The sequence below is a fragment of the Flavobacterium fryxellicola genome (assembly GCF_900143245.1).
Taxonomy (GTDB): Bacteria; Bacteroidota; Bacteroidia; order Flavobacteriales; family Flavobacteriaceae; genus Flavobacterium; species Flavobacterium fryxellicola.
The window spans coordinates 1-57671 of sequence record NZ_FRDK01000010.1; the positions used below are offsets into that span (position 1 = coordinate 1).

Consider the following 57671-nt stretch of genomic DNA (forward strand, 5'->3'; position numbering starts at 1 on the left):
TGCGGGTTCTTATACTTTGGTTTACCAAATCTGTGAAATCTTAAATCCAACTAATTGTGATACCGCTACGGTAACTGTTACAGTAAACAGTGCTGCTATTGTCGCTAATGATGATGCCTATTCAATAAACGATTGTTCCTCATTAGGATCCGTGGGTAATGTCTTGACAAATGATCTTCTTAATGGAAGTCAAATTACATCTGCTATGATAAACATCTCATTAGTTTCAGGACAAAACGAAAATATTCAATTAGATACTCTTGGAAACATTACTATCTCCTCTGGAATAACGGCTGGAACTTACTTATTAACATATCAAATATGCGAGAAATTAAATCCAGAAAATTGCGATACCGCAACAATAACTATAACTATTAAGGATAGTACTAAACCAATAATCGCGACATTACCAGTGCCTTCTATTGTATCTTGTAGTGCACCTCTAAATTTTGCACAAGCGGTAGCAACTGATACCTGTAGCTCCGTTACTTTAACATTCATTGACGTAACCGTTCAAGGAAGTTGTATCGGATCCTACACAGTAACAAGAACCTGGACAGCTATAGACTTAACAGGCAATACCGCTACTGCTTCGCAGATTATTAGTGTCCAAGATAACACTGGCCCTACGACAACAACTACATTTGAATCAAACATAAATGTAACTTGTGATGCTATTCCTGTAAAACCAGAACTAGTTTTTGTCGATAATTGTTCAACAGTTTCTCCTGCCGTATTTAAAGAAACAATCACTACTAGCTCTCAAACCTCGTATACAATTACTAGAGAATGGTCTGTTTCTGATTCTTGTGGCAACATTTCTAAATTTATACAAACGGTAAATGTCTCAATAGCGAGTAGCGAATTACCAATTGCAAGCTCTGCTTGTAGTGGAGACTCGTCTACAATTAATATCTTCAACTTATTGCCACAAGGAACGCCAACGAACGGATCTTGGATAGATGTTGATAACACTGGTGCATTACAAGGAAATATCTTATCTCCTTTTGGATTAAGTTTAGGAAACAAAGTCTTTGAGTATCGAATTAATAATGAAACATGTCCAAGAAGCCTAGTTCTGACTATCAATATAAATGATGATTGTATTGTTTTAGGTTGTGGTGACATTAAAGTTCATAATGCATTCTCTCCTAATGGAGATGGTATAAACGAAGTTTTTGTTATTGATAATATTGATGATGTGACTTGCTATCCTGAAAATACAGTTGAAATATATAACCGCTGGGGTGTATTAGTTTTTGAAACTAAAAACTATAATAATCAGACTAACAATTTTGAAGGTATTTCACGTGGAAGAACGACAGTTAATCAGTCTTCTGGTTTGCCTACTGGAACCTATTTCTACATATTGAACTACAGTACTATTGATGGAAATGGTAAAGTAGAAATCAAAAAATTAGACGGGTATTTATATCTTAGCAAATAATTTTAAATTAATTTTAAATCCTGAGGACCTTTAGCTGTCCTTAGGATTCAAAAAAATGAACCAGCCCTATTCTTTAATATAAATAGCATTGAACTTACTCAAAATGGACCTCTTTCGTCTTACAAAAGAAATAGTTCAATCACAATAAAAAAATCTACTATGAGAACAAAAATATTATTAATCTTTTTGATGTTTACAGCTTTTGCGGGTTTTGCACAACAAGATGCTCAATACACACAGTACATGTACAACACCATCAATATCAATCCAGCCTACGCTGGTTCTAGAGGTGCAATGAGTATTTTTGCGATGCACCGAACGCAGTGGGTAGGATTAGACGGTGCTCCAGTAACAAATGTAGCTTCGATTAATACCCCCTTAAATAATAATAACCTAGGACTAGGAATTTCATTTATTAATGATAGGATTGGCCCTACTAATGAAAATACTATTTCTGCTGATTTCTCGTATACAATTCCGATGTCGGAAACCTTAAAACTTTCTTTTGGTATAAAAGCTACAGCTAATTTATTCAATTTAGACATCACAAAACTGAATCCATCTCAAGCGGATCCATCGATACAAAATATAGATAACGAATTTTCTCCTAATATCGGTGCTGGTTTGTACTTGCATTCTGATAAAGGTTACGTTGGGATTTCTATTCCAAATTTTATTGAATCAGATCGTTACGATGACAATGAAGTTGCGATCTTTAAAGAAAAAATAAATTACTACCTAATTGGTGGTTACGTTTTTGATATTAACAGTACCATAAAATTTAAACCTGCTGTATTAACTAAGATGGTTATTGGTGCACCCTTACAAGTTGATGTATCGGGTAACTTCATGTTTAGTGAGAAATTTGTTGTTGGAGTTGCCTATAGATGGAGCGCTGCTCTAAGTGCCATGGTAGGATTCCAAGTATCTGATGGGATGTATATCGGTTATGGTTATGATCGGGAAACAACTAGATTGAACAACTATAATTCTGGTTCACATGAAATATTTTTGCGATATGAAATATTTAAAAATAACGGTAAAATTATAACTCCTCGATTCTTCTAGAAATTAAATTGCATGAAAAAAAATATATTCTTTTGCATCATACTAAGTAGTCTTATTTATTTTAAAGGAAATGCCCAAGAGTCGAAATTATATACAACTGAAAAAGCAAGTGACAAATATGCCTGTGTAGATGTAATCAAAACCTATGAAAGGATTGCTGAAAAAGGATATAAATCAGCTGATCTATTTAAAACAATTGGAGATTCCTATTACTTAAACGCAGATTTTGGCAACGCTGCTAAATGGTATTGTGAATTATTTGCCATGGGTATTAATTTAGAACCTGAATATTATCACCAATATTCTAAATCTCTACTATTTATTGGTCAAAATGATAGTGCCAATGAAATATTGGAAAAATTAAAACAAAAATCACGGCTAATACAAGAGAAATAAAATCGGAAATAACGACAAAATCATAACGCCAAAATTCTTTTAAAAACAATTATTATGAAAAATAATATACTCCTCTATATAACCTTATTTACCGCTTTTTCATTTAGTGCACACTGCCAACAAGGAAAGGTTGCAGCTGCTGATAAAAAGTATGACAACTATGCCTATATAGATGCCATAAAAACTTACGAAAAAGTTGCTGAAAAAGGATACAAATCGGTAGATATGTTTAAAAAATTAGGAAACTCCTATTATTTTAATGCTGAGTTGGAGCAAGCTGCCAAATGGTATGGCGAATTATTTGCCATGAATACAACAGAAGTAGAACCAGAATATTATTTCCGTTATGCGCAGTCTTTGAGATCCATTGGCCAAAATGAAAAAGCGAATGAACTTTTAGAATTATTCAATAAAAAAGCCGGAAACGACAGACGAGGAATACTTTTTATGGAAAATGAAAATTATCTTGATGCCATTAAAGCTAATTCCGGAAGATATAAAATCGAAGATGCTGGAATAAACTCTATCTATTCTGATTATGGTACTGCATTGTATTCCAATGAAATTGTGTTTGCATCAGCAAGGGATACTGGAAGTCTTGGACAAAGAAAACACAAATGGACAAATCAATATTTTACAAATTTATATGCCTCTACTTTAGGAGAAGATATGACTCCCTCTACTCCTCATAAATTTGATTCTAATATCAACTCTAAATTCCATGAGTCTACTCCTACTTTTACAAATGATGGAAAAACAATGTACTTCACGAGAAATAATTTTATAAATGGAAAAAAAGGAAAAGATACTAATCAAATTACTTTAATAAAAATATACAAAGCTACTTTAGAAAATGACAAATGGACTGAAATAACGGAACTTCCTTTTAACAGCGATAATTATAGTACAGCGCATCCAACATTAAGTCCTGACGGTAAAACGCTCTATTTTGCCTCTGACATGCCTGGAACCATAGGCCTATCTGATTTATTTAAAGTTCAAATAAACAATGATGGTAGCTATGGAATGCCCGAAAACTTAGGCATAACTATTAATACGGAAGGAAGAGAAACTTTTCCTTTTGTAAATGATGAAAACGAGCTCTATTTTGCATCAGATGGACATCCTGGCTTAGGAGGTTTAGATGTTTTTGTTTCTACAATTAATCCAAACGGTTCTTTTAGTAAAGTACAAAATGTAGGCTCTGATATTAATTCTCCCAAAGACGATTTTGCTTATCTAATAGATACAAAATCAAGAAGAGGTTTTTTTACCTCAAACAGGGATGGCGGAATGGGATATGATGACATTTATAAATTTTTAGAACTAAAAAAAATTGCATGTAAGCAATTGTTATATGGAGAAATTACCAACAGAGATACTGCAGAGTTGCTTCCGAACACTAAAATAACGTTGCTTGACAATCAATTTAATAGCATCAGCACAACTGTTTCAGATGATAAAGGTACTTATTCATTTCCTGTTGAATGTGGTAAAAAATATTACGTAAGAGCTCAAAAACCAGAATATACCGTAAAAGAAGTACCGATAACGATTGCAGACGAAAATGGAAAAACATATCTACAAATCGCACTAGAGAATGCTGTTTGTAAAGTTACTATTGGTGATGATCTTGGTAAATGTTTTAACATAAAAATGATTTATTTCGATTTAGACAAATCCAATATTCGAAAAGAAGCAGCTTTAGATTTGGAAAAAATACTGGATGTTCTAAACCAAAATCCAACGATGACATTGGATATTCGCTCTCATACTGATAGCCGCGCTTCGTTTAAATACAATGAAGCTTTATCAGATAGAAGAGCTAAGTCAACTATTAAGTGGTTAGTTAAAAATGGAGTAAATGAGAATAGATTGACTGGTAAAGGATTTGGTGAGACTCAACTAGTAAATAAATGTACTGATGGAGTAGCATGTACTGAAGAAGAACATCAGCTTAACCGAAGAAGTGAATTTATTATCACTGCCTTGTAAAAACATCCCTAAGTAAATACGATAGGCTGTCTTTTAGACAGCCTATTTTTATTTTCACTATTTTCCTTATCTACTTCCTTTGCAGAATAAGAATAACTCATTAGGATTTGGATCCTGTACCTTGTGGAATAAAGAGGTGTCAAATTAGAGCGTACCGCGTGTCCATTATTTCATTTTTAGACTAAAAAACAGTGATGCCTAGGTCTCTTACACTTTAAAGATTGTGTAAATAATCCATCAAGAACAGATTATAAGAATATAAAAAGGTAAGAATATGTACTCAAAAAAAAATATGTAAAGAATGAGATACTTTACGTTTTCAAAGGAAAAACAATAATCACTAAAAACACATCTAAAGAAAAAAATTAATAGCTAGTCTGCTGGATTAGTACTGATTTTTCTAAACAGTTTTTAAATATAAATGGCTGTCTCTTGGGGGAAAGACAGCCACTTAAATATAAAAAACTCAACTTAAATTTTTGCAAAGATATTTGTATAATACTTTCTACCATTTACTGGATTTTCTTTGATCGCAATTCCAAAATGGGTAAAGTTACCTTCTATATTTTCTTTATGTCCTGGGCTAGACAACCATGCATTTAAAACTGCCTGAGGCGTATTAAAGTTATAAGCTATATTTTCACTTACCGATTTGGCTCCTAAAGTCTTCATTATATTTTCTGAACGAGCAGCAAAATCATTATGATTAACCACATTATTTGCGATCATGTAATTATCATGCTCTTCAGATTTATAGGACATGTGATTGATTTTTTCCAAGCGATTTAAACCTACACTTACTCTATGAGCGTTTATCAAGTCCATAGTCTCTAACTCAATAGAATTATAAGAATAACTAATCACTTTTTTTACAGATGCATCAGCAGTTTGGTTTTCGGAACTGTCTGAGGAACAAGAATTCATAGTACAGATCACAGTAAGGAGCAATAATGTACGTAGTAATTTTAGCTTCATAATAAAAGTAGATTAAGTTTAAAGTAGATTGTGGGGCAAACAACTTTAATAATTAGATAATATGTTTTTTATTTCTTTCTCAAACATACATCTTTTACCGTTAAAATACCTAAAAAAATCGACGAACTACATCATAAAAATAACTACATAGATATATTTCTTACATTAAGGAGATAATCGTTCTATTTTCCAAGAGTAATCCTGTTGGCTAGTATACCGAATTCTGTCATGCAATCTATTAGGCCTTCCTTGCCAAAACTCTACCTCTAAGGGAGTTACAAGAAATCCTCCCCAATGTTTTGGTCTTGGAATAACCATACTCTCAAAATCTTTTTCTAATTGTTTTAAATTTTCTTCCAAATATTCTCTCGAAGGAACCACTTCACTTTGGTTTGAAACGATTGCTCCTAATTTACTTCCGTCAGGTCGAGATTCAAAATAATGATCTGATATGCCTTCTGCAGTTCGTTTAGCAATCCCTTTTATGATTACTTGACGTTCTAAGGTGTGCCAAAAAAAAGAGAGGCATACGTTTGGATTTTCGGTAATAGCCCTCCCCTTCTCTGAATTGTAATTGGTATAAAAAATAAAACCCTCTTCATTAAACTTTTTTAACAAAACAACTCTAGACTTTGGAAATCCATCTAAGCCTATTGTTGCTACGGTCATTGCATTTACTTCACTATCACCACCAAAGTCCTCTACTTCGTGAAACCATCTGTTAAACAAATTAATTGGGTCTTCGGGTATAGAAGCTTCTAATAGCTCACTCTTATCATACGATTTTCTGTAATTACTTAGGTCGTTCATATATTTTTAATTTAAAAATGTTCGTTTCTAGACTGATTTGGTTAGTGTCATTCAAAATTTTCTGTGCCAATCTAATCATGCAGTTCAATTATTTATTTAAAACTCAAAGCTTTTCCCATCATCGGCTAAAAGCACCTCTGAAAAAACGGTTTCGGCTTCGTCTTTAAACAATTCAATTTTTTCATAACGTGTTGAATAGTGGCCCAAGATTAATTGTCCTACATCAGCCTTCAGAGCAATGGTTGCAGCCTCTTTTGCAGTACAATGAAGTGTCTTTTTAGCCAGATTTTCCTCAGACTGCAGGAAGGTAGATTCATGATACAATACAGTACTATTTGCTATAATGGGAATAATAGCTTCATGATAAACGGTATCAGAACAAAAAGCATAACTCTTAGTTGGAATAGGATCAAAAGTCAATTTGTCATTTTCAATAACTCTCCCATCTTCTAGTGTGATATCTTTACCATTTTTGATTTTTTGATAATAGCAACTATCAATTTCATAATTCTGGACTGCATCTAAATTCAGTTTTCTCTCCCCTATTTTTTCTTGGAACAAAAAACCATTTGTGTACACTCGATGTTTTAATGGGATGGTTTGCACCCTAACCTTATTATCCTCATAAACAATCTCGCTTTCTAGCGATTCCAGTTCATGAAAAAACAAACCATAATTTGTCCAAGAATTAGACAATCGCAATTGCAATTTAATAATTTCTTTGATTCCTTTTGGTCCATAAATATGCAAATCGGTAGTTCTGTTCAACAAAGTAAATGTGGATACTAAACCGACTAATCCAAAAAAATGATCCCCATGCAAATGAGAAATGAAGATATGATTAATCTTAGAAAACCTGATTTTGTTCTTGCGCAATTGCACTTGCGTTCCTTCTCCGCAATCGATTAAAAAAAGTCTGTTTTTTATTTCTAAAATCTGGGAGGTGGGATTGGTAAAAGTTCGTGGTGTAGCTGCATAGCAACCAAGTATTGTTAGTTTCAATTTTTTAATTTCATGTTAGAAGTTACGATAGAATTAAAAATGGACCATTCATAATTCGCTATGTAAAAATTAATTACAAAATACTATCCTTTTTTTCCTTGTTATATTTTTTAATTTGTAGCCCTTGAGAAATTGCTAATAATAAGTTTGCACCTACTCCCCATTTGCTGTATGAATCGTCAGTAGTAAAAACTTTATAGAGATTGAGACCCATTAAAATTATAAAACATGCGAATAGAATAATGCTTAAAAGATGTGCGTCTTTTTTGTTTTTGTAAAAATCCATAAGATATTTGTTAAAACCCTAAATCTCTTTCAATCTCTTCCATTTCTATAATATCGTGCGCCTCTAATAAGGAAGGCACCACGGTTAGTTTAGCAGGCACGGCATTATAATCAAAATCAGAAGTAATTATGACAAAAGATTTTTTTGCTTTTTTATGTTGTTTCGATAAAGGCATAAATTGCTTAATATCATTGGTAGATAAATCTTTATGTAACAAAAGATCAATCATTATGTTGTGTTTTTCGAATGTTTTATACTGGTGCGTAACCTTCATAAGAAAAGACATAAAATCCCCTTGTGTATCTCTAATCGTTACGGTATGTCCTTTTTGATCTACTTTCATTTTTACTATATTTATGAAACTACCCAGCGGTATTTTCGATTACAAGTAGCTAATTTACAAAGTTTCACCTAAAACTACTGAATTTTTGATGCCAAAAGATAAATTACAGCCATTCTAATTGCGACACCATTTTCTACTTGGTTTAAAATCACTGATTGACTTGAATCAGCGACTTCGCTAGTAATCTCCACACCACGATTGATAGGTCCTGGGTGCATGATGACAATTTCTTTATCTAAAGAATCCAAAAGTGTTTTATCTACTCCATATTGTTGTGCATATTCTCTTGTTGATGGAAAAAAATTCACATCCATTCGCTCATTTTGCACGCGCAACATATTTGCCACATCGCACCATTCAAGTGCTTTTCTAAGATTTGGTTCTGCCGTAACTCCAAGCGATTCAATATATCTGGGAATTAGCGTTTTAGGCCCACAAACTTTCACCTCGGCCCCTTGCATTTGCAAAGCATATATATTAGACAATGCAACTCTAGAATGTAAAACGTCCCCTACAATAACCACTTTTTTCCCAGCGACCTCTCCTAGTTTTTCTCTAATCGAATAACTGTCTAATAAAGCTTGCGTAGGATGTTCATGCGCACCGTCTCCAGCATTAACGATGCTTGCTTTTACATTTTTGGATAAAAAATAAGCAGCTCCCGGATTTGCATGTCGCATTACCACCATATCAACTTTCATCGAAAGTATATTATTCACCGTATCAATTAGTGTTTCTCCTTTTTTGACAGAGGATTGTGCAGCTGAAAAACTAATAACATCAGCTGATAAACGTTTTTGAGCAAGTTCAAAAGAAAGTTTTGTCCTCGTACTATTTTCGAAAAAAATGTTGGCAATGGTAATGTCTCTTAAAGAAGGTACTTTTTTTATGGGGCGATTAATGACTTCTTTAAAATGATCGGCTGTTTCAAAAATTAGGTCAATATCATTCTTATTGATGTATTTTATGCCTAACAAATGATTTACGCTTAATTCTTTCATTGCTGTTTACGATTATTAGTTTTTAATAGTTAGCGTTTAAAAACGATCTAACTTGTAATTAGGTAGACGCCATCTTCACCTTCATTTTCTTTCCAGCTCACTTTGACTTTTTCGTTATTGATTGCATCAACCTGTCGTCCTCTATAATCTGGCTGAATAGGTAAATTGCGACTGAAACGTCTGTCGATTAATACCAATAGTTCAATTTCTGAAGGCCTACCAAAAGATTGAATAGCGGTCAAAGCAGATCTGATACTTCGTCCAGTGAACAAAACGTCATCTATAAAAATGACTTTTTTATTTTCAACAATAAAATTAATTTTAGTTTTATTGGCCTCCAATGGTTTGTCGGTTCTTCGAAAATCATCTCTAAAAAAGGTAATATCCAAATAACCTAATTGAATTTCAGGAGTTTGGTATTCATTTTCCAAAATTTCTTTCAAGCGTTCCGCTAAAAAAACACCTCGTGGTTGAATTCCAACTAAAATCGTATCTGAAAAATCTAAGTGTTTTTCAATTAATTGACAGGCCAAACGATGTAATATGATAGTAACTTCTTTTGCAGTAAGTAATACTTTTTGACTCATAGTAGATTATATTGTTTGGTTTGACAAATATACGAATTCCGATTTAGGATTTTATAATTAAAAAGAGAGAAAATAAACATCATTGCTTGTTTACCTGCTAAAAACCAAATTGCTTTTTTACAAAAACACCCTAAAGCATTTTGGCAATGGGTTTTAGAACCCCGGTATAAGGCAAAATTGGATAAAATCCCCTGAGAATCAGATAGAAAGATTAGCCACTATTACTGTAACATTAGAAATTCCTATAAACCAATTTGATACTTGACCGTTTTAGCAGTAATTGTGATGATTTACCTCGTACGACTCCATTTTACAAAACAATGCCGCTTTTTATTCTACTATATTGTGTGAAATAAAAAACTATTGCTGTTTAACTACAAATATTTTTGTTTTACTTTTATACTTAAATATCCATTTTAGTTACCCTTTTACGCTCTTTTTTATATAAATTATATAATAACCCCTCTAAATTATATAACAAACTGCTTACTTGAAAGCAATAAATTTACATTTTTAACCTAAACTAAATAATCATGCAAAAAAAATTAACTCGTTTATTGATGCTTTTTATAGTATTGATATCATTCTCAAGCTGTTCAATAATAGAAGGAATATTCAAAGCTGGAGTAGGTGTTGGAATATTTATAGTTGTTGCAGTACTGGCCGTACTAATTTTTATAATCAGCAAAATTTTCGGAAGAAAATAAGTAACGGTACTTTCGAATGGTAATTTGATCCCAATAAAAAAGAGCCCATTGCTGGGCTCTTTTTTATGGTTTCAATATTGTGGCTTTTTAATTTACTAAAAACAAAGCATTACTGAATAATAAATTTCCATTTTCCCAGAAACCTCTAAATAACGGGTTGTCAACCATATAAATTACGGATCCATCTCCTTTTTTATCTACGGCAAAGCTCACGGTATTGTTGAGTTTCTTTTTTATTTCATTTCCAATAAAACCATAACTCTTATAGTCTTTGGGCACATAAACGACATTGGTTGCTTTTTTCAATAGCGAATAATGCCTGTCGTCCGTCTTTAGACTGAAATACTTATCCCCTAAACCAAAAGACATAGGATGTGTTTTATTCAGTAAATTTTCTATAATAGCACCAGGAATTGATTTAGAAATATACCTGCGCTCCGAGTCTTGAAAATCTAAAAAACGTTCTTTTAAGGCTTCTTCTTCCGCCTCTTTCTCAGAACTCAATTTATCTTCCTCGGATGCAAATGGACTTAATGCATAGCCTTCTTTTCCCTCAAAAAGTGTTAATGCACTATTCATTGCAATCACTTTTCCTCCGTTTTTAATCCATTCTCCAATTTTCTTTTGTTGGTCTTCGGAGAATTCATAATATCCATCTGCTAAGATTAACGTGTTATAATTGAACAAGTTTAATCTGTTGAAATTGTCTACTTCAATCACACTTACTGGATAACCAATTGTTTCTTCCATATAATACCAAGCGGCACCAAACTCAGTGGAACCAACCCCTTTTCCAGATAATAAAACCACTTTTGGCGCTTTCAATAAATTAAAATTTTCTCCTCCTACATCTTTCGAATTCGAGGAAAAACCCGTAGCAATATAATTGTAATCCGTTTTTATTTTCACTAGTCCTGCAATTGTTTTTTCAAAATCAACTATTTTAGGATTATCTGCTTTAGTCACTAACAAACCACCCGGCTCCACAATTACTTCTCCAAAAACAGCTTTCTTCATTGCTGATCGCACTTTAATATTATTTTGATGCAACAGCGACAAAACCTGAGCTGAAATTCTATTATTCCAAGGAATATGAAACGCATACACGTTTTGCGGAATGACTTTTTCCTGCATTTCAATTGCCATTTTTGTTTTAACAGCTACACTATTTTTCAGTGCATACCCTTCTACTCCATAAGCCAGAGGCAACGCCCATGAAGTAATATCATACGATAAACTGTCATTTAATTTTTGGTTTGGTTCAAAAAGCACTTGCGCAAAAACGGCTTTCGGCTGATCTACTTTCACAATTAAATCATTTGGTTCAATTGTAAAACCTTTCTCTGTTTTTGTAGTATAATTAAATCCGGATGCTTTTTGAGTAGCATCAGCATAACTGAATTCTACATTGTTTTTTTTCAACAAATCCGCCATTTGAACCAACTTCGGATTGTTTTTCATCACATACATTTTATAATTTCCCTTGACCGTTTTTCGAGAATTATTCATAAAACCTCTAAAACCTTTCAGCAAAACATCCGCTTGTGCTGCCGCTGATTCTACAACCGTAAGAACTGCCGTTGCATGATGGGTTAAGCGATCTTTTATAGTCAATGTGATTCCGTTACTCATTGTAACTGCTCTCCCAGCTCCTATTCCGCCTTGTTCCATAGTCATCCCTACTGCTCCATTATAAGTAGGATAGGTATCTCCATAACTTGGATAAAACAGATCAAAACGCTCACCAGTATTGTACATCCAGTTTTGAGCATCAAATTTTTTAGATATATTTTTACCTAACGTATAATGAAAATCTTTTTGGTACTTTTCAATATATTCGTGCAAAGGTTCCGCTGACGGTGGGAAAAAATAGGGAGAATCATATCCCATTTCATGTACATCCGTGTGCACCTGAGGCATCCACTGGTTGTACAATGCGATACGCTGTTGGGTTTCCGGCTGGGTTTGCCACGCCCAATCCCTATTCAAATCAAAGATATAATGGTTGTACCTGCCACCTGGCCAAACTTCCATGTGTTCTCTATCTGACAAATCGGGATGTGTTTTTTTACTTGAAATTTCTCTTAACCAATTCCCATATCTGGAATATCCATCAGGATTGATGCATGGATCCAAGATTACAATAGTGTTTTCTAACCACTTTTTAGTTTCGGCGTTTGAGGGATTTACCAGCTCATAGGCTACAGTCATAGCACTTTCAGTTCCAGCAAATTCATTTCCATGAACATTAAAACTCAACCATACAATTAATTTATCACCAATCATTTGGCTTTTGTTAGCGGACAAACCAATAGCGGCTAAATTATTATTTCGAATTTGTTCCAAGTTAGCCAAATTCTCAGGACTAGAAATAAAATATACATTCAAATCTCTTTGCTCGGGAGTTACTCCATATTTTTGATGTTTTATTAAAGGAGATTTTTCCGTAAGATGCCTAAAATAATTTTCGGCTTGATGGTAATACGTTATTTGCTTTCCGTAATTGGGCAAAAATTCTGAAGGACTTTGCACTTGTGAGTGAACACTCAGCACCAAAGTTAGCATTAGATAAAAAGAAAAAACAGTCTTTTTCATATTATTTTGGGTTAGTTATGCCTCAAAAATAGCAATTTACGAAGTCTTGCACAAGCAAAATTTTCGATTAATTAAAAACGGATTGTACCAAAGCTCTCGTCTATTATTAATTCATTTTTATTGAGGAATACTAACATTACAGCACTATTCCTTATTAAATAATTAATAAAATCTCGTATATAATTCGGATCCTAATAACATTCTATTATATTTGTCGATCACAAAATGAACACAAAAGATGGAAGAATGTATCTCAGTTTTTGACATGCTAAAGATTGGTGTAGGCCCTTCGAGTTCACACACACTTGGCCCATGGAGAGCTGCCGAACGATTTTTAGGTGAATTGAGAAACGAGTTGTTGCTTCATGCTGTAATCCGAGTAAAAATAGACCTATACGGTTCTCTTTCCTTGACTGGAAAAGGGCACGCAACGGATTTAGCCGTAATGCTGGGATTGAGCGGACAAGATCCAGAGTACATTCCTATAGAAAATATCGATGCCATTATAAAATCCATCGAATCAAAAAACGAAATTAATTTAGGAAACGAAAAACAAATTCCTTTCTATTTTCTCCAAGATATCGTTTTCAATAAAAACTTCCTTCCTTTTCATGCCAATGGCATGACGTTCACGGCTTTTATGACCGATGATCGTGAATATGCATCCACCTTTTATTCTATTGGTGGTGGATTTGTAGTCAAAGAGGAACGCATCAATGCTAAAAAGAAAATACAAATAAAATGTGCTTTTCCTTACCCTACTAACAAAGCATCAGAATTACTAGAGTACTGTAAAAACGAAAATAAATCCATTTCGGAAATCGTTTTTGAAAACGAAAAATCAATGCGTACTGAAGCCGTAATCGATCACGAATTGATCCGTATTTGGCACACCATGCTGGAATGCATGTACATTGGCTGTCATTCTGAAGGGATTCTTCCTGGAGGATTAAACGTACGCCGAAGAGCATTTGACATGCACCAAAACTTAATTGGTTTAGCCAATTATAATTCTCCACAAAGTTGGCTTGAAGAAATTAGAAAAACAGAGGTTAAATTTCGTCAAATCCTGCAATGGGTGAGCTGTTTTGCACTTGCAGTAAATGAAGTCAATGCGGCGCTAGGACGGGTGGTAACTGCTCCAACTAACGGTAGTGCAGGCGTTATTCCTGCTGTTTTAATGTATTACTTAGTCATTGAAAACCACCAGGCCAGTGAAAAGCAAATTAAACAATTCCTGATGGTTGCTGGTGAAATAGGCAGTATTTTCAAGAAAGGTTCTACTATATCAGCAGCGATGGGCGGTTGTCAGGCAGAGATTGGGGTTTCCTCCTCGATGGCAGCTGCCGCTTTATGCGAACTAATGGGCGGAACACCAGAGCAGGTATTAATGGCAGCCGAAATTGCCATGGAACATCATCTTGGAATGACCTGTGACCCTATTGGCGGATTAGTCCAAATTCCCTGTATTGAACGCAACACCATGGGCGCCATAAAAGCCATTAACGCTGCCGAATTAGCCTTAGCCACCGATCCCGAAAACGCAAAAGTGCCTTTAGACAAAGTGGTGGAAACCATGTGGCAAACTGCCAAAGATATGAACAACAAATACAAAGAAACTTCCGAAGGCGGTCTGGCAATTGCCGTGAATATGGCAGATTGTTAATGCGCATCTTAATGTAACATTTTTTATCTTGTTTCAGCTCAGATAGGCTCTTTTAACAGGGATAAATAAACATTAAAATGCTATATTTCAATGGTTTAAAGCAATTAATAGTCTGAAAATGAAATCAACCAAAACAAAATGTTTTTATCTTTGTACTAATTTGTATTTTTTTTTTACTTTCTGCATTTTTAAGAAAAGCAAGAATGATTATATTATTAAAAACTTGGTCTCTTCCGTTTTATTTTCATTATTGAATTTGTTAATTTGGTGCTAATAGTTCCAAAACACTTTGAAGTATGTGATAAGCAGCTATTTTTGGAGTGCAATTATACTAACAATTGTAAAATTCTCAGTAAACAATGCTTAGATGCAAAGGCGATTTTCGGCAGCACATCAAAGTCAGAACTAAGTTTCAAAATAGAAAACAATAAATATTAAATCAATTATCTGATTACTATCCTTGCTGTTGTTTGCCTGTATCAAAGAGAAAAGCGAGGCTACAAAAAGCATTGATAAATTGGTGACCTGCGATACAGCTCAAGTATCGCAGTCCACTGAGCACCAAAACACTACTGTAAAAGAGTAGGTAAATCTGCGTTTTCGCCACGTTACGCTAGAAGAAGTAGTGGAAAATAAATTCCGAGTGCAAGGACAAGCACAAGTTTTTGAAACAATCTTTAATTGGGTGGTTGGCGATGGATAAAATGAATTAAAAAAAGGCTGTGTAATGGCCGATGCGGGAGCACCTGGATGGGGTAGATTTGATTTTACAATTGGTTTTAATAAAAAGGAGACGTATTCAACTCTGCATCTAATTTTGTTTGCAGTAAGTGCGAAAGATCATAGTCGCCAACATAAACTTATCATACCGCCAAAATAATGTTTTCAAAGGGAAATTGATTGCGGTAATCTAAAAATGTCCTTTAAATAAAAATTAAACTGTTGATGCTTCACCACTTTTGTAGTTTACTGAGAGCGAAATTCTTCACTATCGCGTATTTTAATACTCACAAAAAATTCCCCATTATTTTATGGTAAGCTCTAATTAAAGAGCGCATGCCTAACCCACTTACTATTTCTATTTTATGGTTTTAATGCTCAAAAAATTAACGAATAAAATTTAATAAAAAAAGACAAGTCAGAATTGATAAATAGTAGAAAAGCATTTAACAGCAACTAAGATTGGAATAAACTAAAAAAGTATCAGGTTTTAATAAAAAATACAAATATCAGAAAGCAAATTAATTTGTATCAATAGGGAAAAAGCTGTTTCGAAACTGGTCAAGCAGCACTTAGATCAAAACAGACATTGATAGTAAAATTAGTTTTTCATAACAAACAACAAATAAGTAAAATGTCCTTACTTTTACCTATCTTCTACTATTTGACTGTAGAAAGCTAGAAATAAAAAAAGTGTCACGCGGTTATTAGATACCTGTTTCTTCTCGAAAAATAAGTTCATACTCCAAGAAAATTGAATAAGTCAATTTGTTCTAAGTCTTAGCGGAATATTTATAAAGCAGTACAAACCTATTTAATATATTCAAATCCCTTTGTTGCGAAAAAAAACTAAAAACGAAGTGATTAGCAAGATTTGTGATACTGCGAAATTTATACAAGTTAAAAGTTTTTTTGGCAAGAAGTATTATCTTAGCAGAAAGCAATTAATTTTCAATTTTACAACCTCAAAAAGGCTACAAAGAAGGACTGAAATACTTTAAGAACCACAATGAATTATTATGACAATAACAATTATCATCACAATATGTACGTTACTTTTATTAGCTTATGTTTTTGAGCGAACATCGTCAAAGACAAAAGTGCCTGCGGTAATTTTATTATTGCTGTTGGGATTTTTTGTCCGACAGTTAACCACCTTCTTTGAAATTAGTATTCCCGATCTAACACCTATACTTCCCTTCTTTGGGACTGTAGGACTAATATTGATTGTTCTTGAAGGTTCTCTTGAATTAGAATTTAACAAATCTAAAACCCCTTTAATCAAAAAATCATTTTTAGTGTCTCTTTTTCCACTGCTTGCTTTAGCATTTTTACTTTCATTTTTATTCCATCATTATGGACAGTTCTCCTTTAAAGACAGTTTAACGAATGCTGTACCTCTTTGTATAATAAGCAGTGCCATTGCAATCCCAAGTGTAAAGTCGTTGACCTCTTTTAATAAAGAATTTATCATCTATGAAAGTAGTTTGTCCGATATCATTGGTGTTTTATTTTTTAATTTTATTGCTCTAAATGATAGTTTTGGTTTTTCCTCTTTTGGATATTTTGGATTACAACTTATTGCTATTACTGTTATTTCTTTTGTTGCAACAATTGGACTTGCTTTTATGCTCAATAAAATCGATCACCACATAAAATTTGCTCCCATCATTTTACTAGTTATTTTGATATATGCTGTCTCTAAAGTTTATCATCTTCCTGGACTAATCTTCATTTTTCTTTTTGGTTTATTTATGGGCAATCTTGATGAACTAAAACAATTTAAGTGGATTGAAAAATTAAAACCAGAAGAGCTAAATACAGAGGTAAATAAATTTAAGGAGTTGACAACTGAAGCTGCATTTTTAGTACGATCACTTTTTTTTCTACTTTTTGGGTATCTTATCCAAACTGAAGAAATCTTGAATACGGATACATTGATTTGGGCAGTCGGAATTGTAACTGCAATTTATATTTTCAGAGCAATCCAATTAAAAATTTCCAAACTTTCATTATCCCCTCTATTATTTATCGCTCCAAGAGGCCTCATTACCATTTTACTTTTCCTTACAATTGGACCGGAGCAAAGCATTTCATTGGTAAATAAATCACTTATTATTCAAGTGATAATTTTGACTGCACTGATTATGATGCTTGGTCTTATGACAAACAGAAAGCAACAACAAGAATAAATTAACTACTGTAACTAAAGATTAATGCTGGTTATACTGATTAAAGCGAGCTAAAAAAAGCGGACCAGAATGCTGACTTAAAATTCTAGTGCTAAAATAATTCTGAAAATCAAAATAATTGAGGTATGATAATTAAAAAGACGACAATTACAAAAGGGTTTCTAATTGCTGGATTAATGAACGCAACAGTATTAATTTTTTCGAAATTATTTACAAATTCCATAATTACTGAATTTGATCCACAAGTAATGTCCAATTTTGGATTACTTATGATACTCATTTGGGGATTAACTTACATGTCAGTGGCAAAAAAGTATCATGAGGTGAAATGGCTTGTGGGAATTTTTGTCATTGAAAAATTTATTTATGGTTTTATTTGGACCAATTGGATCATAAATAATAATGTTTACGACGTGTATAAAAAAGATGTATTAGCTGGACTATTTTATTCCATTTACGGGATAAATGATTGGGTGTTTTTTATCTTTTTTTTATCTGTCTTTATTCACCTTTTCAGAACAAAAAATAGTGCATAAAAAAAGAGTACAATAAATATATTAAGTATTTTCGTGGTGTAAATTCTAGATGCATGAGATGATTTCTATAGGTCTGAAGCAGATAAGAATTAAAATACAGAATACAATCTGTTGATTTTAAAAGGAATGTTCGCCTACTAGCTTTTGTAAAATTGAAAGCTATGATACGTCCAACACTATTTCATGGGTCTGTTTATCCTAATTCATCATGAAATACATTACGTTTGCTATCTAATTTAGAAGCACGAGCCTCTCACTTTGTTTAAACACCAATTTTCGTTGCGGTACATTTTAATACCATCTGTCAAAATACTAATTCTATAAACGTAAAAAAAATGAAGATCAACTGGATTATTATTAGTATCGTTATTTTCTGCGCAATTATTTTGATTGTATTCCTTTTTAGAAAAAACCAAAAAGATAAAAAGAAGTACACTCAATTCTTGAATAATGATTACAAAAAATCTGCAGAAGAAGAATCAGATTTGAATGACGACACATATTAATTGCTATCGTTTCCAATTATGAATGTTATCAAAATTCGCCATTTGACTTTTTAAACCTTCTTTTACTGCACTATTTCTGAAATAAATAATAAATTTTCACTAAAAATTAGAGATTTATCTTAAAAGCTGATAGTATCAATAGTGGTGCAAAAGAACAAAAATCAGTTATGGAAAAGTTCAAAAAATTGATTCAAAAAGCAAATGAGTTCCATAAAGCCAATTTATTACCACCACAGCTTATAACTTTAGGTGACGAATTTCATGGAATTGCTAGAGATCTAGATGCAGAAATAGGAATTTTAATTGCATTATGTAATTAATTAATATAAAATATAAATACCTATAAATCAGAATATTAACTACATAATAGTACGAAGTAAAATAGCAGAATCGTGATTGAAACCCAATGATTCCAGGAATAAAACCTTTAGATTTTTTATAAAAGTAAACAATCTAATGCAGTGCGCTATTTTAAATAATGCGTTCAAAATATTCAAAAATAGAACTGACAAATGGTCACTATAAAAGTATTATAAAATTGTTTCTCATTCCATACCGTTTGAAGACTACGAATTCGTGTCTCAAAAGAGGAATCAAACCCGTTCCTTATTATAGAAAAGAGAAAAAAAGCTAAATATGAAATCCTTTAATACGACCAAGAATACTATTAAAACTAGATAAAACGATTTACAAATTATAATGCTGAATTAAAAAACGTTTTCTTTGGATAAGAAACTAAATTTTGAAGCTATTCAGAAATATCTTTTGGAATTTTATTTAATAATTTTGACGCTTTTTCTCTTTTTTTACTCAGTTGCAAGTCTGAATAGCGCTTCGATCCCTCTTTTGGGCTTACCCTTTTTTCAAAAATTAATCTTGCTAATAAATAACTCACTGTTGATTCAGCACCTTGATTTAAATTGAGATGTGTTTCTTCTAAACCGTCATAACATCCTCCTGTACAAGGATTATAAACAATTTGACTTAAATGATTATTGCCTAAAAACCAACTAAAGGCAATTTTCATTTTTTCTAAATAGCCTACTTCTTGAAAGATTTCGTAAAATTGATTCAAAGCTAAAATAGAATAAGCCACATCTATGGGTTGTTCTCCAAATTGATTTGGGCTTTTACCTTTAAGTTTCCAACCTTGATTTGAAATTACTTTAATCTGATTGTTTTTGAATATTATTGACAATAAAAAATCAAATGTTTTTTTGGCTATATCTTTATATAAATAACTACCAGAACTCATGGAAGCATAAAGCATTGCTTCTGGTAAAAGGCTGTTGGCATAAGTTAAATAATCTTCATACCAATCCCATTTTTTTTCTGAAACACCTCTGTATTTTGATACCAAGTTATCCGCAAGCGCAACAATCAAGTTTTCAATCTCTGTGCTTTTCTTCTTTAAATTATAATGGTATAGGCCTTTAATTGCAAAAGAAATTGCTCTTGGTGATTGAAATTTATTTATATAATGGAGCGATTTATCTAAAGCGAGTCTCACTTTTTCTATTCTTCGTTCAGGAAACAAATGTGCATAAGTCATAAATTCACCCAATGCCCAAATTGCTCTACCATTTGAATCTTCAAGATTTTCGTGATGGTTTTTTTCGAAATAATTACACTCAATATCTACATAATTTAGAAAAGATCCATCCGATTCTTGGCAAAATAAAATAAAATTTAAATAGGTATTTATCAGCTCTATATCGTCTAATTCACCAGTAAGGTAGTAATGTTTTGTAACAGCAATTAACGCTCTGGCATTATCATCAAGTGTGTATCCCGTTTCCAAATCAGGAATATCGATTGTAGAAAACTGAATCATCCCATGCTTAGCGGTCAATCGTTTAATGTGCGCCAATGAAATTTCTGGCATTTTAAACTTCAAAGCATTTTGCTTTCCCTTACTAATTTCCTGCGCTAATTTAACGTGAGAAATGGCTATATTTTGCCAAGCCGTTGGATTAATTCGATGCAAAGCATTGGATCGCATTTGTTTTAATAATTTGGGATCCAATAATAATTTTATTGCAGCATTCGCAAGTTGCCCTGAGCTTTTAAAATCAAAATTAATTCCCGCACCTTCTAGAAGTTCTTTTGAATGCGGAATTGGAGTAGAAATTATGGGGCAACCGCACGCCATTGCGTACGCTAAGGTGCCACTTACGGCTTGATTTGGATTTTTAGAAGTAAATAAATAGATGGTGGTCTGTTGCAAGTAATCGATTAAATCTTCAAGTGACAAGTAGCTGTTGATAAACTGGACATTGTTTTGAATGTTCAACTCCATTACCTTGGCACTTAAATATTCTCTGTACTTTTCTCCTTCATTTTTCACAACTTCGGGATGTGTTTTCCCAATAATCAGATAAATAACCGAAGGAAATTTCTTTATAATTTGAGGCAAAGCTTCTAAAGCTGTTTCTATACTTTTATCCTCGCTAATTAATCCAAATGTGGAGAGAACTAATTTATTCTCCAAATGAATTTTAGATTTCACACCTTTTTCCTTTGGAGAAATTAAATGGGTGCCGTGCGGTATAACTTTTATTTTTTCATCCAAAATACCATAATCATTAATCAAAATTGCCGAGGAATTTTTAGTCATTACAACAATTGAATCGGAAAGTTGGGCAATTTTTTGAACAATTAGTTTTAAATCATGATCTGGTTTTGGCAAAATGGTGTGAAAAGTAGTTGCTACCGGTTTTTTTAAATGAGTTAACAATTCAATTATGTAGCTCCCATTTTTACCACTAAATAAGCCAAATTCGTGCTCTAAAAAAACCATAAAGATGCGATCATCATTATTAATTTTTACCGCAAGCTCTTCATAATTGTCTTTTTCCGAAGTGATCAAATGATATTTTACTTCTGTGGGATACGTGGCTGTTGTTTTCTTGTTTTCTAAAGCACAAATTTTGACAGATACAGCACTACCAAATTTTTGAATAATACTATTTTTTAAATCTTGACTATAGGTTGCTATCCCACATTCTCTAGGAGGATATGACGAAATTATCAATATTTCAGGGGATTCACCCTTTGGAATACTGACTAATTGTGTAATTTCATCCGTTTTATTGTTTTCTGATTCAACTGCAGGATCAATCAAATCTTTGAGTTTAAATAGCTGATTGTTGATTTTGGTATACGTAAGTGCTGTTTTCATTTTAGTAAGGATTTAACATTAATTCTTCTATAATTTTTTAAACATAGCGGGGTAAAAGGGATAATTTTGGCTTTACTACTTCTTTTGATTACAGTCAAATTTCCCTCGAATTGACCTTATATCAAAGTTGAAAAATTTAACTCTCAAACCAAAAAATGCAAAACAAAACACTGGATTTTCGACCTAAATATTGCCAGGACTGAGAAAACGTACCTTTTAAAAAGCAAAACCAAATTATAAGAAATAATTGCTTTTTTTTTTAGAATCCCAATTTAATCTTTAAAAGGAATATTTTGAATCAGTAGAGTGCAAAACAAAGTTGCGACTCTTGTCTTCTAATTTGTTACACTATTACAGTTGAATATTACATAACTTACAGATTTTTGATATTTAACACGTCTGTTATCCAAATAAGGCGCATTCGTATTTCAAAAAATTAACAAGAACCAGAAATCACCATAAAAAGTATCTATTTTTAAAAAAGGCAAATCTATTTAGTTGTCACAAAAGAATTAGTTTCACTACTTTTACAATCATAAAAAACATAAAAATGTCTGTCGCTAAAAAAGATTACAAAAGGATTACCACGAAATCACTGATTGAGATGAAGGCTAACGGAGAAAAAATCTCTATGCTAACGGCTTACGATTACACTATGGCAAAAATCGTTGATAGTGCTGGAATCGATGTGATTCTTGTGGGTGATTCCGCTTCAAATGTCATGGCAGGTCATGAAACAACGTTGCCTATAACTTTAGATCAGATGATTTACCATGCGTCCTCAGTAGTTAGAGCTATAGAAAGAGCTTTGGTCGTTGTGGATTTACCTTTTGGAAGCTATCAATCAGACCCGAAAGAAGCCTTGCGGTCTGCTATTAGAATTATGAAAGAAAGCGGCGGACACGCAGTAAAACTTGAAGGTGGTAAAGAAATTAAAGAGTCCATCAAGAAAATATTAAACGCAGGAATTCCTGTTATGGGCCATTTGGGTTTAACCCCACAATCCATTTATAAATTTGGAACGTACACCGTTCGCGCTAAAGAAGAAGAAGAAGCGCATAAGTTAATCGAAGACGCTAAATTACTTGAAAGATTAGGTTGCTTTGCCTTAGTTTTAGAAAAAATACCCGCACATTTAGCCGAGAAAGTAGCCCAAAGCATATCGATTCCAGTTATAGGCATTGGCGCAGGTGGTGGAGTTGACGGACAGGTTCTGGTAATTCATGACATGTTAGGAATGAATAATGAATTTAGCCCACGTTTCTTGAGAAGATATATGAATTTATACGAGGGAATGACATCTGCTATAGGTCAATATGTTGCCGATGTAAAATCGAGTGATTTCCCTAATGCAAATGAGCAATATTAAAATAGACTCTTTAGATCGTTAGTTTTTTAAATTGTCAGACTAAAAAAAAGGAGTGCATATATTTAAGGATTTGGGGATTTGGAAAAAAGTAGCTTTTTTTTTCTTCTGAAATTATAAAGTCACTTTGTCTTTTGCCCAGCGAAAAAAATTTGGAGTAACAAATCAATCAAGCGGGGCTTCTGTTTCTATTCCGTCAAATAGTGCTGAAGGACTGTCAAGACAATCGAATAAGGACTTTGCACAATTTTTAGAAATCGCTATCGGTTCCGCTTATGAAGTCGAAACACAAATTCTTATTTCATCAGATTTGGGTTTTATAACTTCACAAGATTTAAAGCAGTTCGCAAATATGCTAGATGAAATTGTAAAAATGACTTTAAGATTTAAAGCAACTTTATTAGATTCTTTCTTAAATTTTCAAACTGCAAGACTTGTATAAATAGCTAAACATCTAAAAAGTCTAATGATTTAAATTCCAATACTCTAAAAACCCAAATGAAAATAGTTTCAGACAAATCAAATCTCCAAATTCTGCACGAAGACAACCACCTTATTGTGGTCAACAAGCGTGTGGGCGATATTGTACAAGGCGATAAAACAGGCGATAAACCATTGTCTGAAGTAGTCAAAGAATACATTAAAGACAAATACAACAAACCCGGAGAAGTATTTCTAGGAGTGGTGCACCGTTTAGACCGACCAACAACTGGAATTGTCGTTTTTGCCCGCACTAGTAAAGCATTGACGAGAATGAATGAGTTGTTTAGTAACCGGGAAACTCAAAAAACCTACTGGTGTATTGTCAAAAATAAACCTTTAAAGTCTGAAGATAAACTCGTTCATTACTTAAAAAGAAACGAAAAAAACAATTCTTCAAAAGCACATTTAAAAGAAGTTCCTGACAGTAAGCTAGCGAGTTTAGATTATAAAATCATTAGGGAACTCAACAATTATTTTGCTCTGGAAATCAATCTTCACACCGGTAGACACCATCAAATCAGAGCTCAACTTTCGGCTATTGGTTCCCCAATAAAAGGCGATTTGAAGTATGGTTTTGACCGAAGTAATCCCGATGGTGGAATTCATTTGCACGCTCGAAAATTAGTTTTTACACATCCTGTAAGCAAAGAAAATATTGAAATAGTTGCAGCAGTACCAAACGACGTGATTTGGAACGCGATTTAATTTTTATTGGAACAGTAACAAAATGAATACCTCAAAGACTTATACACTATAAAACAGGAATAATTTTTCCTGTTTTTTCATTTTTATTTGGAACAGAAAGTTGGAATAAGATAATAATCTGTATTTTTAAAATTAAAATCATCCAATGAATCATAAAACCGACATAAATTACCGAAAAGAATCCCTAAAAAAACTACTTTATGTCATTACAAAGCATGAAGAAGCGATCATTAAGGCTTTGTATGACGATTTCAAAAAACCTGCTTTTGAAGCTGTTTTAACTGAAACCAATTATGTGATTAGTGATCTTAAAGAAACTATAAAAAATATAAATTCTTGGGCTAAGCCAAAGAAAGTTTGGGCTTCGTTGTTGAATTTTCCTTCTTCAGATTATGTTTACAGTGAACCTTATGGCCATGTTTTAATACTTTCACCATGGAATTATCCATTTCAATTAGCCTTGTGTCCCTTGGTGGCCGCAGTAGCCGCTGGAAATAAAGTGACGTTAAAACCGTCCGAACTTACGCCACACACTGCTGCTATTATTTCAAAAATTATAAGTGAAACTTTCCCCATAAAAGAGGTAGTGGTGGTTATGGGTGATGCTACTGTGGCAGCGGATTTGTTGAAAAAACGGTGGGATTATATCTTTTTTACTGGAAGTGTCGCTGTGGGCAAAATAGTAGCGAAAGCCGCCGCCGAGAACCTAACTCCTGTTACTCTAGAGTTGGGAGGAAAAAGCCCTTGTATTGTTGATGAAACTGCTAATTTAGAATTGAGCGCCCGCCGTATTGTATGGGGTAAAATTATAAATGCAGGACAAACATGCGTTGCTCCTGATTATATTTTGGTACACCATAAAATGAAGGACACTTTAGTGAAATTCCTAATTCTGGAAATTGAAAAAGCATTAGGAACAAATCCAGAGGAATCTCCAGATTATGCTAGAATTATCAATTTAAAAAACTGGGAACGTCAATTGAGTTTATTGGAAAATCAAAAAACGCTTTTTGGAGGAAAATCTACCAAAGAAAGCTTATACCTAGCTCCTACTTTACTCGACGAACCTACAATGGACAGTAAGGTGATGCAGGAGGAAATTTTTGGTCCCATACTTCCCATACTTTCTTATAAATCAAAAGCAGATATTGAAAAAATAATTTTGAGCTTCGAAAAACCACTATCATTGTATTTATTTACTCAAAACAAATCCTTTGTTGATGAAGTTTTACAAAAATATTCCTTCGGTGGCGGCTGCATTAATGATACCGTAATTCATTTGGTTAACAATAAGCTTCCTTTTGGCGGTGTTGGAAATTCTGGTATGGGTGCCTATCATGGAAAATTGAGTTTTGATGTTTTTTCCCATAAAAAAGCGATTGTAAAAAGAGGAACTTGGCTGGATTTACCGCTGCGCTACGCTCCATATAAAGATAAATTAAAAACCATTCAAAAAGTATTGAAATGGATTTAAGTACTGAAAAATCAGTGAGCGAAGCTATTAAATACCGACGCTCTGTCCGTGTTTTTAAGAACGAGGCAATTGATGTTCAGAAAGTAAAAGACTGCATTCAGTTAGCGGCTCTGGCACCTACTAGCAGTAATATGCAACTTTGGGAGTTCTACCATGTAGTGTCTCCGGATCGCATCGAGCAGATTGCGAAAGCGAGTTTTGATCAAAATGCAGCTAAAACGGCGCAACAACTAGTTATCGTTGTAACTAGAAAAGACCTTTGGCGCAAAAGAGTTAAATCAAATATTGAGTATCTAAAAACTCAATATGGCAATAAAGCGGAAGCCGATTATTCGAAGAGAGAAAAGTTTGCTTTAAATTATTATCAAAAAATTGTTCCTGCCCTATATTTTGATTTTTTTGGAATCATTGGAATGATCAAATTTCTTGCTTTTCAAATTATTGGAATATTCAAGCCCATTTACAGGCAGGCTCGCCAAAGTGATATGCGGATTGTAGCACATAAAAGTGCTGGACTCGCGGCACAAAATTTTATGATTAGTATGGCAGCCATAAATTATGATACCTGTCCCATGGAAGGTTTTGATTCGCTGATAATTAAAAAAATATTACATTTGCCCGCTTCTGCTGAAATAAATATGATTGTAGGATGTGGTATCAGAGCTACAAATGGTATTTATGGGGAGCGGTTCCGCATCCCTTTTGAAGAAACCTATTTTAAAATATAACCCATTAAATAATACCAAAACCAAATGATGAATACTACTCAAAATCGCATAGAAAGAATTAAAAATAATGGATACGAAGTGGATTTTGGCACTGTTTTCAACCATGCATTCGAAAATTATAAAAAAATTGCGCTTTATGGCGGTTTAGTTCTTTTTGTATTTTTTTTCCTTTTAAGTATAGTAGCATTTGGCGTAATCATTGCCATTTTTGGTAGTGCCGCCACTTTAGAATTTCTAAAGCCAGAAAATTTAAGACCAGAAGCACTTTCCTTAAATATTTTATTAATTATTTCAGCAGTTTCCATTTTAATTGGTTCGTCCTTAAGCCCATTTACTGCTGGATTAATAAAAATGGCCTATTGCGCTGAAAGAGATGAAGAATTTCATGTATCAACTATGTTTGAGTTTTTTAAAGCACCTTATTTCAAGGAACTTTTCATCGCTACATTACTCGTCTCTATAGTGAGCTCCACCCTCTCCGCGATAATTGATTATGCACAAATTCCAATTTTGGGTTTTGTTAATACCTTGACTGTCAATTTATTCACCATCTTAATGATTCCGCTTATTATTTTCGGCAAATTAAAAGCAGTTCAAGCTATAGAAACAAGTCTTATGATTGTATCGAAACAACCACTGATTCTGCTGGGTTTAATTGTAGTTTCAGTTTTGGCAGTAACGGTGGGATTAATAGGATGTTGTATTGGAATTTTCTTTACTATTCCTTTTATGTATTCTTTATACTACGTAATTTATAGTGAAATAATTGGATTTGACACCGAAATTGAACAAGAAGCAACAATTTAATTAAAAATTATTTTTGAATAAAAACAATCACAGAAAGGGCAATCTGTTTTGGTTTTTATTTAAAATAAATTACTAAATTAACCGCCAAAATTGCCCCTTACTAATTTAGTTTATAACCTAAGCCAATACAATCTATGGTATTCTACTATAGCCAATTATATACTTCTCACAAAATACTTATTCTGTTGTGGATACCAAATTCATTGGTCACTCATGTGCTATATGGTTTTGTCATCCTTATTTTAATCTTTTTTCTTATTTATAAAATTTTCAAAATAAGAACAAGATTAAAAAGTAATTTACTGGAAAAAAGTGCCAAAGCCATTACTAAGAAAAAGGAATATCAAATTTATCTTTTCTTTTTGGGAATTATACTACCTATAATAGAAATTACATTCGAATTTCTAAAAATAAGACCTAAAAGTTTGTTAGTAGTGAACTGCAGTATTGGTTTCTTCTTACTGGTCTTGTATTATATCAGCACCATATCTGCACTAATATTCAGAAATATTCAAAAAATTTTTACTTTTTGTTTTTTACTGTACTTTATATCAATTTGTAGGAATTTAATAGTTACTCCTACGGATCTTATTCCTATCGTAGCTTTCGCAGTAACATTATTCTTTTCCTATATCGTTCTCAAATCTTTAAAACTGTACTGGGGTTTTATAACGGCTGTTATCGCCTATTTTGTTGTTGTTTCTGTTTTTGAATTAGTACCCTTTACAACAATTTTAGTATTATTTATCAACTCTTCCATAATTGTAATTATAAATTACATTCGCTTTATACTATGGATAAATCGTAATAATATAAATAAGTTTAACAATCAAATTATCAACAAAGGAAATTCTCTCATTTTAGCAACGAATAAAAAAGGAGAAATAGTTTTTTGTAGTGAAAATGTAGAAACTATTTTAGGGTACACTGTAGCCGAAGTAATGGGATTGGGTTACTGGCAAGTAACCGAAGATACTGAATTCTACGGGGAAGACTATCATACGAAGTTTAAAGTTGATAGAATTTTCACTCGGAAAGTTAAATGTAAAAATGGAGATTATAAACAGATACAATGGAATGACAAGAAGTTTTCTGATGATTTAATTATTGGTATCGGTCAAGATGTAACTAGTGAAATCAATTTACAAAATCAATATAAAAATTTAATTCAAAACGCAACGGATCTTATTTTTGAGGTAAACAACCTTGGCAATTTTATCTTTGTGAATGAATTTACAATTAAAACTTTAGGATACGATCCAAAAGAACTATTATCCCATCATTATTTAGAATTCATACGTGAAGATTACGGTACTAAAATCAGGAGCTTTTATCAGAATTTGTTAGAAAATGAGCAAGACTTTCCTACGATTGAATTTCCATTATTGAAGAAGAACGGTGAAGAATTATGGGTATCCCAAAAAGTAATTATCAATCGAAATGATACTGGAATACTAGTAGGATATTCCGGTATTGCAAGAGATATTACTAAGTTAAAAAATATTGAATTAGAAAATAAAATCCGTCAGAAAAAAATAGAAGATTACAACAGAACTATTAAAAAGCTATCCACAACCAATTTTAGTAATTACAAAAACCTGGATGTTAGTATAATGCAAATCATTGAAGCCGCTGCAAAAGCTACTAAATGCAGTCGCGTTAGTTACTGGAATTATACAGAAGATCTTATTACTTGTGAAAATTTATACGAATTAGAAACCAATACCTACAGCAAAGGATCTGTTATTGAAAAGGAAAATTATCCTATTTACTTTGAATCTATAAAAAGCAAAAAACAAATAAGCGCACCAGATGTATTAAAAAAATGGGAATTATCCGAATTCAAAGAAAATTATTTTCTAAAATATGATATCAAATCACAACTTGACATCCCTGTTTTTATCAGTGGGGAATTAACGGGAACGATCAGCTTTGAAACTTCAAAAAATAAAAGGAAGTGGGATAATGACGATATTATTTTTGCCAGAACGATCTCGGACATTCTTTCATTGACTATAATATCACATAGCAGATATGAGGCCGAGAAAAAATTAGAGTACAAGAGTGACCTTTTATCAGCCATGGCACTTTGCACGGAGAAATTTTTGAACAGCAATGACATCAATGCTATTTTCTCAGATGTTCTAGTGATTATGGGGAAAGCGACTAAATCCCATAGAGCCTATTATTATGAAAATGATAAAAATACGAATTTAATCAGTCAAAAATACCGGTGGATCATACACAACCTAAAACTATCTGAAAATAATGTTAAGCTTCAAAACTTACCACACGAATACTTTGAAGAGCTAATAACGCCCCTTTTAAATAATAAGACATATACAGCCTTAATTCCTAAAATTGAAAATATCTCTTTAAGGAATAAACTAACTAATGTTGATGTTGTGTCTTTGATCCTTTTTCCAATCTTTGTACGAAACAAGTTCCATGGTTTTTTAGGATTTGATGACACCCAAGAAGAACGACTTTGGTCAGAGGATGAAGTCAATATTTTGCAAACATTAGCCAGTAACATTGCATCTTCAATTGAACGTATTGCAAACGAAACCGCAATTAATGAAAGTGAAGAAAAATTCCGGTTGTTAGCTAATAATATTCCTGGAACCGTGTATCTCTCTAATTATGATAAAAATAACACCAAAATATACATTAATGATGAAATTGAAAAACTAACAGGTTATCCAAAATCAAGTTTTATCAATAATGAATTATCTTTTATTGACTTGATTCATCCAGAAGATAAAAAACGGACCATTACAGCACAAAAAAATGCTATAGAAAATAAAAGAGCCATTCACTTAACGTACCGAATCATACATAAAGACAACCATATAGTTTGGGTAGAGGAATTTGGTGATACCATTTATAAAGATGGGAAAATTGCATTTATTGAAGGTATATTCATTGACATTACGGAGAGAAAAAAAACCGAAACCGCTATGCAGCAAAAGGAATTAGCCGAAGCCGCCAACAAGGCTAAATCTGAATTCCTAGCTAACATGAGTCATGAAATTAGAACGCCATTAAATGGAATAATTGGATTTACTGATTTATTAATGAACACAAATCTTGAAATCACACAGGAGAAATACATGACAACTATAAGTCAATCCGCACATTCTTTATTAGACATCATCAATGATATTCTTGATTTTTCAAAAATAGAAGCCGGCAAACTAGATTTATACATTGAAAAATATGACATTCATGAAATGTTGAAACCTGTAATTGATTTAATTTTATACGAATCCAATCAAAAGAAATTAAATTTAGAACTTAGTATTGCATCCGATATTCCTAAATATTGCTGGTTAGACAGCGTGAGATTAAAACAAATATTAATCAATTTATTAGCCAATGCAGTAAAATTCACTCTAAAAGGCGCTATAAAATTAGAACTATCCTTAATCAAGGAATTAGATAATTCTGAAAATATAATTCGATTTGCAGTAATCGATACCGGAATTGGAATATTAGAAGAAAACAAAAAGAAAATATTTCAGGCCTTTTCGCAAGAAGACAGCTCCACCACTAGAAAATTTGGTGGTACGGGATTGGGTTTAACAATTTCGAATCAATTGTTGGGCCTGATGGATAGTCATTTACAATTAGAGAGTACAGTCAATAAAGGAAGTACTTTCTATTTTGACTTAAAATTAAAAACTAGTAATGAAGCACCCGAAAGTATCAGCTTATTCGATACTGATTTTGATGCTATTAAAGACATCGTAGTTAGAACCAACGTCACCACTAAAATAATAACCGTTTTAATAGTAGAGGACAATAAAGTAAACATGTTGTTGCTCAAAACTATTATAAAAAACTTATCGGTGCCTACCGCTATTTTTCAAGTAGTAAACGGTCAAGAAGCTGTGGAGCAATTTGAAAAAATAAATCCAGATATTATTTTTATGGACATCCAAATGCCAATTATGAATGGCTACGAAGCCACAGAAATTATTCGGAATTTAAAATCCGGTCAAAAAGTGCCAATAATAGCCATCACTGCTGGTACAGAAAAAGAGGAAAAAGAAAAGTGTCTGAATGCAGGCATGAATGATTATATTCCAAAACCAATTATCAAAGGAATAATTGAAGATACATTTTTAAAATGGGTTCAATAACCTAATCATAGGATTATTAATTATTGTTTTAAAATTTGTATTTTTATATTTTGATTTAAATAACTAAAATAACAGATTATGAAATGGAGTGGCAGACGAAATAGCGAAAATTTTGAAGACCGTAGAGGAATGTCTTCGGGTGGAAAAACCATTATTGGTGGTGGAATTATTGGAATAGTCATCTTGTTGCTAAATGTTTTTGGTGGAGAAAATGCCCAGATGCTTACGCCAATTTTAGAACAAATGAATCAAGGAAATAGCGCTCCAACGGAACAACGCGCTTTAACCGCAGCCGAAATTGAAGAAGGCAAATTTATAGAAGCCATATTAGTAGATACGGAGGATGTTTGGGGGAAAATATTTCAGGAGAATAATATGCAGTATGAAAGACCAAATTTAGTCTTGTTTACAGATTCTTATGAAACTGGCTGCGGAAGTGCTACATCAGCTTCTGGACCATTTTACTGCCCAGCGGACCAAAAAGTCTACATGGATTTATCCTTTTTTGAAGAGCTAAAAACTAAGTTTGGTGCGCAAGGAGGCGATTTTGCAACAGCATACGTTATTGCACACGAAATTGGTCATCACGTACAAACCTTGTTAGGAACTTCAACTAAAATGAGGCAAATGCAAGAAGGAAAAAGTCAAGCTCAAGCCAATAAATTGTCGGTCGCATTAGAATTACAAGCTGACTTTTACGCAGGTGTTTGGACACATTACAATCAAAAAATGAATAACTTCTTAGAAGAAGGCGATATAGATGAAGCCCTAAGCGCAGCGCACGCTGTAGGAGATGATGCCATTCAAGCAAAAATACAAGGACACATTGTTCCAGAATCCTTTACACACGGAACTTCCGCACAACGCAAAGCGTGGTTTATGAAAGGCTATAAATCCGGAGATATCAATCAAGGCGATACTTTTGCAGAAATAAGATAAAGTACAAATCAATAATAATTTAAAAATCGGGATATATTCTCGATTTTTTTGTGCTTATATTTAAACAAATCGGGATAATCAAAAGCACATCGGAAAAATTAACAGTACCTTTGCGCCCAATTAAAAAGTAACCTAAATAATAGTGTTTACTTTATAAACACTATTTATGTCATTTAACTCATTAGGATTATCTGACGCTTTATTAAAAGCGATCAGCAAAAAAGGATACACAACCCCTTCTCCAATACAACAAAAAGCAATTAAACCTATATTAGAAGGGAAAGATGTTTTAGCATCCGCACAAACTGGAACTGGAAAAACAGCTGCTTTTACGTTACCCATTTTACAAATAATTTCGCAAGGTCAACAATTAAGACAAAGACCTATTCGTGCGCTAATATTAACCCCAACAAGAGAATTAGCTGCTCAAATTTTTGAAAACATTAAAGAATACAGCACATTTTTAGATATTCGAAGTACCGTTATTTTTGGTGGTGTAAATCAAAATCCACAAGCGGCTCAACTTAGAAACGGTGTAGATATTTTAGTAGCAACACCTGGTCGCCTTATTGATTTGCAAAATCAAGGTTTAGTTTCACTCGCTAAAGTAGAGATTTTAGTTTTAGATGAGGCTGATCGCATGCTAGATATGGGATTTTTAAGAGATATAGAACGCATCTTAAAAGTGCTTCCTGCAAAAAGACAGAATTTATTATTTTCAGCAACATTTTCGCAAGACATCAAGAAATTAGCGATGGGAATTTTGCACAATCCTATTCAAGTAGAAGCAACACCTGAAAATACTACAGTAGAAGCAATTGCTCAAAAAATATATCCTGTTGCTAAAGAGAAAAAAACAGAATTAATAATAAAACTTATTACAGAAGGCAACTGGAAACAAATATTAGTATTCACCCGCACTAAACAAGGGGCTAATAAATTATGTGAAAGCATGATCAACTCCGGTATTGTAGCAGCGGCCATTCATGGAAACAAAGGTCAAGGCGCAAGAACAAAAGCGTTAGCTGGTTTTAAAGACGGTAGTGTAACCGCACTTGTTGCGACAGATATTGCAGCACGCGGTCTAGACATTCCTTTATTACCGCACGTTATAAATTTTGAATTGCCTAATATTCCAGAAGATTACGTTCACCGAATAGGCCGAACAGGAAGAGCTGGAGCAAGCGGCGAAGCTATTTCATTATTTAGTCCTGATGAAACTGTTTTTTTACGGGATATTGAAAAATTAATAGGTTTGAGATTGCCTAAAGAGCAAATTGCAGGATTTGAGCCAGACCCAAATGCATCAACTGAGCCTATTAAGCAAGGCCAAGGAAGACAACAACGCAATTCAACACCGAAAGCAAAACCGACTACTACTTCCGCAAGAAGCGGGATTAATAGCTTTGGACCTAGACGACCAAGTTTAAATAATGACAGGCGCTCTAATCGATAATTAATTATTATTCTTTTTTAGAAGCAGAATAATTTCGTTTTTTAAGAACGTATTTCCCGCTATACATTACAAACCTAGTAAGAGCTGAACACCAGCTCTTACTAGGTTTTTCATTGCTATCGGGGCTATTTAGAGCGTTTATATTTTCATAATACCATTTTGCAACATACTACCTTGATTATACAATAGTTGAATAATTTGTAAAGAATTATTTATATATTTAATTTTAGAAATAAGACTGATTCTGTCAGACTTATATACAAGTTAGCAGACAGTTGACTAAAGAGAACCGAAAAAATCAATAAACAATAATATTAATAACATAAAAAATTATAAAAATGAAAAGTGAATGGATAGCAAAATACAATGATAACGAAATAAAAGTAACCAATAGTTGGTTTAAAGGTGAGAAACTATATGTAAATAATAAATTACAAGATGAACAATTAAGTTTTATAACACCAAGTAATATGACTGGAAACCTAATTGGGGAAAATGGAGAAAAATTAAATATTAAAGCTAATATTTCTGGATTTTTCACAGTAAGTTGTAGATTATTTATTGACAATAATAAAGTGGAATTAAAGCAAACTAAATAATAATTTAAAACTGATAAAATTTATTAAATGGTGAATTTTAGTTTCAAAATTATTATAGATTTGAAGCAAAACAGAAGTTAGGATCTGAAAATTTAAAAAGAAAATCTCTATAAATAAAAAACCGATCCATCAATCGAGTAGAGGGCTCCGCCCCTAATGGAACGAAATTTTTTTCACAGACTGGCGTTGGTGGCGACCGCTGACAAACATATATAGTAGACTTTTTATGAGTAAAAGCACATTTAAATTATTTTTAAATGGACATCGAAAAAATTAAAATGAAAATAATTAAATACATTTTACTTATCGTTCTGTTTGCCATTATTGGTATTGGTGGGTATGTTTATTATCTGACATATACTCCGCAAGGACGAGTAAAATGGGGACAAGCATTATTTTTAAAATTGAGTGCTAGTGATAATGTATCGGAAATTGCCGACAGGTTAAAAACGATGACTGTATTAGAACGAAGTCATTTTATAGATCAAATGCCAATAAATTTGGAAGGGCTAAGTGTAGACACACTGAAAATAACAAGTGATAGTCTGACAACATATATTTTTAAGCCTAAAGTATTTGACAAAAGTAGCCCTGTGATAATCTATTATCACGGTGGAGCTTTCGTATTACCATGGACAAACCTTTCTATATCGTATGCCACTCGTTTGTCCAAATTATATAATGCTATTGTAGTGGCAGTTGATTATAGGGTTGCTCCTGAACACCCTTTCCCTATTCCAAATAATGATTGTTTTGCAACTTTTCTATGGACAATCTCAAATATCGAAAAATGGGGCGGAAACCCAAGCAACATTATTGTTGCAGGTGAAAGTGCAGGTGCAACATTTGCATCACTTGTGGCTATAAAAGCAAAACAAGAAAATTTGACAAATATTAAATATCAAATTTTAGAATGCCCAGCTGGTTACTCTCCTTTTAAAACAACTGCCTATCAAAAATTCAAAATTGGTTATTATTTACAAGAACCCGAAATGCAATATGCAATAGAAAGTTATTTACCAAATGAAGCAGACCGAACAAACCCCTTAGCGTTCCCATTTTATGCTGATAGTTTATCAAATTTGCCACCTGCATATATCATTATCTGTGAGTTTGATCCATTAAAAGATACGGGAAAAGAGTTTGCTGAAAAGCTTAAAAATGCAAAAGTCCCTACCTTTCTTAAAGAGATGAAAGGTATGGTTCATTCTATACCCGGACCTTTTAATGAAAAGGACAGAGAAAATTTATACAAAGAAATATTAATTGAATCAAAGAGATATTTAAAAAAATAATTGTGATCGAAACGTACTAAGAAAACTAACTTCTAAAAAACGAATGCGGGAGCCACCAACACGGGTTTTGCGTTAGGCGGCCTGCCATGCAAACTTGGAGTTCTGTGCTTCTATTCAAGTTAAGTGCTTATTGATAATTATGTGCTCCGAAAACCGCCCAAACGCAAAGCCCGAAAACGTCAGGCGGTGAATTTACCCCACTTTCGCACAAATTAACTCAATAACTCCTTCCCTATTCACACAAAACTCGCTTGTAGGCGAGTCGGTTTTTAGAGATAGAAATAATTGTTTGATATTTTTGAACTCGCATAAGAGCTTAAAAAAAGTGGCTTTGATTACGGCATACCCTTTTGGTAGGTAGTTGTAATTCCATTTCTTGATCTTATCAATTACATCGGGAATTCCCAGAATATTCATCGTGCGTTTGATGTTGTACACTAACATGATCAAACTGTGTTCGCCATTTACTTTTTCGAGTCCCGTTAAATTCGTGTGATTGTACCCTCCCGAAGTATCGGGACCGCTTGATGGTGCCAAAAATATGCTCATTAATTTATTCAGTCTTTCTTATTGTTTTTTTTGTCTTCATGATTTCCGCTTCGCTCCAATTCTTGTCGTTTTCGGTATAACTGTGGGTTTTTGCTTTCTAAAATCAGAAATGCTATGATAATCGGGGCAAATAGCCTCTAAGAGCCATTGTAATTCAATATTGCGAATGCACTCTTTTTCTAACTTTCTTGAGCTTCTGAGGCCATTTAAGTACCCGTATAAATAGATTTTAAGAAACAGCTTAGTATCAAAACTGGGACGCACTTCGGATTTTATAGTTTGTACCGTAAAACCAAGTGCTCCGAGGGAGATGTGCTCTACAAAGGCTTCAATAAAACGCACGGGATTATCTGAGGCGATTTTATCTTCTAAACTGCTTATTTGTAACTGTTGACGCGATGTTCCGGAGCTATGTTGGATCTTTAAATGTACAAATTTTCTCGCTTATATACAAAATAAAATATTATATTTGTAAGAAATAAAACGGAAGATTTTTCACAGACTGACGTTGTACGCAAGTTTTCGAAAAACCGTTAAAAATCAAAACCTTATATATGAAAACAAAAAGACTTATTTTATCTTTAATTATACTAATTTCAATTTCAGCAAACAGTCAATTTAAAAGAAGAGCCTACAATAGCAGAGAATTAAATGTTTCAATAAAAAATGAAATTGGAGCTGAGGTCTATATGCAAGGAGAAGAAGATTATCAAGATGCAATTAAAATTATAGATTGTCCTGAGTTTAAAATCAACTTTGTAAAATTCCCATATAATGTTGGAGACGTACTACCGTATTTCAAAAACAGAAAAAATTACGACTTATATTTTAGTCCAAATCAAAAAGACTATTTAGATTCAGGTACAATTGGTATTGCTTTTGACAAAGAAAAAAATATTTATGTTCCTTATATTGACTCCTTCAATGGCTTCTTGACCAAGGATCATAAAGGTAAATTAACAGTTGAAAATATAATTTATACAAATTCAAACTGTAAAGATTGTTTCAAAAAAGTTTTTATCTATAATGGAAAAGCAGGTAACATAGTTAAATTTTCGTACCGCGAATTTATAAATGATATGGCAAGACCCGCATTTACACAAGAACTACAATATGATTTAAATGATGGCAAAATTGTTGGATTTAAGGGAATGCAAATTGAAATTTTAAACATATCGAACATTGAAATAGAATATATAGTGCTGAGTTCATTCAATTAAACCTGCATACAACGCACGCTAAATCGAAATTGCCAAATAATCAGTAGCGAGAAAGTTAGTTTTCACGAAAAAAATCTATCTTGCCGAGAGTTCTCAGTTCGCTATCATTGGCAACCTAGTGTAGCGCCAGGACTTCAGGCTGTGAATTTACCCCACTTTCACACAAATTAACTCAATAACGCCTTTCCTATTCGCTCAAAACTCGCTTGTAAGCGAGTCGGTTTTTGGAGATAGAAATAATTGTTTGATATTTTTATACTCGCACTATAGCTTAAAAAAGGTCGCTTTGATCAAGATACAACCTTTTGGTAGGTAGTTGTAATTCCATTTCTGGATCTTATCAATTAATTCGGCAGTTCCCAGAATATTCATCGTGCGTTTGATGGTGTACACGAGCATGATTAAACTGTGTTCGCCATTTACTTTTTCGAGTCACGTTAAATTCGTGTGATTGCAGCCCCATTGGCGCTTGATCGTGCCAAAAATATTCTCATTAGTTTATTCAGGCTTTTTTATTGTTTTTTTTGTCTTCATGATTTCCGCTCCGCTCCAATTCTTGTCGTTTTCGGTATAACTGTGGGTTTTTGCTTTCTAAAATCAGAAATGCTATGATAATCGGGGCAAATAGCCTCTAAGAGCCATTGTAATTCAATATTGCGAATGCACTCTTTTTCTAATTTTCTTGAGCTTCTAAGGCCATTTAAGTACCCGTATAAATAGATTTGAAGAAACAGCTTAGTGTCAAAACTAGGACGCCCTTCGGATTTTATAGTTTGTACCGTAAAACCAAGGGCTTCGAGGGAGATTTGCTCTACAAAGGCTTCAATAAAACGAACAGGATTGTCCGAAGCAATTTTACCACCTAAACTGACTATTTGTAACTGTTTAAGTGTTATTCCTGCTATATGTTGCATCTTTAAATGTACAAATTTTCTCGCTTATATCCAAAATAAAATATTATATTTAATGCCAATAAAACGGAAGTTTTTTCACAGACTGACGTTAGCTGATAGATTGCCAAAAATAACAACAAAAACAAAATATTATAAATGGAGTTAAAGTACCAAAATCAATTAGAACAAATAGAAAACTGTCCCGTTGAAAACTTGAAAGGAGAAAAAATTCTTTTTAGATGTGTTGAAAATCCAATGACAGAAAATTCATTCATACCAAATGCTGTTTTATTAAAACCTAAATTTAATGATAATTGTTTAGCTTGGGGATTATCGCTTTTCAGTAATTATGATTCTGCAAAACAAATGCTAAATAATCTATCAAAAAATAAGCAAATGAATTATTCAAATATTGCAAAAAGTAATTTGACAGATTTAGACGGAATTAAGCACACTTCTAAAAATAAAAATCATTTTACTTTTTATCCAGAAAAAAACACAGATATTTTAAGTAAATTTGCTCTAGTAAATGAAAAATAATAGTAAAAATATAATATTCGATTTTAGTAAATTTAAAAAAATAGAAGATATTATTTTTTTAGACGAACCTATTTTAACACATTTAACGAGTAATAAAAAACACTTTTTATTATATCTTGTAGATACTATCGAAAATTCAGATATTTATTTATTACTTGAATTAACTGAAGATATAATATTCCAATATTTGATAAAATCAATTTCGTTGAAAAAAATAATTTTAGAAAACGAAAATATTAGTTTTTTAATTGAACAGGATTTTTATGGAAATGTAACTAAATGTGAGGTAATTCAAAGCCAATCAATTAGTGAAAACTATTTACCAAATGAAGATTCTTATTTAGATTACATTCCAACCGAAGAATCCTATTATTTTAATTTTATAGAAGAATTTAAAGCAAATTCATATTTACAAAGTTTAAGGCAAAATGCTTTTTACTTAAAATTTGCTCCAAATAATTTAAAATATTCAGATACAATTGGACTAACTGAATTGGCTAATTTATTATTAAGCAATATTTCATTATCCTTCAAAAATTTTTTGAAAGCGGATTTCTTTTTAGAGTTTAAAGAAACTATAACCGAAAAGTCAAATCTTAATAATATTTTCAATAAAATATTACCAGAATTAGATTTAAGAATGGTTGATTTAAAATATGGAAGTTTTGAAATTGGATTGGCGGTTGATAAAGTTATGAAAAACTCAATTGAAGATAAAGCAATAAAAAATTGGGCTATTGAAGTAGGAACAAAGTATAAAAAATTAGTTCTTGATGATGATTATGATAAAGATACTGTAAATCAAATTTTAGAATCTTATGATGAAGATGATAGAAAAAAAATATTTAATCCAATTTTTAAAATTACAGAAAATCCGAATTTTAGTTTACAAATAAAAAATTCAGTTAAATCAACTTATAAAACAATTAAAATTAAAGACAAATCAATTATTGAAAAGATAGTTCCTAAAAACTTGGAATTAAATAAAAAAGAAGAAGTTAAAGATTATCAAATAATTCAAGTAACAACAGTTTTAGACAAAAATAACTCCAGTAAAACAATTAAACTTGAAGATTCTTTATTTAGTTCTTCAAATAACACTAAAGTATTTTTAACTAATAAAGATTTCGAGAAACATAACTATTCTTTAAATTTTCAAATCTCAATTCCATTACAGATTACGACAGAAAAAAATTCTATCAAATTTTCTGCTAATTATGATAATATCGATTTTGAAGTAATTTATAGTTCAGACAAAATTGACGAAGGAATTACAAAAATAACTTCAAAAATATTTGAATATATTACAAACCTTGATGAATAAAAATCCATCAGCCAACAGATAAGGGTTCGTTGGGCTTGAAAAGCCAACAATGAACCCGCGGTTGAACGGAACCGCTTACAAGTCCATCAGCACTATGGAGTGATCGTAAAAAATTTATATGAATTTCAAAGAGGCAAATTCGTCTCTTTTTTTTGAAGAGGTTTTGTCTACTCCTCTTTATACTAAAAACGGTTGTTTTTAAATACAACACTAATTTGAAGCATTACTTTACAAATTAGTATTCTATTCATACGTATTCAAATCTAGATTGAGAATAGTACCTACTCTGCTAAACTCTTCATTAATCTTTGCATTCAAGATAAGTTGTTCATTGGTGATTGGATGATTAAAAATTAACTGATGTGCATGAAGCATCATTCCTTTCAGTTCAAAATTCTCCAACCATAATTTATTTTGTTTGTTACAACCATGTGGACGACTTCCTAAAATGGGATGAAAAATATGTTTGAAATGTTTTCGTAATTGATGCATACGTCCAGTTTCGGGAATCGCTTCTACCAAACAATATCGTGACGTTGATTGATTGTTAAATTCTAACTCAATTTCGGTACTTTGCAATCGATGAAAGTATGTTATTGCATTTTGTATAATACCATCATCATTGGTTAAATCATAATCAATCGTTAGTTCTTCGGGTGACCAACCTCGTAAAATTGCTAAATATTTTTTTTCGACTTCGCGTGTGGCAAAACGATCATTCATAATTTTTAAAACCTCTTTATCCAACGCAAATAACAAGACACCGGATGTTTTGCGATCTAACCGATGAATAGGATAAACGTGTCGCCCTCCTATTTGATTTCTCAATTCTTGAATAGCAAAAACTTTTGCATCGCGCGCATAAAATGATTTGTGAACCAACAATCCACTTGGTTTATTAATTGCTATAATATATTCGTCTTGGTAAAGAATTTCTAACATTTGGCAAAAATAAAAGAGATTTCTATCGAAATCTCTATTTTGACGTATTTATTTCTATACTTTTCTTTTTTCCTAGCTAGCGCGAGAGTATTCTCAATTTTGCAGAGTTGAAACATCTGAAATCAAAAATCGTTAATCAAAAATCTGAAATCTGTTTTAGCCCAACCAACCGTCTCGATCCAAACTTCTGTACTGAATCGCTTCAGCAATATGGCTGGAAACCACTATTGGCGCCGCATCCAGATCAGCAATTGTTCTGGCAACTTTCAATATTCGATCATAAGCTCTAGCCGAAAGATTCAATCGTTCCATCGCCGTTTTCAATAACTGTTTGGATACATCGTCCAAGGCACAATATTCCCTGATGTGTTTGGTATTCATTTGGGCATTGTAATGGATGTTTTCCATTTGCTCAAAGCGTTCCGTTTGAATTTCTCGAGCCGCAGTAACTCTTTTCCGAATATCAACACTGCTTTCTGCTTTTTGGTCATCAGATAATTTTTCAAAAGGAACCGGAGTCACTTCGATATGAATATCTATACGGTCTAATAATGGACCTGAAATTTTACTTAAATACCGTTGCATTTCATGAGGAGAGGAAGTTTGAGGCGAGTCTGGATCATTAAAAAAACCGCTTGGACTTGGATTCATACTTGCCACTAGCATAAAAGAGGAGGGATAGGTCACCGTAAATTTAGCTCTTGAAATGGTTACTTCACGATCTTCAAGTGGTTGCCGCATCACCTCTAAAACATCCCGTTTGAATTCTGGCAATTCATCCAGAAATAAAACGCCGTTGTGTGCCATAGAAATCTCACCCGGTTGTGGATAGCTCCCACCTCCTACTAATGCCACATTTGAAATCGTATGATGCGGACTTCGAAACGGTCTTTGATTCATCAATCCTACTTCTTTTAGTTTTCCAGCCACACTATGAATTTTTGTTGTTTCTAATGCTTCTCGCAATGTCATGGGTGGCAAAATACTGGGTAACCGTTTGGCTAACATGGTTTTTCCAGCACCTGGCGGGCCAATCAAAATGATATTATGACCACCGGCTGCCGCAATTTCCATACAGCGCTTGATACTTTCTTGTCCCTTGACATCCGAAAAATCAAATTCGGGAAAATCTAGGGTTTTATAAAATTCGGCTCTAGTATCAATGGTTGTAGGCTCAAGCGTTCCCTTCCCTTCAAGAAAGTCAATCACTTCCTGAACATTTTCTATCCCGTAAACATCTAATCCTGCCACAATAGCCGCTTCTTTTACATTTTGCTTTGGCAGAAAAAAGCCTTTAAAACCCTCTTCCTTCGCTTTGATCGCTATAGGCAAAGCACCCCGTATGGGCTGCAAACTTCCGTCAAGGGAAAGTTCCCCCATAATCACGTATTTATCAATAAGATCCGCTTTGATTTGTCCCGAGGCCACCAGTATTCCTATTGTTAAAGTCAAGTCATAGGCAGAACCTTCTTTTCGTAAATCCGCGGGAGCCATATTGATGGTTATTTTTTTTCCAGGCATGGCATATCCATTATTTTTAAGCGCGGCCGCGATGCGGTAACTGCTCTCCTTAATCGCATTATCAGGCAAACCAACTAAATGATAGCCAATCCCCTTGTCAATATTTACCTCTACGGTAATTGTTGTGGCTTCCACTCCAAAAACGGCACTTCCAAAAACTTTAACTAGCATACTTATTTATTTGATTCTAAAATTAAAGAAAAATTTTATTATTATTCTAATAAATCCTACATAACATATCAAATGATGAAGAATAGTGAAATAATATTCTAAAAAACATCACAAAAGTTTCATTTATAGCCCTATTAAATCCATATTTCTCAAAAAATAAATGTTAAAATTAAAGAAATTGAATGCAATACCTTTACATTTTTTTACTTTTAAAAAATAATTAGAAACCACACTATGAAAAAAATCCTACTCCTGCTCTTTTTTAGTTTTTTACTGCCAAAAATCTACGCACAAGAATACTTTCCTAATAATGAAAGTGTTCAAAACAAAACCACTAATTTCACCGCTTTTACCAATGCTAAAATTTTTGTGACCCCTACACAAATTATCGAAAAAGGAACTTTACTGATCCAAAATGGAAAAGTAGTTGGCGCTGGAACAAACCTGACAATTCCTAAAAACTGCACCACCATCAACTTAGAAGGAAGGTCTATTTATCCTTCTTTTATTGACATTTACACTAGTTTTGGAATAGAAAAACCAAAAGGAATGAGCAGCACAGAGAGAAATCCGCTGTATGATACCAAAAGGGTTGGCTACTATTGGAATGAAAGCATTCGTTCCGAAATAAATGCTTATGAAACTTTTAAATACGATGCCACTAAGGCAGAGGAGCTATTAAAAGCTGGATTTGGTGTTGTGGGTACCCATGTCCCAGACGGAATTGCTCGAGGATCGGGAACGCTCATTGCCTTGAATAATTTTGAAAGAAAAAATCAATTACTCTCGGATAAAATAACCAATCATTTCGCATTTACCAAAAGTGCCACCACCACTCAATCATATCCAAGTTCACTCATGGGAATGATGGCACTACTGCGTCAACTGTATTTCGATTTAGATTGGTATAAAAAAGGAAATTCGACTACAAAAGATTTGTCCTTGGAGGCTTTGTCTAACAATGAAAAATTAGTTCAAATATTTGCAACCGAGGATAAATTAAATAGTTTAAGAGCAGCCAAAATAGGAAAAGAATTTGGCTTAAATTATGTGTTGAAAGGCAACGGAAATGAATTTGAAAGAATCGAGGAAATAAAAAAAACCAATTCTAAATTTATTATTCCTATCAATTTTCCAGAAGCTTACGATGTTTCTGATCCCAATCAAGCCAATCAAATGGAATTGAAAGACTTGCGTTTCTGGAACCAAGCGCCAACTAATCTTAAGATATTATCGGACAATGGTATTGTTTTCGCCTTGACGACGGACAAATTGAAGAAGCTGGAAGATTTTAGAACTAACTTGTTAAGAGCTATAAAATATGGTTTTGATAAAACCAAAGCATTGGAAGCTTTAACTACAATTCCTGCTGCAATTCTAGGAAAAAGTAATGAGATAGGAACTTTGAAAACGGGAAGCTTAGCTAATTTTGTAGTTACCTCGGGCGCCATTTTCGATGAAAAGACAATTCTTTATGAAAATTGGGTTCAAGGAAACAAATTTGTTATTAATGACTTGACGACAAAAGACATTCGTGGAAATTATGACCTGACCATTGACAATGAAAAATACAAATGGAAGATTAATGGCGAAATTAGCGCACCAAAATCTGAAATCACCACAGTTGATGCTAAGAAAGTAAACTCAAAACTTTCAATGACTAACAATTGGATTTCTACGGTTATTAAACCTATTGATTCTACAAAAACTAGTTTTACAAGATTAATAGGATACATCGAAGACACACAAAATCTTTCTGGAAAGGCAGTTTTATTCAATGGAAATGAAGTCAAATGGTCGGCTGTAAAAACTTCTGCATTTGTAAAAGCTATAGATTCCTCAAAAATCGAAAAGAACAATGCCATTATGCCTACTACATTTCCTAATGTTGCTTATGGTAATTTGAAAAAACCAACCACACAAACACTTTTATTTAAAAATGCTACGGTTTGGACCAATGAAAAAGAAGGTATTTTAGAAGAAACAGATGTATTGGTTAAAAATGGTAAAATTGCAGCCATTGGAAAAAATATTGCTGACGCTTCCGCGACCCTTGTTGATGCGAAAGGCAAACACATAACAAGCGGAATAATCGATGAGCATTCTCACATCGCTATTTCTAATGGAGTAAATGAAGGTGGACACAATTCCAGTGCTGAAGTTACTATCCAAGATGTAGTAAACTCAGAAGATATTAATATTTACCGAGATTTAGCCGGTGGCGTTACCACTTCACAATTATTACACGGTTCGGCCAATCCTATTGGGGGACGTTCTGCTATTGTAAAATGGAAATGGGGTGCTCCAGCAGAAGAAATGCTTTACAAGGACCAACCGGGATTTATAAAATTTGCCTTAGGAGAAAATGTAAAACAAGCGAACTGGGGAACATCAAACCCTACCCGTTTTCCGCAAACAAGAATGGGAGTTGAGCAGGTTTTTACAGATTATTTTCAACGTGCTAAGGAATACGATCTTTCTTGGAAAACATACAATTCAAGTAATAAAAAAGGAAAAGCACCAAGAGTAGATTTAGAACTTCAAACTTTAGCCGAAATCTTAAACAAAGAGCGTTTTATTTCTTGCCATTCTTATGTGCAATCAGAAATTTTAATGTTAATGAACGTTGCCGAAAAATTCAATTTTAGAGTAAACACCTACACGCACATATTAGAAGGCTATAAAGTAGCGGACAAAATGAAAGAACATGGCGTTGGAGCCTCAACTTTTTCAGATTGGTGGGCTTACAAATTTGAAGTAAACGATGCTATTCCTTTCAACGGACCTATTATGCATAATGCCGGAATTGTAGTAGCTTATAACTCTGATGACGCTGAAATGTCTAGAAGATTGAACCAGGAAGCAGCCAAAGCAGTAAAATATGGAAATATTTCTGAGGAAGATGCTTGGAAATTTGTCACCCTAAACCCAGCAAAATTACTACATATTGATGATAAGGTAGGAAGTGTTAAAGTTGGTAAAGATGCTGATATCGTTTTATGGAATGCAAATCCATTATCAATATACGCCAAAGTAGAGAAAACACTAATTGAAGGCGTCGTTTACTACGATGTGCAAAAAGATGAAGCTCAGAGAGTAGCAATTGCTAAAGAAAGAAACGAACTGATAGGCCAATTATTACAAGAGAAGAATAAAGGCATGACTACCCAAGAACCTAAAAAAAGGGAGAAGAAAGAAGATCATTGTGATACTTTAGAAGAATAATCCAATGCGTTTAAATTTCAAAACCTGCGCTTTTATCATAAAGCAAAGCAATTCTAAAAAACCTATAAAAATGATCTATAAAAAAATATATCTTGTAGTATTGATATTAAGTGTATCAACTGTTATAAAAGCACAGCAAACGCCTGCTGTAAAGCAATCAAAGTCTGTTTTAATACTTAATGCCACAGCACACTTAGGAAACGGTGAAATAATTGAAAACAGCGCAATAGGATTTGTAGATGGAAAAATCACTTTAGTAGCCGATGCTCGAGTGATTCGATTAGCTGCAGGTGCCTATGATGTTACAATTGATGCAAGCGGAAAACACGTTTATCCTGGATTTATTGCACCCAACTCTACATTGGGTTTAGTTGAAATTGATGCTATCAAATCATCCGATGATGAAGATGAAATTGGAGCTATGAACCCAAATGTGAGAAGTATTATTGCTTACACTGCCGATTCTAAAGTAATAGAAACGGTGAGACCCAATGGTATTTTGATGGCGCAAATTACACCTAGAGGTGGTGTCATTTCTGGTTCCTCCTCCATTGTTCAACTGGATGCATGGCATTGGAAAGATGCGATAATAAAGGAAAACGATGGTATCCACATCAATTTTCCTTCGACTTTCAAAAGAAGTGGTTCTTGGTTTGAACCGGGTAGTATTGAAGCCAATAAAGATTATTCAAAACAAATTTTAGAATTATCTGCTTTTTTATCAAATGCTAAATCCTATCTAGGTGCCAGTTCAAAAGAAAGAAATTTAGTTTTAGAATCTACTAAAGGATTATTCGACGGAAGTCAAACCTTGTTTGTTAATGCTAATGAAGAAAAGCAAATTATCGATGCAGTACAATTTGCCAAAGAAAACGGAATTAAAAAAATGGTAATTGTAGGTGGATATGAAGCGTATAAAACAGCTGAATTATTACAAAAGAATAATATTGGCGTGTTGCTTAGAAGAGTTCATGAAATGCCCGAAAATGATGATGATGATATTGACTTACCTTATAAATCAGCCAAATTATTAACAGACAAAGGTGTGCTCGTAGGTTTAGAAAATAGTGGAGCTCATGAAAGGATGAATACTAGAAACTTACCCTTTTTAGCGGGTACCTGCGCTGCTTATGGCTTAGACAAAGAGCAAGCTTTACAACTAATAACATCAAATACTGCCAAGATATTAGGAATTGATGCGCAATGTGGTACCTTAGAGCAAGGAAAAGATGCTACATTATTTATTTCTGAAGGAGATGCTTTAGATATGAGAACGAACAAATTGACCAATGCTTTTATTCAAGGCAGAATGATCAGTCTGGAAACGCATCAAACAAAGCTGAACGATAGATATAAAACAAAATACAATCAAAAATAAGAAATACAATGGGACTATTTAACGCCATTTTAGGCAACGCATCTGAAGTAAATATCGAAAATGTTTCGAATGAATTTGAGCCTATCTTAATTGATGGAGAAGTAATTGAAAAAGCATACAAGCTCATTCGTGACATGTTTATTTTTACCAATAAAAGGTTGATTCTGGTTGAAAAACAATTGGTTGGAACCAAGGTCGATTATATGTCAATTCCGTACTCAAGCATCAAAAAATTCTCTAAAGAAAGCGCCGGAATATTGGACATGGATGCCGAATTAAAAATTTGGTTAAATAACGATACTAATCCTATTGTAAAACAATTTGGAAAAGGGAGTAACAATATCAATGAAGTGTATAAAATTTTAAGTCAACATACGTTGAAATAAACAAAGCACTAATTTCAATTTAAACTTGCACCAATTGTATTCATTTACATTTGGTGCATTTTTTTTAAACACTATTTTACTTTGTGCTTCACTTTTCATATTTGAAGTGAATAAACTAGGAATTCTCAAAATAAAAAGCAAATTACCAACGAAAATGACACGATCTGCAAACGCAACGTTAACAAATTACAAATTTTAACTTTAAATTATAATATACCCATAAAAAAATGGGGGTTAGATTATAAAAATGATAAAAATAAAAGATTGAGTCGCTTTTTTAAAGGGGCTTACCAATCATTTTTATATTTTTATCGAAATTTAAAACACAAAACAATGCGAAAAATTATTTTAAGTGTATTATTAATCACCATTTTGGCAGTAACCCTTTTTTCAAATTATTTCTTTATTGACAGTCCGAGTCCCACAGAGGTTATCAAATTTGATACGGGAGATACTGCTTGGATGATTGTTGCAACAGCACTTGTATTAATTATGACACCGGGCTTAGGTTTCTTTTATGGAGGAATGGTGGGCAAAAAAAATGTAATCAGTACGATGCTACAAAGTTTCATGGCCATGATAATCGTAACCGTACTTTGGGTTGTTATTGCGTTCGGATTGTCTTTTGGTCCATCAATTGGAGGGATTATAGGAAATCCTATCCCGCATTTATTTTTTCAAGATGTCGGCACAAATACTGCTTGGAGCCTTGCTCCTACAATACCCTTTATGTTATTTGCTTTATTTCAGGCAAAATTTGCTATTATTACACCAGCATTAATAACAGGAGCTTTTGCAGAACGAATTCGCTTCTGGGCTTACCTTTTATTTATGGTTTTATTTATACTATTTGTTTATACTCCTTTAGCGCACATGACTTGGCATCCAGATGGTATTTTCTTTAAAATGGGAGTATTGGATTTTGCTGGAGGTACTGTGGTGCACATGAGTGCAGGATGGGCTGCGTTAGCGGGAGCCATTTTCTTAGGAAAAAGAAAAGGACAAAAAGTAAATCCTGCTCGTATTACTTACGTATTATTAGGCACCGGATTATTATGGTTTGGTTGGTTTGGCTTCAACGCAGGATCTGCTTTAGGTTCTAATGGTTTAGCAGTGCAAGCATTAGGTACCACCACTATAGCGGCGGCGGCGGCTGGAATGGCTTGGGTATTCCTAGATAAAATTCTTGGTCATAAATTATCTGCCATGGGCGCTTGTATAGGCGTAGTTGTAGGTCTAGTAGCCATCACACCCGCTGCGGGTTTTGTAAGTATACCTCATGCAATGTTCATTGGTATTTTTGCTAGTGTGGTGAGTAATTTAGTGGTTAGAAGTTTCCATAAAGGTAAAATTGATGATGCGTTGGATGTTTTTGCTTGTCACGGTGTAGGCGGAATGGTTGGAATGCTTTTGACTGGAGTTTTTGCTTCAAAAGCTATAAATCCAGTTGTAGGAGATAACCAAGGCCTAATTTTTGGTGATGCGACACTATTTCTAAATCAACTAACTGCTTTAGTGGTCGTTTCAATATTTGCTTTTACAGCTTCCTATTTCCTCTTCTTTATTGTAAATAAAATTACTCCACTTCGTGTAAGTGAAGAAAAAGAAGAATTAGGTTTAGATATTTCTCAACACGGTGAGTTTTTGTAAATTCAATTTAAAAAAAAATAGTAAAAAACGCTCTGAACTTCAGAGCGTTTTTTAATTCTAAAACCACTTGAAAGATCATAATTTAGTATTTCAAAAAATAACCATTTAGCCCATAATTAAAAGTATAAACAACGTTAGTGTACTATGCTAATTTTAGATAGAACATCTAAAAAAAATCCCAATCTTAAGAAATAAGATTGGGATTTTTTTTATAATCAAATTCTGTTTTGGCTCTCTTTGACAACTCTTGTCTTATTTTATTTTAAAACAGTAAACTCAATTTTAGAATCGTTGTAAATTCTATGCGTTTGTTTCTGAAAATCTTCTGGTTTAGCATAGAAAATATTGTCTACAAAGGTTTGTGGATTCAAATCAATAAATGGAAACCACGTACTTTGAACCTGAATTTGGATTTTATGACCTTTTTTGAACGTATGAAAAACATCCTGTAATTTGATGTTTACTGCTGTTTTTTCATTGGCAACAAACGGTTCTGGTTTTGAAAAACTATTTCTGAAACGGCCGCGCATTACTTCACTTCGCACCATCATGTGGTAATTACTCATTTTCAAATAAGGCGCGATGTCTTTTGTCTCTGGTTCATCATTAGGAAAAACGTCAATCACTTTTACAATCCAATCGGCATCCGTTCCTGTTGTTGAAACCTGCAATTTAGCCACTATCTCTCCCGCTAATGTAGTGTCATCGCCCAATACTTCCGTTTCAAAAACAACAACATCCGGACGTCTCGCTGCAAAACGTTGGTCATCTGTCATGTATTTTCTTGGCGTAAGCCCTGACTGTTTTATATCCTCTGAGTAGGGAACTGGTTTTTTAGGATCACTGATAAATTCTTCAAAAGAAATGTTCCTTTTAGCCATTTTAGACAATTGACTTCCTTGCAAAAAGAAATCTTGTTTCTCCGTATTCTTTGGAGGCCAAGCATCATATGTTTTCCATTCTTTAGAACCAGAATCAAACACGTAAGCTTCGGGCAATTTGTTTTCCCCTTTCCCATTATTTTTTAGGAAATGACGAAAGAAATTAGCTTCTATATTTTTTTGATAGAAACCAGAAATACTGTCGCCAAAATTAATATTACCAATCACTTGTTTTGCTGAATTTCTAGCCCAATCTCCATGAGACCAAGGGCCCATAACGATTGTATTGTAATTTTTACTACTCTTTTCGATAGTAGTATAAGTGTTTAAAGGACCGTACAAATCTTCTGCATCAAACCAACCCCCAACTGTCATTACTGCTGGTTTAATATTGTTCAAATGTTGCAGAATCCCACGTTTTTGCCAAAAATCATCATAACTAGAATGGTCTTTCAGCTGTTGCCAAAATTCATTTTCTTTTCCATAATACTTGTCCAAATTTGACAAAGGTCCAGCATCCAAGAAAAACTGGTAATCATCATTAGTTCCTATATTGCTGAATTTATACCAAGGTTCGGTTGTCCGTTTTGTTTTTTGTGGACCAAATAAGGGAGTTACCTTCCAATAACTCAATAAATACGCACCATTGTGATGAAAATCATCAAAAAAGAAATCGGCGATACAAGCCTGAGGTGAAACGGCTTTAAGGGCAGGATGATTGCTTAACAACGAATAAGTAGCATAAAAACCTGGATACGAAATTCCCCACGTCCCGACGTTTCCGTTGTTATTTGCTGCATTTTTAACCAGCCAATCTATTGTATCATACGTATCTGAAGCTTCATCAATAGCTGACTTCCCATTTTTATTTGGAATAAAAGCACGCATATTGTCATAAAGTCCATCACTCATAAACCGTCCTCGAACATCTTGATAAACGACGATATATCCTTCTTTCATCATCGTTTCGCTCGGAGAAATACTTCTTTTGAACTGCCCTTCCCCATAAGGACCTGAATTATATGGAGTTCTTTGCATTATAATTGGATATTTTTTAGAAACATCCTTTGGAGTATAAATAGCCGTAAACAATTCTACTCCATCGCGCATCTTGATATGTACTTCCTTTTTAGTGTAATGATCAGCGACATAATTTACTGCTTTGTCTTGGGCAAAAAGAATCGCACCAATGAAAAGAAGAGAAATACTTAATAGTTTTTTCATCTGTATTTTTTAAGTTTAAATAGTTTTTAAAGATAAAAAATCTCTCCGAATATCATATCCTTCACCGTTTTTTTTTAAATGAGTATTCTTGATTTAGGATTTCGTAAAAAATAAATAACTTTCTTCCTTTCAATTACAATTTAAAATAAAAGAATTTACTAAGAAAATCTTCATTCAAATTGCAGTTGCAAACTATCCTGTTTTATTTTTATGAGGTGAAATATCTATTTTTTTAAAAGTTTAAAAACCGAATCTTACATTTTGGAAACAAAAATAAACATCATTTTATAAATCCATCAAAAACAGCTTTTTATAGAATTTTTATCGCTTTATTTTCAATAAAAAACACAAAAAAAAGCGTATCAAAAGTACGTAAAAATTGGAAAAGACCTTTTTATGGGGCATTTTGGGTAAATTTAACCTACCTTTGTAAAATACCAAATTATGTTTTGCGATTACTATTTGTCCATTTTACGGACTTTTAATCCAAAATCAAGATCTCTTCTTTCGGAACTATTTCTGAAAAAAATTCTTTATACTAGTGCAGTTTGCTGCATCCTTTGCCTCTTGGAAAAATTCCATTTGCGGGCTATTAAATAATCGAAAATTAATAAAATGCACATAATAGATTATATAATCTTTGTTGTCTATATGCTGGCTATGCTAGGAGTTGGCGTTTATTTTTTCAACAAGAATAAAACTGCTGAAGATTTTTATGTAAGCGGCAGAAACATGAACAGTTGGCACATCGGTTTATCGGTGGTGGCCACCGATGTTGGTGGTGGATTTTCAATTGGTTTAGGCGGACTGGGATTTACCATGGGAATCTCCGGTTCTTGGATGTTATTTACGGGGTTACTAGGAGCTTGGCTGAGTGCCGTTTTTCTTATTCCAAAAGTGAGTGCTTTAGGACATAAATACAAATTTTTCACCTTTCCACAAATTTTCGGCCATTTTTATAACGCTAAGGTCGCTTTGCTAGCCGGAATAATTTCGGCTATTGGTTATGTAGGATTTACCAGTTCTCAAGTCTTGGCTGGAGCCAAATTAGCTTCCGCAACCATAGAAGGCCTAAATTTGCAAACGGCTTTAATAGTTATGGGGCTTATAGCAGTTATTTATACCGCTATTGGTGGATTGAAAGCAGTTATATATACTGATACAATACAATGGTTGATCCTTATTGGTGGATTAGTTTTTATAGGAATTCCTATCGCCTACAATGCCGTTGGTGGATATGATGCAATCAAAACTACGTTAGCACCCGAATATTTATCCTTAACAAACGTAAAATGGTATCAAATCTTAAACTGGTCCATCACTATAATTCCTATTTGGTTTGTGGGAATGACACTGTACCAAAGAATTTATGCCAGCAAAGGTGAAAAAGAGGCGAAGAAAGCGTGGCTAATTGCCGGCTTTTTTGAATGGCCTATAATGGCCTTTATGGGCGTAATTCTGGGAATGCTGGCAAAAGTGGCAGCAACTAAAGGAATGTTTAACGGAATTACCGATGCCGCTTCCATGGATAGCGAAATGGGATTGCCTATTTTATTAGCTACTATACTTCCAGTAGGACTCATGGGATTGATGCTTTCTTCTTATTTTTCAGCAATACTTTCCACAGCGGATAGTTGCTTGATGGCTGCTTCTGGAAATATTGTGACTGATATCATCGCTAAATTTTCTAAAAAAGAAATAAGTCACAAAAGAGAACTTCAACTGTCACAAATTGTCACCTTATTAGTTGGATTTTTCGCCATCTTATTGGCCTCACAAATGCAAAATGTGCTGGAACTCATGCTGTACTCTTATGCTTTTATGGTTTCAGGCTTATTCATTCCAGTACTAGGCGCGTTGTTTTGGAAGAAAAGTCATCCAATTGCTGCTTTTTGGAGTATGCTTTTTGGAGGTGCAACCACCATCTTACTAATTGTCACCGAGAATAAACTACCTTTAGGTATAAAATTACCAGCACATTTAGATGCTAATATTTACGGAATTAGCATTTCACTGCTATTATTCGTTACACTATCACTTTATCATACTAATAAAAAAGAAAGACAAAATGGAATTCAAACAAATCAATGATACAACAGGAGAAGATACCGTTTATACTAACCCAATTATAGCCTTATTTCTTTATGCACATTTAGAACAATATGGCGATACCGTTGCGGACATTACTAAATGTATGGATTATGTAATGAATCCTGCTAAAGGAGGAAACATACTAGTTGGAATCGAAGAACAAAAAATTTTAGGTGTTGTGATCTTAAACAACACTGGCATGAAAGATTTTATTCCCGAAAATATTTTAGTGTATATCGCCGTGGACAACAGTCAACGCGGAAAAGGTTTTGGAAAACAATTAATGCAAAAAGCCATATCGATCGCTGAAGGAAATATTGCGCTGCACGTAGAGCCTGATAATCCGGCCAAAAAATTATACGAAAAACTAGGTTTTACCAATAAATATTTAGAAATGCGTCTCATAAAATAGACCAAAATGGAAAATTCAAACGCACTTATTCTTTTACGAAAGGAATTACACCAGCATCCTGAGGTTTCAGGAGAAGAGGTTCAAACGGCAAAACGTGTCCTTTCTTTTCTCGAAAATTTTCCTCCTGATAAAGTAATTACGGGATTAGGAACGACTGGCGTAGCTGCTATTTACAAAGGTGAAAAAACCGGTAAAACAATATTATTTCGGTGCGAACTAGATGCTTTGCCAATTGAAGAAATTAATATTTTTGAACATCGCTCCCGGTCCAAAGGAGTTTCTCATAAATGTGGACACGACGGCCATATTGCTATTTTATGCGGTTTAGCCATAGAATTACATCAAAAAAAACCGGAATCAGGAACTGTTATTTTACTGTTTCAACCCGCTGAGGAAGACGGCACTGGAGCACAAAAAGTTTTTTTAGACCCAAAATTTGCTATACTTCAACCCGACTACGTATTTGCTTTGCATAATTTGCCAGGATATGACATGCATCAAATTGTAGTTAAAAACAATACTTTTACTTGTGCTGTCAATAGCATCATTATCAAATTAAAAGGCAAAACTTCCCATGCAGGTGAACCCGAAAAAGGAATCAATCCTGCCTTGGCGATAGCCGCTATTATTACGGAATTTAATACAATTATTCAGTCCGATATTGAAAAAGAAGACTATTGCTTGATTACTCCTATTTATACCAAAATGGGCACAAAAGCCTATGGCGTTTCTGCGGGTGCAGGAGAAGTCCATTTTACAGTGCGAAGTGACAGCAATTCGCAAATGAGAAAAATAGAAGGTACTCTAGAAAATTTAGCGAAAACCATTGCTAACAAACATAATTTGAGTTGTAAAATTAAATGGACGCAAGGTTTTCAGGCCAATGAGAATAATAAAACAACAGTAGATGTGATCAAAAAAGCAGCAAAAACAATTGATTTTGCGTTGCTTGAAAAAGACACACCATTTACTTGGGGTGAAGATTTTGGTTTATTTACTCAACAGTATCCTGGCGCTATGTTTGGTCTGGGATCTGGATTAAACACACCTGCTTTACACAATCCTGATTATGATTTCCCCGATGAAATTATTGCAACAGGAGTGGCTATTTTTCACCAAATCAGTAAAGAAATTACAAATGCACACTAATTCACTTATAGAACTTAATCGTTCAGCCTATCAAAATAATATCGATTTCTTAAAAAAAACTTTCGGTAAAAAAGTAGTTCTTTCCTCGGTTGTAAAGGGAAACGCGTATGGCCATGGCGTGCAGGAATTTGTAGCTATGGCATTTCAGTGTGGCATAAACCATTTTTCTGTTTTTGATGTTGAAGAAGCCAAAGTGGTAAAAGCGGAGTTACAAGATAAAGTTACCATCATGATTATGGGACTCGTTCAGGATGAAGATATGGAATGGGTAATCAAAAATAATGTTGAATTCTTTGTTTTTGATAAAAGCAGATTAACACAAGCTATAAAAACAGCAAAAAAACTAAATAAAAAAGCGATTTTACATATTGAAGTAGAAACCGGAATGAACCGAACTGGTTTTGACAAGAATGAGCTGAATCAGGTGATTTCTCTTCTGCAAAAAAGGAAAGAGCATCTTCTTTTTAAAGGACTCTGTACGCACTATGCCGGAGCTGAAAGTATCGATAACTACTATAGAGTTGATAAGCAAATTAAAAAATTTGAAGAAATATACCAATACTTTTGCAAAAATGACCTGAAACCTGAAATAAGGCATTCAGCTTGTTCTGCAGCATCAATAATGTTTCCCCAAACGAGAATGGATATGGTGCGTATTGGAATAATGCAATACGGCTTGTGGTCCAGTCCAGAAGTATTTGTTACGTATTTAAACTCTAAAAAAAGCAAAATTGACCCGCTGCAGCGCGTCATCAGTTGGAAAAGCACTATCATGAGTATAAAAAAAGTCAATATTGGCGATTTCATAGGGTATGGCAGCAGTTTTATGGCTAAAAGGAAAATGAAAATTGCAGTTATCCCCATTGGCTACTGTCATGGATACAGTCGCTCTTTAAGCAACCAAGGACGCGTACTTATTCACGGACAGCGCTGTATTGTAGTAGGTTCCGTAAATATGAATATGATGACCGTTGATGTGACTGATATCGATATAGCAAAAAAAGAAGATGAAGTTGTACTGATTGGTACTCAAAAAGAGCTATCCGTTTCTGTAGCCTCATTTAGTGACTTCAGCAACCAACTCAATTATGAATTATTAACTCGGATTTCTAAAGCAATTCCACGTAAAATTATAGAATAATGGCCTTTATAAAATTATACCGCAAAAAACTCGAAGAAAATTATGCCTTTCTGGATCACATTTTTAAATCTAGAAATATCCAGTGGGGCGTAGTTTCCAAACTTTTATGTGGAAATAAAATATATCTCAAAGAAATAATCGCTTTAGGGGTGCGCGAAATTCATGATTCCAGAGTAAGCAATCTAAAAAAAATTAAAGCATTAGATCCAGAAATCCAAACCGTTTATATAAAACCACCCGCAAAGCGCAGTATTGAAAGTATTGTACGTTATGCTGACATCAGTTTTAACACTGAAATCTATACCATACAACTGCTTTCTGCCGAAGCTGTAAAGCAAAATAAGGTACATAAAGTCATTATCATGATCGAAATGGGTGATCTTCGAGAAGGTGTTATGGGAGAAGAGTTAATCGCTTTTTACGGTACTATTTTAAAAATGCCAAATATCGAGATTTCAGGAATAGGAACTAATCTTAACTGTCTTAGCGGCGTGATGCCTACACAAGACAAACTCATTCAACTGAGTTTATACAAGCAGTTAATTGAAGCTAAATTCAATATTAGCATTCCGTTCGTCTCTGGCGGAACCTCCGTGGCAATTCCGCTGATACTTAAAAATGCCCGCCCAATGGCTGTCAATCATTTTCGAATAGGAGAAGCGCTCTTTTTTGGAAAAGATTTATTCACGGGCGATACCATGGAAGGAATGCATAACGATGTTTTCAAATTATTTGCTGAAATTATAGAAATCACCGAAAAACCCAATACTCCTACGGGTGAATTAGGCGAGAACGTCGCCGGAAATTCTTTTTCTATGAATGATGTCACCGATTTAGGTATTACGTCTTTAAGAGCCATCTTAGACATTGGTTTGTTAGACATGCAACCGCAGTATTTAGAATCGGATGATGCTGATATTACTATTGTAGATGCTAGTTCTGATATGCTTGTTATTGATATTTC

General features: G+C 33.4%; 48 protein-coding genes and 1 pseudogene (1 of these 49 running past the window's edge). 34 read left to right on the top strand and 15 right to left on the bottom strand.

All coding sequences use genetic code 11. From position 1 onward, the window contains the following. The 4 genes from BUA03_RS13155 to BUA03_RS13170 all read left to right on the top strand — a co-directional run. Window positions 1-1447 (top strand): T9SS type B sorting domain-containing protein (locus BUA03_RS13155; protein ID WP_139255664.1); only part of this gene is annotated, 1447 nt, incomplete at its 5' end. A 159-nt stretch (window positions 1448-1606) separates the two neighbouring features. Then, window positions 1607-2515, top strand: a complete 909-nt coding sequence (locus BUA03_RS13160) for a PorP/SprF family type IX secretion system membrane protein (RefSeq protein WP_066076404.1) — start codon at window positions 1607-1609, stop codon at window positions 2513-2515. 12 nt (window positions 2516-2527) lie between these two features. Beyond that, window positions 2528-2911 (top strand): flagellar motor protein MotB, encoded by a 384-nt coding sequence (locus tag BUA03_RS13165; protein WP_066076407.1) that lies wholly within the window; start codon window positions 2528-2530, stop codon window positions 2909-2911. Between the two features lie 54 nt (window positions 2912-2965). Beyond that, entirely contained in the window at window positions 2966-4906 is a 1941-nt protein-coding gene (locus BUA03_RS13170; protein ID WP_066076411.1) for an OmpA family protein, read from the top strand. 471 nt (window positions 4907-5377) lie between these two features. Here the strand turns inward: BUA03_RS13170 and BUA03_RS13175 are convergent, their stop codons facing one another. The 7 genes from BUA03_RS13175 to pyrR all read right to left on the bottom strand — a co-directional run bounded on the left by BUA03_RS13175 (window position 5378) and on the right by pyrR (window position 9910). Further along, window positions 5378-5881, bottom strand: coding sequence for a CAP domain-containing protein (locus tag BUA03_RS13175; RefSeq protein WP_066076414.1), 504 nt, complete (start codon window positions 5879-5881; stop codon window positions 5378-5380). A gap of 165 nt (window positions 5882-6046) precedes the next feature. Further along, window positions 6047-6691 (bottom strand): pyridoxamine 5'-phosphate oxidase, encoded by a 645-nt coding sequence (pdxH, locus tag BUA03_RS13180; protein ID WP_066076417.1) that lies wholly within the window; start codon window positions 6689-6691, stop codon window positions 6047-6049. A 96-nt stretch (window positions 6692-6787) separates the two neighbouring features. Beyond that, complete coding sequence (locus tag BUA03_RS13185; protein ID WP_066076420.1) at window positions 6788-7693, bottom strand: ribonuclease Z; 906 nt, start codon at window positions 7691-7693, stop codon at window positions 6788-6790. A gap of 73 nt (window positions 7694-7766) precedes the next feature. Continuing rightward, window positions 7767-7979 (bottom strand): hypothetical protein, encoded by a 213-nt coding sequence (locus BUA03_RS13190; protein WP_066076423.1) that lies wholly within the window; start codon window positions 7977-7979, stop codon window positions 7767-7769. A gap of 10 nt (window positions 7980-7989) precedes the next feature. After that, a complete protein-coding gene (locus BUA03_RS13195; protein WP_066076426.1) occupies window positions 7990-8322 on the bottom strand; it encodes a ribonuclease Z in 333 nt (110 codons plus the stop codon). Window positions 8323-8396: 74 nt separating this feature from the next. Then, the gene (locus BUA03_RS13200) at window positions 8397-9323 is read right to left on the bottom strand and encodes an aspartate carbamoyltransferase catalytic subunit (RefSeq protein WP_066076428.1); all 927 of its coding nucleotides are present in this window, start codon (window positions 9321-9323) and stop codon (window positions 8397-8399) included. A gap of 47 nt (window positions 9324-9370) precedes the next feature. After that, window positions 9371-9910 carry a bifunctional pyr operon transcriptional regulator/uracil phosphoribosyltransferase PyrR gene (gene pyrR, locus BUA03_RS13205; RefSeq protein WP_066076432.1) on the bottom strand — a complete coding sequence of 180 codons (540 nt, stop codon included), beginning with the start codon at window positions 9908-9910 and terminating at the stop codon, window positions 9371-9373. 533 nt (window positions 9911-10443) lie between these two features. Here pyrR and BUA03_RS16735 point away from each other — a divergent pair. After that, on the top strand, window positions 10444-10617 hold the full coding sequence (locus BUA03_RS16735; RefSeq protein ID WP_169807431.1) for a hypothetical protein: 174 nt from the start codon (window positions 10444-10446) through the stop codon (window positions 10615-10617). A gap of 87 nt (window positions 10618-10704) precedes the next feature. Here BUA03_RS16735 and BUA03_RS13210 read toward each other — a convergent pair whose 3' ends face one another. Further along, a complete protein-coding gene (locus tag BUA03_RS13210) occupies window positions 10705-13212 on the bottom strand; it encodes a M14 family metallopeptidase (protein ID WP_066076435.1) in 2508 nt (835 codons plus the stop codon). Between the two features lie 238 nt (window positions 13213-13450). Here BUA03_RS13210 and BUA03_RS13215 point away from each other — a divergent pair, with 238 nt between their 5' ends. From BUA03_RS13215 to BUA03_RS16745, 6 genes and pseudogenes are all read left to right on the top strand, one after another. After that, window positions 13451-14878 carry an L-serine ammonia-lyase gene (locus BUA03_RS13215; RefSeq protein WP_066076438.1) on the top strand — a complete coding sequence of 476 codons (1428 nt, stop codon included), beginning with the start codon at window positions 13451-13453 and terminating at the stop codon, window positions 14876-14878. Window positions 14879-15596: 718 nt separating this feature from the next. Then, window positions 15597-15758, top strand: a pseudogene (locus BUA03_RS17190) (hypothetical protein); the annotation flags it as partial. A gap of 859 nt (window positions 15759-16617) precedes the next feature. Then, entirely contained in the window at window positions 16618-17790 is a 1173-nt protein-coding gene (locus tag BUA03_RS13225; protein WP_066076441.1) for a cation:proton antiporter, read from the top strand. Between the two features lie 125 nt (window positions 17791-17915). Next, on the top strand, window positions 17916-18326 hold the full coding sequence (locus BUA03_RS13230) for a hypothetical protein (RefSeq protein ID WP_066076444.1): 411 nt from the start codon (window positions 17916-17918) through the stop codon (window positions 18324-18326). A gap of 335 nt (window positions 18327-18661) precedes the next feature. Then, window positions 18662-18832 carry a hypothetical protein gene (locus BUA03_RS16740; RefSeq protein WP_169807432.1) on the top strand — a complete coding sequence of 57 codons (171 nt, stop codon included), beginning with the start codon at window positions 18662-18664 and terminating at the stop codon, window positions 18830-18832. A 167-nt stretch (window positions 18833-18999) separates the two neighbouring features. Then, a complete protein-coding gene (locus tag BUA03_RS16745) occupies window positions 19000-19152 on the top strand; it encodes a hypothetical protein (RefSeq protein WP_157492186.1) in 153 nt (50 codons plus the stop codon). A 428-nt stretch (window positions 19153-19580) separates the two neighbouring features. Here BUA03_RS16745 and BUA03_RS13235 read toward each other — a convergent pair whose 3' ends face one another. Further along, a complete protein-coding gene (locus tag BUA03_RS13235) occupies window positions 19581-22013 on the bottom strand; it encodes a glycosyltransferase (RefSeq protein WP_082854266.1) in 2433 nt (810 codons plus the stop codon). A 550-nt stretch (window positions 22014-22563) separates the two neighbouring features. On the opposite strand from BUA03_RS13235, the gene panB reads away from it, so the two are divergent. The 11 genes from panB (at window position 22564) to BUA03_RS13290 (ending at window position 36010) form a co-directional block, all read left to right on the top strand. Next, entirely contained in the window at window positions 22564-23382 is an 819-nt protein-coding gene (panB, locus tag BUA03_RS13240) for a 3-methyl-2-oxobutanoate hydroxymethyltransferase (protein WP_066076447.1), read from the top strand. Window positions 23383-23506: 124 nt separating this feature from the next. Further along, window positions 23507-23821 (top strand): four helix bundle protein, encoded by a 315-nt coding sequence (locus tag BUA03_RS13245; protein WP_245792661.1) that lies wholly within the window; start codon window positions 23507-23509, stop codon window positions 23819-23821. Window positions 23822-23877: 56 nt separating this feature from the next. Then, window positions 23878-24567, top strand: coding sequence for an RluA family pseudouridine synthase (locus BUA03_RS13250; protein WP_066076450.1), 690 nt, complete (start codon window positions 23878-23880; stop codon window positions 24565-24567). A gap of 145 nt (window positions 24568-24712) precedes the next feature. Continuing rightward, window positions 24713-26041 carry an aldehyde dehydrogenase gene (locus BUA03_RS13255; RefSeq protein ID WP_066076453.1) on the top strand — a complete coding sequence of 443 codons (1329 nt, stop codon included), beginning with the start codon at window positions 24713-24715 and terminating at the stop codon, window positions 26039-26041. Further along, the gene (locus BUA03_RS13260) at window positions 26032-26769 is read left to right on the top strand and encodes a nitroreductase family protein (RefSeq protein ID WP_066076457.1); all 738 of its coding nucleotides are present in this window, start codon (window positions 26032-26034) and stop codon (window positions 26767-26769) included. Before BUA03_RS13255 ends, BUA03_RS13260 begins: the two co-directional genes overlap by 10 nt. 24 nt (window positions 26770-26793) lie before the next feature. After that, window positions 26794-27576 (top strand): hypothetical protein, encoded by a 783-nt coding sequence (locus BUA03_RS13265; RefSeq protein ID WP_245792663.1) that lies wholly within the window; start codon window positions 26794-26796, stop codon window positions 27574-27576. A 134-nt stretch (window positions 27577-27710) separates the two neighbouring features. After that, window positions 27711-31721 (top strand): PAS domain S-box protein, encoded by a 4011-nt coding sequence (locus BUA03_RS13270; RefSeq protein WP_066076461.1) that lies wholly within the window; start codon window positions 27711-27713, stop codon window positions 31719-31721. 78 nt (window positions 31722-31799) lie between these two features. After that, window positions 31800-32660: a KPN_02809 family neutral zinc metallopeptidase gene (gene ypfJ / locus BUA03_RS13275; RefSeq protein WP_066076464.1), complete on the top strand. Its 861-nt coding sequence runs from the start codon at window positions 31800-31802 to the stop codon at window positions 32658-32660. A 166-nt stretch (window positions 32661-32826) separates the two neighbouring features. Further along, window positions 32827-34116 (top strand): DEAD/DEAH box helicase, encoded by a 1290-nt coding sequence (locus BUA03_RS13280; RefSeq protein ID WP_066076467.1) that lies wholly within the window; start codon window positions 32827-32829, stop codon window positions 34114-34116. 338 nt (window positions 34117-34454) lie between these two features. Beyond that, entirely contained in the window at window positions 34455-34715 is a 261-nt protein-coding gene (locus BUA03_RS13285; protein WP_066076470.1) for a hypothetical protein, read from the top strand. 257 nt (window positions 34716-34972) lie between these two features. Next, window positions 34973-36010: an alpha/beta hydrolase gene (locus tag BUA03_RS13290; protein WP_066076473.1), complete on the top strand. Its 1038-nt coding sequence runs from the start codon at window positions 34973-34975 to the stop codon at window positions 36008-36010. Between the two features lie 192 nt (window positions 36011-36202). Here BUA03_RS13290 and BUA03_RS13295 read toward each other — a convergent pair whose 3' ends face one another. Then, on the bottom strand, window positions 36203-36559 hold the full coding sequence (locus BUA03_RS13295) for a hypothetical protein (RefSeq protein ID WP_066076476.1): 357 nt from the start codon (window positions 36557-36559) through the stop codon (window positions 36203-36205). A 36-nt stretch (window positions 36560-36595) separates the two neighbouring features. After that, a complete protein-coding gene (locus tag BUA03_RS13300; RefSeq protein WP_072675748.1) occupies window positions 36596-36901 on the bottom strand; it encodes a transposase in 306 nt (101 codons plus the stop codon). 212 nt (window positions 36902-37113) lie between these two features. Here BUA03_RS13300 and BUA03_RS13305 point away from each other — a divergent pair, with 212 nt between their 5' ends. Then, window positions 37114-37779, top strand: coding sequence for a hypothetical protein (locus BUA03_RS13305; protein ID WP_066076479.1), 666 nt, complete (start codon window positions 37114-37116; stop codon window positions 37777-37779). A 530-nt stretch (window positions 37780-38309) separates the two neighbouring features. Here BUA03_RS13305 and BUA03_RS13310 read toward each other — a convergent pair. After that, on the bottom strand, window positions 38310-38693 hold the full coding sequence (locus BUA03_RS13310; protein WP_066076483.1) for a transposase: 384 nt from the start codon (window positions 38691-38693) through the stop codon (window positions 38310-38312). Between the two features lie 192 nt (window positions 38694-38885). On the opposite strand from BUA03_RS13310, the gene BUA03_RS13315 reads away from it, so the two are divergent. Together BUA03_RS13315 and BUA03_RS13320 are read left to right on the top strand one after the other, a co-directional pair. Beyond that, window positions 38886-39212 carry a hypothetical protein gene (locus BUA03_RS13315; RefSeq protein ID WP_139255666.1) on the top strand — a complete coding sequence of 109 codons (327 nt, stop codon included), beginning with the start codon at window positions 38886-38888 and terminating at the stop codon, window positions 39210-39212. Further along, on the top strand, window positions 39202-40536 hold the full coding sequence (locus tag BUA03_RS13320; RefSeq protein WP_066076489.1) for an RNA polymerase beta'' subunit family protein: 1335 nt from the start codon (window positions 39202-39204) through the stop codon (window positions 40534-40536). Before BUA03_RS13315 ends, BUA03_RS13320 begins: the two co-directional genes overlap by 11 nt. 243 nt (window positions 40537-40779) lie before the next feature. Here the strand turns inward: BUA03_RS13320 and BUA03_RS13325 are convergent, their stop codons facing one another. Together BUA03_RS13325 and BUA03_RS13330 are read right to left on the bottom strand one after the other, a co-directional pair. Next, on the bottom strand, window positions 40780-41478 hold the full coding sequence (locus BUA03_RS13325) for a pseudouridine synthase (RefSeq protein ID WP_066076492.1): 699 nt from the start codon (window positions 41476-41478) through the stop codon (window positions 40780-40782). A 156-nt stretch (window positions 41479-41634) separates the two neighbouring features. Further along, window positions 41635-43170 (bottom strand): YifB family Mg chelatase-like AAA ATPase, encoded by a 1536-nt coding sequence (locus tag BUA03_RS13330; RefSeq protein WP_066076495.1) that lies wholly within the window; start codon window positions 43168-43170, stop codon window positions 41635-41637. 234 nt (window positions 43171-43404) lie between these two features. Between BUA03_RS13330 and BUA03_RS13335 the strand changes: the two genes are divergently transcribed. From BUA03_RS13335 to BUA03_RS13350, 4 genes are all read left to right on the top strand, one after another. Then, a complete protein-coding gene (locus BUA03_RS13335; RefSeq protein WP_066076499.1) occupies window positions 43405-46395 on the top strand; it encodes an amidohydrolase family protein in 2991 nt (996 codons plus the stop codon). Between the two features lie 70 nt (window positions 46396-46465). Beyond that, window positions 46466-47773 (top strand): amidohydrolase family protein, encoded by a 1308-nt coding sequence (locus BUA03_RS13340; RefSeq protein ID WP_066076718.1) that lies wholly within the window; start codon window positions 46466-46468, stop codon window positions 47771-47773. An 8-nt stretch (window positions 47774-47781) separates the two neighbouring features. Continuing rightward, window positions 47782-48159, top strand: a complete 378-nt coding sequence (locus BUA03_RS13345; protein WP_066076502.1) for a PH domain-containing protein — start codon at window positions 47782-47784, stop codon at window positions 48157-48159. 333 nt (window positions 48160-48492) lie between these two features. After that, on the top strand, window positions 48493-49809 hold the full coding sequence (locus BUA03_RS13350; protein WP_066076505.1) for an ammonium transporter: 1317 nt from the start codon (window positions 48493-48495) through the stop codon (window positions 49807-49809). 257 nt (window positions 49810-50066) lie between these two features. Here the strand turns inward: BUA03_RS13350 and BUA03_RS13355 are convergent, their stop codons facing one another. Then, window positions 50067-51914 carry a CocE/NonD family hydrolase gene (locus BUA03_RS13355; protein WP_066076508.1) on the bottom strand — a complete coding sequence of 616 codons (1848 nt, stop codon included), beginning with the start codon at window positions 51912-51914 and terminating at the stop codon, window positions 50067-50069. Between the two features lie 615 nt (window positions 51915-52529). Here BUA03_RS13355 and BUA03_RS13360 point away from each other — a divergent pair. The 5 genes in view from BUA03_RS13360 to BUA03_RS13380 are tightly spaced (at most 6 nt apart) and all read left to right on the top strand, a layout consistent with a single transcriptional unit that may run on beyond the window. Continuing rightward, a complete protein-coding gene (locus tag BUA03_RS13360; protein WP_066076510.1) occupies window positions 52530-54005 on the top strand; it encodes a sodium:solute symporter family protein in 1476 nt (491 codons plus the stop codon). Continuing rightward, a complete protein-coding gene (locus BUA03_RS13365) occupies window positions 53983-54417 on the top strand; it encodes a GNAT family N-acetyltransferase (protein ID WP_066076513.1) in 435 nt (144 codons plus the stop codon). Before BUA03_RS13360 ends, BUA03_RS13365 begins: the two co-directional genes overlap by 23 nt. A 6-nt stretch (window positions 54418-54423) precedes the next feature. Next, window positions 54424-55566 (top strand): amidohydrolase, encoded by a 1143-nt coding sequence (locus BUA03_RS13370; RefSeq protein ID WP_066076516.1) that lies wholly within the window; start codon window positions 54424-54426, stop codon window positions 55564-55566. After that, window positions 55556-56707, top strand: coding sequence for an alanine racemase (gene alr, locus BUA03_RS13375; protein ID WP_066076519.1), 1152 nt, complete (start codon window positions 55556-55558; stop codon window positions 56705-56707). Before BUA03_RS13370 ends, alr begins: the two co-directional genes overlap by 11 nt. Beyond that, on the top strand, window positions 56707-57671 hold the 5' portion of the coding sequence (locus BUA03_RS13380) for an alanine/ornithine racemase family PLP-dependent enzyme (protein WP_066076522.1). The gene runs 109 nt beyond the window's last position; the window shows 965 of its 1074 coding nt (coding positions 1-965); its start codon is at window positions 56707-56709; its stop codon lies off the right edge, out of view. Before alr ends, BUA03_RS13380 begins: the two co-directional genes overlap by 1 nt.

Coding starts and splice junctions, on each gene's coding strand:
- BUA03_RS13160 (WP_066076404.1), top strand. CDS start 1,607: ATGAGAACAAAAATATTATTAATCTTTTTGATGTTTACAGCTTTTGCG.
- BUA03_RS13165 (WP_066076407.1), top strand. CDS start 2,528: ATGAAAAAAAATATATTCTTTTGCATCATACTAAGTAGTCTTATTTAT.
- BUA03_RS13170 (WP_066076411.1), top strand. CDS start 2,966: ATGAAAAATAATATACTCCTCTATATAACCTTATTTACCGCTTTTTCA.
- BUA03_RS13175 (WP_066076414.1), bottom strand. CDS start 5,881: ATGAAGCTAAAATTACTACGTACATTATTGCTCCTTACTGTGATCTGT.
- pdxH (WP_066076417.1), bottom strand. CDS start 6,691: ATGAACGACCTAAGTAATTACAGAAAATCGTATGATAAGAGTGAGCTA.
- BUA03_RS13190 (WP_066076423.1), bottom strand. CDS start 7,979: ATGGATTTTTACAAAAACAAAAAAGACGCACATCTTTTAAGCATTATT.
- BUA03_RS13195 (WP_066076426.1), bottom strand. CDS start 8,322: ATGAAAGTAGATCAAAAAGGACATACCGTAACGATTAGAGATACACAA.
- BUA03_RS13200 (WP_066076428.1), bottom strand. CDS start 9,323: ATGAAAGAATTAAGCGTAAATCATTTGTTAGGCATAAAATACATCAAT.
- pyrR (WP_066076432.1), bottom strand. CDS start 9,910: ATGAGTCAAAAAGTATTACTTACTGCAAAAGAAGTTACTATCATATTA.
- BUA03_RS16735 (WP_169807431.1), top strand. CDS start 10,444: ATGCAAAAAAAATTAACTCGTTTATTGATGCTTTTTATAGTATTGATA.
- BUA03_RS13210 (WP_066076435.1), bottom strand. CDS start 13,212: ATGAAAAAGACTGTTTTTTCTTTTTATCTAATGCTAACTTTGGTGCTG.
- BUA03_RS13215 (WP_066076438.1), top strand. CDS start 13,451: ATGGAAGAATGTATCTCAGTTTTTGACATGCTAAAGATTGGTGTAGGC.
- BUA03_RS13225 (WP_066076441.1), top strand. CDS start 16,618: ATGACAATAACAATTATCATCACAATATGTACGTTACTTTTATTAGCT.
- BUA03_RS13230 (WP_066076444.1), top strand. CDS start 17,916: ATGATAATTAAAAAGACGACAATTACAAAAGGGTTTCTAATTGCTGGA.
- BUA03_RS16740 (WP_169807432.1), top strand. CDS start 18,662: ATGAAGATCAACTGGATTATTATTAGTATCGTTATTTTCTGCGCAATT.
- BUA03_RS16745 (WP_157492186.1), top strand. CDS start 19,000: ATGGAAAAGTTCAAAAAATTGATTCAAAAAGCAAATGAGTTCCATAAA.
- BUA03_RS13235 (WP_082854266.1), bottom strand. CDS start 22,013: ATGAAAACAGCACTTACGTATACCAAAATCAACAATCAGCTATTTAAA.
- panB (WP_066076447.1), top strand. CDS start 22,564: ATGTCTGTCGCTAAAAAAGATTACAAAAGGATTACCACGAAATCACTG.
- BUA03_RS13250 (WP_066076450.1), top strand. CDS start 23,878: ATGAAAATAGTTTCAGACAAATCAAATCTCCAAATTCTGCACGAAGAC.
- BUA03_RS13255 (WP_066076453.1), top strand. CDS start 24,713: ATGAATCATAAAACCGACATAAATTACCGAAAAGAATCCCTAAAAAAA.
- BUA03_RS13260 (WP_066076457.1), top strand. CDS start 26,032: ATGGATTTAAGTACTGAAAAATCAGTGAGCGAAGCTATTAAATACCGA.
- BUA03_RS13265 (WP_245792663.1), top strand. CDS start 26,794: ATGATGAATACTACTCAAAATCGCATAGAAAGAATTAAAAATAATGGA.
- BUA03_RS13270 (WP_066076461.1), top strand. CDS start 27,711: ATGGTATTCTACTATAGCCAATTATATACTTCTCACAAAATACTTATT.
- ypfJ (WP_066076464.1), top strand. CDS start 31,800: ATGAAATGGAGTGGCAGACGAAATAGCGAAAATTTTGAAGACCGTAGA.
- BUA03_RS13280 (WP_066076467.1), top strand. CDS start 32,827: ATGTCATTTAACTCATTAGGATTATCTGACGCTTTATTAAAAGCGATC.
- BUA03_RS13285 (WP_066076470.1), top strand. CDS start 34,455: ATGAAAAGTGAATGGATAGCAAAATACAATGATAACGAAATAAAAGTA.
- BUA03_RS13290 (WP_066076473.1), top strand. CDS start 34,973: ATGGACATCGAAAAAATTAAAATGAAAATAATTAAATACATTTTACTT.
- BUA03_RS13295 (WP_066076476.1), bottom strand. CDS start 36,559: ATGAGCATATTTTTGGCACCATCAAGCGGTCCCGATACTTCGGGAGGG.
- BUA03_RS13305 (WP_066076479.1), top strand. CDS start 37,114: ATGAAAACAAAAAGACTTATTTTATCTTTAATTATACTAATTTCAATT.
- BUA03_RS13310 (WP_066076483.1), bottom strand. CDS start 38,693: ATGCAACATATAGCAGGAATAACACTTAAACAGTTACAAATAGTCAGT.
- BUA03_RS13320 (WP_066076489.1), top strand. CDS start 39,202: ATGAAAAATAATAGTAAAAATATAATATTCGATTTTAGTAAATTTAAA.
- BUA03_RS13325 (WP_066076492.1), bottom strand. CDS start 41,478: ATGTTAGAAATTCTTTACCAAGACGAATATATTATAGCAATTAATAAA.
- BUA03_RS13330 (WP_066076495.1), bottom strand. CDS start 43,170: ATGCTAGTTAAAGTTTTTGGAAGTGCCGTTTTTGGAGTGGAAGCCACA.
- BUA03_RS13335 (WP_066076499.1), top strand. CDS start 43,405: ATGAAAAAAATCCTACTCCTGCTCTTTTTTAGTTTTTTACTGCCAAAA.
- BUA03_RS13340 (WP_066076718.1), top strand. CDS start 46,466: ATGATCTATAAAAAAATATATCTTGTAGTATTGATATTAAGTGTATCA.
- BUA03_RS13345 (WP_066076502.1), top strand. CDS start 47,782: ATGGGACTATTTAACGCCATTTTAGGCAACGCATCTGAAGTAAATATC.
- BUA03_RS13350 (WP_066076505.1), top strand. CDS start 48,493: ATGCGAAAAATTATTTTAAGTGTATTATTAATCACCATTTTGGCAGTA.
- BUA03_RS13355 (WP_066076508.1), bottom strand. CDS start 51,914: ATGAAAAAACTATTAAGTATTTCTCTTCTTTTCATTGGTGCGATTCTT.
- BUA03_RS13360 (WP_066076510.1), top strand. CDS start 52,530: ATGCACATAATAGATTATATAATCTTTGTTGTCTATATGCTGGCTATG.
- BUA03_RS13365 (WP_066076513.1), top strand. CDS start 53,983: ATGGAATTCAAACAAATCAATGATACAACAGGAGAAGATACCGTTTAT.
- BUA03_RS13370 (WP_066076516.1), top strand. CDS start 54,424: ATGGAAAATTCAAACGCACTTATTCTTTTACGAAAGGAATTACACCAG.
- alr (WP_066076519.1), top strand. CDS start 55,556: ATGCACACTAATTCACTTATAGAACTTAATCGTTCAGCCTATCAAAAT.